Raw genomic sequence first — 57,671 nt, forward strand, 5'->3', positions numbered from 1 at the left:
CTCCAACCACCAGGTTGGAGGCTCTCCCCCTTTAACCCCCAAACCACCCGCCACGGCACCCGCGCGCCGCCCTCGCGCACGGCCGCCGCTGCGACGTCGGCCGGCACCGGCCCGGGCAGCGTCCGCTGACGGCTGAAAAGAGACTCCAAAGCCCTCGAAACCCGGAATTTTTCCCAAAAAAGGGCGAAAACACGCGGAATTTGCCACCTCGGCGGCGGCAAGCTGGTAAGTTTTCGAAGAGTGGCTTGCACGCATGCCGCGTGCAGGCTTCAGAGATTAGAACCGTCCAGGAGGACATAAATGGCTAAGAACCGTAGTGAACTTGTTGCAGAGGTAGCTGGCAAGGCCGGCACCAGCCAGGCAGCCGTCAACTCCGTGCTCGATGCACTGTTCGAGGTTTTCGAGACCTCTGTCGCCGCGGGCGAAAAGATCACCATCCCGGGCTGGCTCGCCGTCGAGCGCACCGACCGTGCAGCCCGCACCGGCCGCAACCCGCAGACCGGCGAGACCATCCAGATCGCCGCCGGCCACAGCGTCAAGCTGACCGCCGGCTCCAAGCTGAAGGCTGCAGTCGCCAAGAAGAAGTAGTCTTCTTCAAATGCTTGAAAGGAGCGGCAACCCCTCGGGTTGCCGCTCCTTTTGCGTTAACCGCAGCCGCGCGGATTCGGCGCGCGGGCAGGGGTAGCGGACAATGGAGTTGTGCCTTCCGCAGCGAAACCCCAGACTTCACCAGCGCCCACCCCGACGGTCGGAGCGCGTGGCCGAGGTGCCGGAGCGCCGGGAATCCCCGGGCCCTGGCAGCTCGCCGGCCTGGCCGCGCTGTTCCTGGGCCTGGTGGCGGCGCTGCTCTTCTCCGGGGCGGCCGGAGCCCGCGAAGTTTCGGATCCCGGCGCGCTGGTCCGCTGGGGGCTCCCCATCAGCAAGGCCGTCCACAACGTATCCCTCGCCACGGTAATCGGCGGCCTCATCTTCGCCGTCGGCATCCTGCCCAGGGATCTCTCCGGCCGCCAGTCCAAGGACAAAGCCGCCCCCGAGCATCCCGCCTTCACACGCGCCCTGGCCGTCGCCGCCGTCGCCGGCATCGCCTGGACCCTCTCAGCGGTTGCAGTGCTGGTCCTGAGCTACTCGGACATCGCGGGCCAGGCGGTCTCAGGAGACCCGGAATTCACCAAGTCCCTCGTGTACTTCATGACCGACATCGAAACCGGCAGGGCCTGGCTGGCCGTCGTCATCATCGCTGCTGTAACCACCACTGCGCTGTTCGGCGTCCGTTCGAGGGGTGCACTGGCGTTCACGCTGATCCTTGCCGTCATAGGGCTGGTGCCGGCGGCGCTGATCGGCCACTCGTCCAGTTCAAGCGACCACGAAGGCGCGATCAACTCCCTGGGCCTTCACCTCTTGGGAGTCTCGGCATGGGTGGGAGGCATCATTGTGCTGGCCCTCCTCTCCGGCGTTCTTGGTGCCGCTACGGCCGCCGGAGCCCCGGGCCGGGCCGACATCACGGAACCGACCCTCCGCCGCTTCTCGGCCCTGGCCGGCTTCGCCTTCGCCCTGGTCTTCGCCTCCGGCGTGGTCAACGCCAGCATCAGGATCTCCAGCTGGGCAGACCTGTTCGGGTCGGCGTACGGACAGCTGATCCTGGCCAAGACGGTGGCCGCGCTCGTCCTCGGCGGCGTGGGGCTCATGCACCGGCAATGGGTCATCCCGCAGCTGGGCGTCAAGGGGTCCGGCCTGACCGCCCGCCGTGTGCTCTGGCAGCTGGTTCTCGTGGAGCTGCTGATCATGGGTGCGACGTCGGGAATCGCCGTCGCACTCGGCCGCTCGGCCCCGCCGCAGCCCAGCACCTTCGCCGCGGACGCGTCCCCGGCCTTCATCCTCTCAGGCTACGAACTGCCTCCCGAGCTGACCCCGCAACGCTGGCTCACGGAGTGGCGGCTCGACTGGCTGTGGGTCGCCGTCGCCGTCTTTGGCCTCGTGTCCTACTTCCTGGGCATCCGCAAAGTCCGCCAGCGCGGCGACGCCTGGTCCTGGTTCCGGACCGTCAACTGGGTTATCGGCCTGGTGGTCCTCACCTACGTGACCTCCGGCCCGCCGTCGGTCTACGGCCGGGTCCTGTTCTCGGCGCACATGGTGGACCACATGGCGCTGACCATGGTGGCCCCCATCTTCCTGGTCCTCGGTGCCCCCGTCACGCTGGCGCTGCGGGCACTGGCCGCGCGGCGGGACAGCTCCCGCGGGCCGAGGGAATGGCTGTTGATCTTCGTGCACTCGAAGTTCTCGCAGCTCGTCACTCACCCGCTCTTCGCCGCGGCGAACTTTGCCGGCTCGATTGTGCTGTTCTACTACTCGGACGCCTTCGGCTACGCCATGCGCGACCACGTGGGCCACGAACTGATGAACCTGCACTTCGCCCTGACCGGTTACATCTTCGTGCTGACCATGATCGGCGCAGACCCGTTGCCCCGCCGGGCGCCGTACCCGATGCGGCTGCTGCTCCTGCTGGCCACCATGGGCTTCCACGCCTTCTTCGGCGTCGCCATCATGGGCGGCACCGGGCTGCTGGCCGCCGACTACTTCGGCAACCTGGGCCGCACCTGGGGTCCCTCGGCCCTGCTGGACCAGCAGATGGGCGGCGCGGTGGCCTGGGGGATCGGCGAAGTGCCCACCCTGCTGGTGGCGATCGGCGTCGCCGTCATGTGGTCCCGCTCGGACGCGCGGGAGTCCAAACGGACCGACCGTGCCGCGGACAGGAATAACGACGCCGATCTCACCGCTTACAACGATATGTTTGCCCAGCTCGCCGAACGCGACGCGAAGCTGGCAGAACGCAATTCAAAGCTGGAAGGACGCTGATGAGCGAAACCGTACGCACCCACCTCCGGGTCCGGGCCTCCGAACTCGTAGGCCGAGGCTGGCTGAACACCGGCGGCAAATCCCTGGACCTCGAATCCCTGCGCGGCAAGATCGTGCTGCTCGACTTCTGGACTTTCTGCTGCATCAACTGCCTACATGTCCTGGACGAGCTCCGGCCGCTCGAGCAGCAGTACTCGGACGTCCTCGTGACCGTCGGCGTGCACTCGCCCAAGTTCGAGCACGAAGCGGATCCGGTGGCCCTGGCGGCCGCCGTGGAGCGCTACGAGATCCGCCACCCGGTCCTGGACGACCCGGAGCTGGACACGTGGAAGGCGTACACCGCCCGTGCGTGGCCCACCCTGGTGGTCATCGACCCCGAGGGCTACATCGTGGCGCACCTTTCCGGTGAGGGCCATGCGGACGGCTTGGCCGTACTCATCCCCGAACTGATCGCCGAGCACGAGGCGAAGGGCACCCTGCACCGCGGCGACGGCCCCTACGTGGCCCCGGAGCCGACGTCGGGCACGCTGCGGTTCCCGGGCAAGGCCCTTTACCTTCCGGCCGGCCGCGGCGACTCCGCCGCAGCGGACGACGCCGGCTCCTGGCTGGTGACCGACACCGGCCACCACCGCCTCGTGGAGCTGTCCACCGACTTTGAGACGGTGCTGGGCACCTATGGTTCGGGCGAGAAGGGCCACGCCGACGGCGGTGCCACGGAGGCCCGCTTCAACGAACCGCAGGGTCTGGTCCTGCTTCCGGAGGATGTGGCCGCGAAGGCCGGCTACGACGTCGTGATTGCCGACTCGGTCAACCACCGGCTCCGCGGGCTATCGCTCGCGGACGGCAGCGCCACCACCCTGGCCGGCAACGGGGTACAGCGGCTGCTCGAGACCGGTCCGGCACGCGTGGACGAAGAGGGCGCCGCCTACGGTGCCCGGCTGGAGGCGGATCCGCTGCAGGTCTCGCTGAGCTCGCCCTGGGACGTCGTCTGGTCCAGTAAGCTCAACGCCGTCGTTGTGGCGATGGCCGGCGTGCACCAGATCTTCAGCTTCGACCCGGTTACCGGCGCTGTGTCCATCATCGCCGGCAACGGCCTCGAAGGTCTGCTCGACGGCCCGGCCGCGGAGGCCTGGTTCGCCCAGTCGTCCGGCCTCGCCGAAGACGCCGACGGCAACATCTGGGTGGCAGACTCCGAGACCTCGGCACTGCGCAAACTCGTGATCGCCGACGACGGGGCCATCACGGTCGAGTCCGCCGTCGGCAAGGGATTGTTCGATTTCGGCTTCCGCGACGGCCCGGCGGCCGAGGCCCGGCTCCAGCACCCACTGGGCGTGACGGTGCTGCCCGACGGTTCGGTGGCGATCGCGGACACCTACAACGGTGCCGTCCGCCGCTACGACCCCGCTACCGGCACGGTGTCCACGCTCGCGCGCGGGCTGTCCGAGCCCTCGGACGTCATCGTGGACCACACCCAGGTGGCCGGCTCCGAGCCGCTGCTGGTGGTGGTCGAGGCAAACAAGCACCAGCTGGTCTACGTGCCCATCCCCAAGGAAGCGCAGCAGGTGGACGAAGGGGCGGCGCAGACCCACCGGCCCAAGAGCCCCGTAGCGCCCGGTCTGCTGTCCCTGACCGTGCGGTTCACGGCCCCGACCGGGCAGAAGCTGGATGACCGCTGGGGTGACCCGACGCAGCTGAAGATTTCCTCCACCCCGCCGGAGCTGCTGGTGGCCGGCGGGGGGACCTCCGTGGGCCTGCTCCGCACCCTGGAGCTCGCCTCCGACGTCCCCGAGGGCGTGCTGCACATTACCGCACGGGCGGCGGCCTGCGACGGTCCGGAGACCGAGGACGGGGAGATCCCGGATCACGCGGCGTGCCACCTCTACCAGCAGGACTGGGGCATCCCGGTGCTGCTGCAGGCCGACGGGGACACCGAACTGGTCCTGGACCTGCGCGGCATGGACTAAGCGCCCGACTGGTGTCCTGAGGTACCTGGCACTAAAAGGCTGCCGTCCGCGACCCTGGGTCACGGGCGGCAGCCTTTTTGCGTGCGACGGGGGCGTCCGCGACCACCGCGCAGCAGGCCTAGTTGCTTAGCTGCGGGGTGAGCTTGACCGTGTCGCCGTCGATGTCCAGACGGGTGGTGAAGCTGAAATCGTGGACCGCGTTGAGCTCCGTGACCGCGCCGGTGAAGAGGTCCACCTGCCGTGCCTTGATCCTCGCCTTGCCGTCCAGCGGCGCGACGACCCAGCGGCCGCCGAAGGGCTCGATGCTGACGGCTGGATAGTCGGTGATGCTCCAGTCGATTGTCCCGTCCACGACCCGGTTGTTGGTGGCGTGGTAGAACGGGCAGTCCGGCTGAAGCCGCTGCTGTTTGTCGGCTTGGTCCGCGCAGCTGTCCAGGAACTCCTTGACTTTCGCGGTGACGGCGTCCTTGAGCCCGTCCGTGGCCTGGGTGAGCAGATTCAACGGCGCCGAAGGCATATCCCGGCTGGTAACCGTTGCCCGGGTCGCGGGGGCAGCGAAGAACTGGCCGTTCAGGGACGCCTCGTACTCGCCCGGGTAGAACACAGCGAAGGAGTTGCGGCCGTTGGGCATGTTGACCGGAACCCCGTTGAGTGAGGCCTGGTTCGAATTCACGACGGTGACGTCGATCACCGGCAGCGCGGCCGGGACGAAGGACCAGTCGTGGAAGAAGAGCCACTGGGTGCCGGAGCGTTGCAGCAGGAACTCGGTGTGCAGCTGGCTGCCGTCGATGGTGTAGTCGATCGGAACCATGACCTGGTTGCCGCCCCGGTCCTCCGCGTTGCCGATTTTCACGTCGGAAATTCTCGCAGCGGCGGTCTTCAACGCCTCTCCATCCAGCATTGCCGGGTTGCTTTGCGGCACGGAGGCGTGAAGCAGGCCGAGCGCCTTCTCGCCTTCGCCCTTCTGCAGCGCGTCCAGATACTCGCGGACCGGTTGCTGGGGGCTGGCAATGGAATTGTTCACCAGATTGATCGCGACGACCGCGCCGGCTATGGCGAGCATCAGGCCCAACAGCCACACGGCTGCAATCCTGACCAACGCCTGACTCATCTGCACGTCCCTTACGTTACCTGCACGCCCGCTGAACGCAGGTGTCACGGCCGCTCGTTGTGACGTGCACCATTCCCGCCGGGCGGCCCGGCTGCGGCGGCCAGGCTGCGGAGGGCCGCCTAGCGCCTGCGCCGCCTCGATGAGGTGCCGAAGACGCCCCTGAGCAGTTCCCGGCCGATCTGCGTGCCCAGCGAACGTGCCATGCTCTTGAGCCCGCCGCCGAGGGCGCCGCCCAGCGCGCCGGCGAGGTCGCCGGCCATTCCGCCTCCGGATTCCTGCGGCTGCGGGGCGCGACGCTGCGGGGTGCGTTCCCGATCGGGCGCCGGCGACTGTGTGGGGCGGCTGCTGGGGCGGCCGAGGATTTCTTCCTCGATCCGCCGGGCGTCGGCGTCGACGGCGTTGGGGTCCAGGCTGGTGCCGGAACCCGAACCGGCGTCGGACCCGGCGGCGGGGCCGGTGGACGCTGCCGACTGGCTGGCGAGTTTTTCATAGGCGGAGACGTTGTCCACGGCGGTGCCGTATTTGGCGAGCAGGGCGGACCCGGCCACCGTGCTGGCTATTAGCGCATCATCGCTCGGGCCCATCACGGACTCCGGCGCCCGCAGCCGGGTCAGGGCCACCGGGGTGGGCGCGCCCTTCTCATTCATGACCGTGATCACGGCCTCGCCGATTCCGGCCGAGGTCAGCGTCTCCTCAAGGTCGTAGTCACTGATCGGGAAGGTGGAAACCGTCGCCTTGAGTGCCTTGGCATCCTCGGGGGTGAAGGCGCGCAGGGCATGTTGCACCCGGTTGGCCAGCTGGCCCAGGACGTCCGCGGGGACGTCCTTCGGCGTCTGGGTCACGAAGAAGATGCCCACGCCCTTGGAACGGATCAGCCGGACAGTCGTGGTGATCGCGTCAAGGAAAGCCTTGGAGGCGCCGTTGAACAGCAGGTGCGCCTCGTCCAGGAAGAACACGAGTTTCGGCTTGTCCAGGTCGCCTGCTTCGGGCAGGTCCTCGAACAGGTCGGCGAGCAGCCACATCAGGAAGGTGGAGAACAGCATGGGCTTGGTCTGCAGGGTGGGCAGCTCCAGGCAGGTCACGACGCCGCGGCCGTCGGGGGCGGTGCGCAGCAGTTCCGCTGTGTCGAACTCCGGCTCGCCGAAGAATTTCTCCATGCCCTGCGCCTCGAGCGTGATGAGTTCGCGGAGGATGACGCCGGCGGTCGACTTCGAGAGGCCGCCGAGGTTTTCGAGTTCGTCCTTGCCCTCGTCCGAGGTCAGGAACTGGATGACCGCCCGCAGGTCTTTCAGGTCGATCAGTTCGAGGTTGTTCTTGTCCGCGAAGTGGAAGACCAGCTGCAGGCTGGACTCCTGGGTTTCGTTGAGCTCCATCACGCGGGACAGCAGGATGGGGCCGAAGGAGGTGATGGTGGACCGGACCGGGATGCCGGCGCCGTCGCCGCCGAGGGCCAGGAATTCCACCGGGAAAGTCTTGCCGGACCAGGTCTGCCCGATGCTGTCGGTGCGCGCCTTGAGTTTCTCTGAGCCGGCGGCGGCCGTGGCGAGGCCGGAGAGGTCGCCCTTGATGTCCGCGAGGAACACCGGGACACCGGCTGTGGAGAGCTGCTCCGCCATCATGTGCAGGGTCACGGTCTTGCCGGTGCCGGTCGCACCCGCCACCAGGCCATGCCGGTTCATCATCGCCAGCGGCAAGCGGACCGGGGCATCCTTGTGGAGTTCGCCGTCGACGATCGCGGCCCCCAGCTCGATCGTGGGCCCTTCCAGGGTGTACCCCTTCTGGATGGTGGCGACTTTATCTGCAGTGGATTTGATGGCCATGCGGCTAGCTTAGCCGGGTCCGCCAGCGCGGACCCGGCCGCGGCCGATGTTTATTTTTCGGCTGCGCCGACGGCGTTATTCGGCGAGGGCCTTGAGGACTTCCTTCGCCACGTCCTCGCTGGACTGCGGGTTCTGCCCGGTGATGAGGTTGCCGTCGCGGACCACGTTGGAGCTCCAGGCGGCCCCGTTTTCCACGACCGAGCCCTTCTGCTTCAGCACGTCTTCAACGAACCACGGCGTGTTCTCCCCGGTGCCGCCGCCGAGTTCCTCTTCGTTTGTGAACACGGTGAGGTGGCGCCCCGCGAAGGCGAAGTTTCCGGCGTCGTCGACGGCGCTCAGCAGGCCGGCGGGCCCGTGGCAGAAGGGGGCGATGACCTTGCCGGCCTTGTTCGCCTCGATCAGCAGCCGGCCGAGGTCCGCATCCTCGAACAGGTCGGCCATGGGGCCGTGGCCGCCGGGCATCACGATCGCGTCGTACCCGGAAAGGTCGACGTCGGCCAGCACCAGCGGGGCGGAAAGCTCGGCGTCGATCTCGGCCAGGTACTTGCGGAACCCGTCGGCGCGGTCCTGGCCGCCGGCGGATTCTGCGGCCAAGCTGACCTCGTCCACGGTGGGCTTGGCGCCGGCCGGAGTGGCGATCCGGACGGTGTGTCCGGCGCCCAGCAGGGTCTGGTGTGAGACCACGAGTTCCTCGGCCCAGTAGCCGGTGGGGTGCTTGCTGCCATCGCGCATGGTGAGGGAATCCGCGGCGGATACGACCATCAGGATGTTAGCCATGTTCTTGCTCCTGTTCTGCCGGCCAAGGAGCCGGTCAAAGGTGGGGATGGGGTTTGGTTCTTAGCGTGCGGCTTCGAGTTCGTCGAACGTCGCGTCATCGAGGACGACGCCGGCGGCGGCCAGGTTCTCTTCGAGGTGCTTGACCGAGCCGGTGCCCGGGATCGGCATCATGACGGGGGAGCGGCGAAGCAGCCAGGCCAGGGCCACCTGGGAGGTGGTGGCGCCCAGCCGCGTGGCGGCCTCATCCAAGGGGCCGCCCGGACGGGCGAGTTCGCCGGCCGAGATCGGGGCCCACGGGATGAAGCCGATGCCGTGCTCCTCGGCGTAGTTGAGGACGTCCTCCGAGCTGCGATCGGTCAGGTTGTAGCGGTTCTGCACAGTGGAGACGGTGAAGTGCTGGCCGGCCTGCTCCAGCTCGGCCACGCTGACCTGGGACAAGCCCAAGGCCTTGACCTTGCCTTCTTTCTGCAGGTCGCGGAGCACACTGAACTGCTCTTCCGGATCGACTTTGGGATCAATCCGGTGCAGCTGCAGCAGATCCAGTGCGTCCACCTTGAGCTTGCGCAGGCTCAGCTCGGTCTGCTGGCGCAGGTACTCGGCCCGGCCCAGCGGCACCCATTCATTCGGGCCGGTGCGCGTGAATCCGACCTTGGTCGCGATTTTGAGGCCGTGCTTGTACGGGTGCAGGGCCTCGGCAAGGATCTCCTCACTGACATTGGGTCCGTAGGAGTCGGCGGTGTCGATGAAGTCGACGCCGAGCTCCACGGCCCGGCGGACGACGGCGATGGCCGCGTCCCGGTCGGCGGGTTCGCCCCAGACGCCGTCGCCGACGATGCGCATGGCGCCGAAGCCGAGGCGGTGCACCGTGCCCAGGTCCTTCAAATCGATCGTTGCGGATGATTCCGGATGCTGCGACTTGTCGTGGCTCATAAGGGCGGCAACCCAGTAAGGGTGCTGAGTATTCCTGCCGCGTGCTCTTGCCGGTGATTCCGGCCGGGCAGAAATAAGCCCGGCCCCGCCGTCGTTGGCACCAGTGTGCGCCTGCCGGAATCCGGCGCGCGCCAGATTCTCCAGACACCCTGCTCCACTACGAAAGGCCGGCTTTTCCGTGACTGTTCCGCTTTCCATCCTTGACCTGGCAATCATCGGCAAGGGCCAGACGGCGGCGGAAAGCTTCGCCGGCAGCGTGGCCACGGCCCAGCGCGCCGAGGAACTGGGCTACCGCCGGATCTGGTACGCCGAGCACCACAACATGTCGTCCATCGCTTCCTCCGCGACGAGCGTGCTGATCGCCCACATCGCCGCGCATACCAAGAGCATCCGGCTCGGAGCCGGCGGCGTGATGCTGCCCAACCACGCGCCGCTGACCATCGCCGAGCAGTTCGGCACGCTCGAGACCCTGCACCCGGGGCGGATCGACCTCGGCCTGGGCCGGGCCCCCGGCAGCGACCAGAACACCATGCGCGCCCTGCGCCGCGACCCGATGAGCGCTGACAGCTTCCCGCAGGATGTCCTGGAACTGCAGGGCTACCTGACCGGCCCCACCCGCATCCCCGGTGTGGAGGCCACCCCCGGCAAGGGCACCAACGTGCCGCTCTACATCCTCGGTTCCTCGCTGTTCGGGGCGAAGCTGGCGGCGCAACTGGGCCTGCCCTACGCCTTCGCCTCGCACTTCGCCCCCAACGCCTTGCAGGACGCCGTGGCGCTCTACCGCCGTGAATTCCGGCCCTCCGCGCAGCTGGAGGCCCCGCATGTGATCGCCGGCGTCAACGTGATCGCCGCGGACTCCGCCGCCGACGCGCAGGCAATGTTCCAGGCCACCAAACGGGCCAGGGTCTCGCTCTTCTTCGGCAACGGCCGCGTTTTCAGCGACGACGAGGCGGATATGATCCTGGACTCGCCGCAGGGCCAGCACATGGCGCAGATGATGAAGTATTCCGCCGTGGGCACCCCGGGTGCCGTGCTGGAATACCTGGACGAATTCACGGCACACGCCGACGCCGACGAACTGATCGTCGCGCACCAGAGCGCCGGGGTGGAGGACAGGCTTCGTTCCGTCGAGCTCCTTGCGGAGGTCGCCGGGCTCGCCCGGGTCTGACGCGACTGGCGGCCTGCGCGACCGGGCCGGGTTGCCGGGGCGGGTAGCCGCAGCGGCCTAGGGTTCGCGGCGGGCGCCCCCGGCTGCCGTGACGGGAAAGATGTTCGGTGCGATGAATCCCGCCCGGGCGAAGGCCTGGGCAACTCCCTCGGCGACCGTTCCGGCGTCGGCGTCGCGGACCAGTGCGATGGCGGCGCCGCCAAAGCCGCCGCCGGTCATGCGCGCGCCGATGGCGCCCAGTTGCTGGGCGCTGGACACGGCGAGGTCCAACTCGGGGGTGGAGATCTCGAAGTCGTCCCGCATGGACAAATGCGAGGCGTCGAGGAACGCGCCGATGGCGCCCGGGCCTTCCGCCTGCAGCGCGGCAACAGTGTCCAGGACCCGCTGGTTTTCGGTGATGACGTGCCGGACGCGGCGGAAGGTCTCCGGATCCAGCACGGCAGCGGCGCGCGGCAAGTCCTTTGGCCCGAGGTCCCGCAGGGCATCTACGCCCAGGGCCCGGGCGCCCGCCTCGCAGGCGCGGCGGCGGCTGGCGTAGCCGCCGTCGGCGTGGGAGTGGCTGGTGCGGGTGTCGATCACGAGCAGGGACAAGCTGCCGCGGGCGAAACCGAGCGGGACCGCTTCGGTCTGCAGGCTGCGGCAGTCGAGCAGGATGCCGTGGTCCGGCTCGCCCAACAGGGACGCCGACTGGTCCATGATTCCGGTGGGCGCCCCAACCACCCCGTTTTCGGCCAGCTGGCCGATCCGGGCCAGTTCCGGCCGCTCCAGCCCCAGCCCCCACAGCTCGTTCAGGGCAAGGGCCACGGCGCACTCAAGGGCGGCCGACGACGATAAGCCTGCCCCGGCCGGCACATCCGAACTAAGCGCAAGGTCAAGGCCGGGAAGTGAATCGGCCGGTCCTCGCTCGGCCGCGGCGCGGGACATGGCCCAGGCCACCCCCAAGGGGTAGGCGGCCCAGCCCTGCAGGTTTTCCGGCGTCAGCGCCTCGAAGTCGAGCTCCACGACGCCAGGGAAGGATTCGCTCGTGACACGGAGCAGCCGGTCTGTGCGGAGGCCGGCCGCCACGGCGGTCCGCATTCCTATGGCGAGGGGGAAGGCGAAGCCGTCGTTGTAGTCGGTGTGTTCGCCGATGAGGTTGACGCGGCCAGGAGCGGACCACAGGCCCTCCGGTGCGTAACCGAACTGGCTTGTGAAGAAGGCGCGGCCGCGCTGGGCAAGGTCGGTCATGGCTGTGCTGTGGCTTTCTGGTCGATGTCTACCTTGTCGATGGCCGCCCGCAGCCGCGCGGCCGCGGTCTCGGGCGGAATGTCGGCGATGAATGCCCCCATGGCCGCTTCGGAGCCGGCCAGGTACTTGAGTTTGTTTTCCTCCCGCCGGGGCGAGGTCAGCTGCAGCATCAGCCGGACATCCTCCCGGTGGGAGTGCACGGGTGCCTGGTGCCAGGCCGAAATGTAGGGCGTGGGGGTGTCGTAGAGGGCGTCGACACCCCGGAGGAGCCGGCTGTAGAGCCGGGAGAATTCGTCGCGTTCATCGTCAGTCGTTGCAGCGAGGTCCGGGACGTGCCGGTGCGGCAGCATATGCACCTCTAGGGGCCACCGCGCGGCGAACGGGACAAACGCCGTCCAATGCTCGCCACGGAGCAGTACCCGGTCTGATTTCTGCTCGAAGCTGAGGATGTCCTCGAACAGGTTGCCGCCGTAGTCCTCAATGGTGCGGATCAGTTGGGCCGTGCGCGGGGTGATGTACGGGTAGGCGTAGATCTGCCCGTGCGGGTGGTGCAGGGTCACGCCGATTGCCTCTCCCCGGTTTTCGAACGGAAAAACCTGTTCGACGCCGGGCAACGCTGACAGTGCGGCCGTCCGATCCGCCCAGGCCTCCACCACGGTGCGCATCCGCGACAGCGAAAGCCGCGCGAGGGACCCGGTGTGTTCGGGGGAGAAGCACACCACTTCGCACCGGCCCACGGACTGACGGCTCCGGCCCAGCCCCACCCGGACAAGGTCCGCAAGGCCCTCGGGTGCGTCCGGTCCGGACAGTGCGGGCCCGAAGGACGGGGACTTGTTCTCGAAGACGGCCACGTCGTAGAGGCTCGGAATCTCCGAGGGGTTCTCCGGGGACGCCGGCGCCAGCGGGTCCAGATGCGACGGCGGCAGCACCACGCGGTTCTGCCGGGCTGCGGCGATCGAAATCCATTCGCCGGTGAGGACATCCTGGCGCATGGTTGCGGTGAGCGGCCGTGCTGCCGGTTCGCGAAGGTCCGGTCCGCGCTCGGGGTCGAGCGTGGTGTCGGCGTCGTCGAAGTAGATCAGGTCCCGTCCGTCGGAGAGCCGGTAGGCGCGCTTGGTGATCTGGCCCATGCTAGGAGTTCCTTACGGGCTGGCCGCCGTTGGCGGGGTCGTCCGCGCGGCGGACTGCGAGGAGGACGCCGTGCTCGGGGTTGAGCACCGGCATCGGCAGGCCGGACATTGCCAGGAACTGGCCGCTGGCCTCGATGCCGGTGCCGAGCCAGGGCGGCGGCGTGGTTTGGATGAACGCGTGGGAGTCATCCGGATCCGGGTAGACGGCCTCCACCCGGTACCGGCTGCCGGGCTGCAAGCCCGGCAGGCAGACTCGCCCCGGCACTTCGGCAAACGAAGTCGCCGTGGAGACCAGGGCGTACAGCGCTTCGCTGCCGTCGTGCGCGACGACGCCGTGCAGCCTCAGGGCAGGATCGGGTTCGTCCGCCCGCACCATCCGGCCGGTGTGCAGCAGGGAACGGTGCTCCTTGTACAGGGCTATCGCGTGGGCGAGCTCCGTGTGCTCGGCGGGTTCGAGCCCACGGACATCCCACTCGAGGCCGAAGTGGCCGAACAGTGCGGTGATGGCGCGGAACGAAAGGTCGTGGGTGCGGGCCGTGGTGTGGCTCGTGGTGGGCCCGATGTGCGACCCGACCAGCTCCGGCGGCACCACCATCCCGGTCCAGCGCTGGATGGTCTGGCGTTCCAGGGCATCGTTGCAGTCCGAACCCCAGACGCGGTCCGTGCGTTCCAGGATGCCGAGATCCACCCGGGCGCCGCCCGAGGAGCAGCTCTCGATTTCGACGCCGGGGTGGGCGGCGCGCAGCGCGTCCAGGAGCCGGTAGACGGCCATGGTCTGGGCGTGGACGGAGGGCCGGCCGGCGTGTCCCATCTCGGTCAGGTCCCGGTTCTGGTCCCACTTGAGGTAGCTGATCCGGTTCTCCCGCAGGAGGGCATCGAGCCGGTCGTAGATGTACTGCCACGCCTCCGGGTTGACCAGATCGAGGACCTGCTGGTGCCGCCAGCGCTCCGGCAGCCGCGCGCCGCCCGACGCGCCCGTTCCCGGGTGCAGGGCCGGCCCGGCGATCCAGTCCGGATGCGCGCGGACCAAGTCCGAGTCCTCGTTGACCATTTCCGGTTCCACCCAGAGCCCGAACTCCATGCCGTGGCCTGTCACTGCGTCGATCAGCGGCGTCAGGCCTTCGGGCCAGAGCTGTTCGTCAACGTACCAGTCGCCCAGGCCGGCGGTGTCGCTGCGGCGGCCGCGGAACCAGCCGTCATCCAGCACGTAGCGTTCCACGCCGAGGCTGGCTGCAGCGTCGGCCAACTCCAGCAGCGCCGGCAGCCGATGGTCGAAGTAGACCGCCTCCCAGACGTTCAGGACCACTGGCCGGGGCTTGCCCGAGGCCACGCCCGGGTGGTGCGGCCGGGCGCGGAACCATGCGTAGAAGGCCTCGCTGATGCCATCGAGCCCGGCGCCGGAGTAGGCGGCGAAGAGCCAGGGCGTGTCATAGCGCTCCGCGGATGCCAGCGTGACCTCAGCGGAGCCGAGCAACTCGGATGCGCCGATCACGGTCCGGCCGTCGCCGGCCGTGTCGACGAAGCTTTCGTGGTTCCCGCTCCAGCCAAGGTGGACAGCCCACACGTGCCCGTGCCCGTACCCGAAACCGCCGGTGCCGGCCGCCAGCAGCAGCGAGGCATCGTGGCCGGTCCTGCCGTGGCGGCCGGAGCGCACCCAGGTGCCCTGGTGCAGCGGGAGGCGCTGGGGGTGGGATTCCCGGCACCAGCGGCCGGTCAAATCCAGGATTTCCGTGGCGGCGCGGCCCACCGGCAACACCGCCGCGAGTTCTTCGACGGTGTACTCATCCGGTCCGTCGTTTGTCAGGTGGTGGCGCAACTGAAGCAGGCCGCCTTCGTTGAGACGGATCTCGGTCTGGATTGTGATGCCGGCAGCAGGGTCGATCTGGGTGATGACGGCGGAGCCGGCGTCGTTCACGTCGGCTGACGCCAGACGCAGGCGGGGCGAGAATGCCCGGCCGTTGCGGTGGCCGCGGAGGCCGGGACGCCCGCGCCAGCCCGAGGACGCCTGCGGTACCAGCCCCAGCGTGACCGGGGTGTCCAGCGCCGAGTGCGGGACGGGGTCACGCAGCAGGGAAAGATCCGGCAGGTTCGGCCCAAGGTCGGCGCCGAAATGCAGCAGGGCCGGTTCGCCGGTGCTGAAGTCGATCAGCAACGCCGTGCCGGAGCGCCGCAGGTAAAGCGGCGCCGGGGGCGTGGCGGTGCCTGCCTCGGGATCCGCGGCAAGGTCTAGGTCCGGGTTGTGCACTGCAGCTCCTGGCGTTGTCAGGTTGGATGTGGGTCGTAGTGGGCCGGGGTGGGTCAGCCGGCCGCGGCACCGGCCGCGGCTCCGGTGGGGGCCAGGCGCAGCCGGCCGACGCGTTCGCCTAGGACTCGCCTGGCTTCGCTGCCCAGCCGGTCGTCGCTGATGAGTTCGTCTGCGTCCTCAAGCGCCGCGATCGTGCTGATGCCCAGCGTTCCCCACTTGGTGTGGTCGGCGAGGACCACCACCCGGCGGGCCGCGGCCACGAACGCCCGGTCGGTTTCGGCCTCGAGCACGTTCGGTGTGGTGAAACCGGCGTCGGCGTCGACGCCGTGGACGCCCAGGAAGAGCACGTCCAGATGAAGCTGCTTGAGCGAGGACGTAGCCAGGGGTCCCACCAGTGCATCGGACGGGGTGCGCTCGCCGCCGGTCAGAATCACCGTGGATGATGAGGAGCTTTGGTGGAAGACGTCCGCAATCCGCACCGAGTTGGTGACCACGGTGATTCGTGGACCGGTCGACAGCAGTTGGGCCAGCGCCCAGGTGGTGGTCCCCGCGCTCAGACCCACCGCCATGCCCTCGCGCACCTGGGCGGCCGCCTCGTGTGCGATGGCCATCTTCTCGTCCTTGAGCTGGGTTACTTTCAGCTCGAAGCCAGGTTCGTGCGTGCTGGCGCCGCCCGGCAGCTTGGCCCCGCCGTGGATCTTCTCCACCGCGCCGGCGGCATCGAGCGCGTCGATGTCCCGGCGCACCGTCATCAGCGAGACGCCCAGCATCCTGGCGAGGTCCGCGACACGGACAATCCGTTCACGTTGGACCTCGGCGAGGATGGCTGAGTGGCGGGCTGCGGCGAGCATGTGGCGTCCTTAGAGGCTTGAGCGGCTTGGCTGTGCTGAGCCGCTGGATTGGTTGGAGTGGCTGGCGGCGGAGCCGACCAGCCGGGCGGCAGGCGACCGGACGACGGCGACCGCGCCGGCGGCGAGGCCGAGCCCGCCATCGATTTCAGTGCCCGTGAGAACGTCGACGCCTTCCAGCGGCAACCGGACGTCCCGCTCCCCGTGGTTGATGCAGAACGTCCAGTCGGTTGCGTCTTTGCTGCGCCGGGAGACCTCCACCTGGGCCGGCAGGTCGGGGACGAGGGGCTGCACGCCTGCGTCGGCGCAGACGAGTGTCAGCAGTTCACCCAGTCCCTCGGGGGCCAGTGTGGTGGAGACGTAGTAGGAGCGGCCGCTGCCGGCGCGGTTGCGGGTCACGGCGGGGGAACCTGCGGCCGGCCCCTCGACCACGGTCGCGAGGACCTCTGCGGTGGTGGCCTGTCCCAGTTCGTTCCAGCAGGAACCGGTGCCGAAGTTGTTGAGCCGGACGTCTTCTGCTGCACGCAGCGGGAAGAATTCTTCCATCCGGACGCCCAGCAGGTCGCTGAACGCTCCGGGGTAGCCGCCAAGCCTGATGTGGTCATTTTCGTCCACGATACCCGAGAAGTAGGTCACCACGAGGTGGCCGCCGGCGCGTACATAGGCGTCGAGGTTCGCTGCTCCGGAGTCGCTGACCAGGTACTGCATCGGCGCGACGACAAGCCGGTAGCCGGACAGGTCGTCTGTGCTCTGGCGGAAGTCCGTCGGGATGCCGGCACGGAAGAACGCATCGTGCCAGCGCCGGGTTTCGGCGATGTTGGAAGCGTCGACGCTCGGATGTGAGTCCAATTCCGAGGCCCAGCGGGCGTCGGTGTCGTGCAGGATGGCGACGTCCACCCGGCCGGATGCGCCGGTGACCACCGAGCCGCTGATTTCGGCGAGGCTGCGCAGCGCCTGGCCGAGCTGGACCACCTCACGCCAGACCTTCGTGTCCGTCCCGGCGTGCGGCAGCATCCCAGAGTGGAACTTCTCCGCGCCGGCGCGCGAGGCCCGCCACTGGAAGAAGAGCGCGCCGTCGGCACCGCGGGCCACGTGCTGCATTGCGTTGCGCAGCATCTCCCCGGGCGCTTTGGCGATGTTGCGCGGCTGCCAGTTCACCGCTGAGGTGGAATGTTCCATCAGCAGCCACGGCCTGCCGTTGGCCCAGCCCCGGGTCAGGTCCGCCGTAGCGGCCAGTTCCTGGAAGTTCCGCTGGTCCTCGGCGATCAGGTAGTGGTCGTTGGAGACCACGTCCATCTCCTCGGACCAGCGCCAGTAGTCCACCGGCTGGTGAAGACCCATGTTGAAGCCCATGAAGTTCGTGGTGACCGGGTGCTTCGAGTGTGAGCGGATGATGGCCGCTTCGGCTTTGTAGCATTCGAGGAGTTCATCCGAGGAGTACCGCGCGAAATCGAGTTGCTGGGTGGGATTGACCCAGGTTCCGGAGGTCCGCGGCGGAAGGATCTCCTCCCAGCCCGAGTAGCGCTGGGACCAGAAGGCTGTGCCCCAGGCGGCATTGAGGCCCTCGAGGCTGCCGTACCGGCGTTCAAGCCAGCGCCGGAAGCCGGCGGCGGCGGCGTCGGAGAAGTCCGGCTGGTTGTGGCACCCGTATTCATTGTGGATGTGCCACATGACGACTGCCGGATGGTCCTTGTAGCGGCTGGCGATCTGCTCGGTAAGCGCCGCGGCCGCGCGTCGGTAATCGGGACTGGAGGCAGCGAAAGCCTGCCGTGAACCGTAGCTGTGCCGGACGCCGTCGGCGGTGACCGGAAGCGACTCCGGGTACTTGTGGCTGAACCAGGGTGGCGGCGAAGCCGTGGCGTTGGCCAGATCAACCCTGATGCCGTTGGCGTGGAGCAGATCCAGGACCCGGTCCAGCCAGCCGAACTCGTAGACCCCTTCCGAAGGTTCCAGCAGCGACCAGCTGAAGATGCCGACGCTGACCAGATTGACGCCGGCCTCGTTCATCAGCCGGACGTCTTCTTCCCAGGTCTCCTCGGGCCATTGCTCGGGGTTGTAGTCGCCGCCGAAGCCCAGCATCGGAGATCCCTCGGAACCGAGGCGTGCGGTGATGTAGTCCATGGCGGGGTTGGTGTGGTGGTTGGCGGTGTTGTCCACAATTATCCTTTGCTGGAGCCGAGCGTCAGGCCGGCTACGAAGTGCCGCTGGAGCAGGAGATAGATCACCAGGGCGGGGATGGCCGTGATCATGGCGCCCGCGGCGATCAGGTTGTAGTTGGAGAGGAACTGGCCCTGGAGGTTGTTGACGGCCGTGGTCAGCGGGAGGCGGTCTCCGCTTTGCAGGAAGAGCAACGGCCAGAAGAAGTCGTTGTAGATGAAGATGACTTCCAGCGTGCCCATCGCGGCCAGCGCGGGGCGGCACAGCGGCAGGATGATGTCCCAGTACTGGCGCCAGATCCCGGCTCCGTCAACGAGAGCAGCCTCCGTGAGTTCGGGGGAGAGTGCCTTCATGTAGTTCGACAGAACGAAGGTCACGAAGCCGATCTGGAACGCGGTGTCCACGGCGATCACGCTGATGTAGGTGTTGAGCAGGCTCCCGGAATCGCTGACGCTGTAGGGCAGCGGCAAAAGTTTGAACATTTCGAACAGGGGCGCGGCGAGAACCTGGGGCGGGAGGAGGTTGCCGGCCGTAAACATGATCAGCAGCGTGACGTTGAACTTCCAGCTGACCCGGCTCACTGCGAACGCCATCATGGAAGCGAAGAAGAGCACCAGGATGACCGAGGGGATGGTGATCAGGGCGGAGTTCCAGGCGTACTGGGCAAAGCCGCCCTGCGTCCAAGCCTGGCTGAAGTTGTCGAAGTTGAAGGATCCCTCGAAGCTGAAGTAGCCGTACTTGTCCGTGTCCGCCTTGGGCCGCAGAGCCGTGAAGATGGTCCACACCAAGGGGATAAGCCACATGATGGCGAGCACCGTGAGGAAAAGGTGGATGCCGTAGTGGCGCTTGCCGCGTTTCGCGTTGACCGGCTGGCGGGAGCCTATGCCGGCGCTCCGCCTGGCAGCCGAGTTACTCGTTGCGGGCGCATCCGTGGGCTGTGCGATGCTCATGCCTCTTTGTCCTTTCCGAATGCCCTGGACAGGTAGAACGTGATAGGGACCAGGGAAATGACAAGGAGGATGACGGCCAGCGCCGATCCGACGCCGATCACCTGACCCTCGCCGACCAGGTTTTGGATGACCAGGGCACTGATGAGTTCCAGGCCGTTGGTGCCGCGGTTGATCACGTAGACAATGTCGAACGCCCGGAGGGACTCGATCACGGTGATCACGATGATGATGACGTTCACCGGCCGCATGGCCGGAAAGATGACCCGGAAGAAGGTCTGCACCGCGTTCGCGCCGTCGATCTGCGCGGCTTCGCGGAGCGTGGGGTCCACGCCCTTGAGGCCGGCCAGGTAGAGGATCATGACGTAGCCTGCGTGCCGCCAGGTGGCGGCGATGAGCGCGGCCCAGATGTTGACCCCGGAGTCACCGAACCAGTCCACGGCTTGCGGCGTTCCCGCGGTGCCAAGCAGGAAGTTCAGCAGCCCGCTGTCCCGGTTGTAAAAGAGCTGCCAGATGACCCCGATCAGGGCCAGGGAAAGCATCACCGGCGTGAAGAAGATGCTCTGGTAGATCTTGCTGCCGCGGATGTTCTGGTCCAAGAGGATTGCCAGCAGGAGCCCCAACGGCGTCGCAATGAGTGCGAGGAACACCAACCAGAGCACGTTGTGCTGCACGGCGGGCCAGAACGGTGGATAGTTCTGGGCGATGAATTCATAGTTGCTGAGCCCCGCCGGCTTGATGTCCTCCAGGCTCAGGCCGTTCCACCGGGTGAAGGACAGGGCGGCCGACAGCAGCGTCGGGATCCAGACCAGGACCAGCTGGATCAGGGTGGGCAGGCCCACCATAAGGCTCAGGACCCACTTATCGCGGCGGGAAAGCCGCCGGACCCGCCCCGCCGGGGCAGCGGCGCGGGGCGGCCCCCCATTGGGGCTCGTTTTGGATGGTGTACTCACAAGAACATTTCCTTAGTGCCGGATCGTGGTGGCCGGGAGACCCTATTGGGCGGCGTAGAGCGACTTGGCTTGGGCTTCCAGGTTCTTGACGTCCACGTTGCCGTCCTTGATGAAGGACTGCAGCGCCGGGATCATGACGTTGTTGGCCATGGCCGGCAGCGCGTCACGGTCAAAGAACTGGCTGATGCTCTTGGCGTTGGAGATGACGTCGGCCATCTTCTTGGTCAGGGGCGAAAACTTGGACGTGTCGGCACCCTTGGCGGCGGCGATATTCGAGCTGTCCACGGAGGCGTAGACATCCTGGCCCTCGGGGGTGCCGAGGTAGGCCAGGAAGTCCTTGGCCGACTGGTTCTGGCCGCCCTTCTTGGACAGCAGGAGCCCGTCGATGGGAGCCTCAACGGCGTCCCGGCCCTCCACCGCCAGCTCGGGGAACGGGAAGAAGTCGATGTCGGCGGCGACGGTCTTGTCCGTGTACTGCTGGGTGAGGAAGGACCCGAGCAGGTACATGCCGGACTTCTTGGCGCCGAGGTTCTTCGCCGAGTCCTGCCAGGTCATGCCGAGGGCATTGGGGTTCTGGAAGGGCAGGAGTTCCTTCCAGGTGTCGAAGACATCGCTGACCTTCTTCTGGTCCCAGGATTCCTTGTGGGCCGTGAGGTCCATGTGGAACTGGTAGCCGTTCAGGCGCATATTCAGGTAGTCGAAGGTGCCCATCGCCGGCCAGCCGTCCTTGTCGGCGAACTCGATCGGGATGAGGCCGTCGGTCTTCATTTTCTTGGCCAGCGCGGTCAGTTCGTCGAAGGTGGTGGGGACCTCGTAGCCCTTTTCCGCCCAGAGGCTCTTCCGGTAGAAGAACCCCCAAGGGTAGTTGTAGTTCGGGACGAAGTACATCTTGCCGTCGGCGCCGGTGGAGGCCTTCTTCATGGCCTCGGAGTAGTTGCCCCCGATCTTTTCCCAGACGTCGTCGATCGGCGCCAGCAGACCCTTGCCCGCGTAGTACTGCATGCGATATCCGGCAAACCAGGTAAACGTGTCGTCGGGGCTGCCTTGCAGGTAGGTGTTGATCTTGTTCTGGAAGTCGTTGTGCGGAACGACGTTGGTGGTCACCGTGATCCCGGACTTCTTGGTGAATGCATCAGTTACGGCCTTGTACGCGGCCTTGGGGACCTCATCCGACGAGCCCGAACCGAAGGAGACCGTTTTGCTGGCGCTGGCGGACGGGCCGCTGCCGCCCGTGCATGCGGCCAGCAACGGGGCGCCCGCCATGGCGATGGCACCCGCGCCGAACGTCTTCAGCAGCGTCCGCCGGTCCCACCCGCCCTGGCTGGAGGCTCGGCGCAATGCGTCTTCTGGCATGGTCATGATTTCTCCTTTGAAACTGCGCGGGTGGTGTGAAGCAGCTCACATAATTATCTATCATAATCGCACAATAAGGAACGTCAAGAGGCAAAAGAGAACATGACGGAACGCGTTAACGGGACCAAGTAGTGGATGTTGCCGATGATCGGCAGCTGGAACGCCGGTGCGTTGACCGGCAACAGTGGTACGGGCCGGCGGCGGAAGCCGGCCAGCAGGCTATTCGCAGCCGATGCCGTCGCCGTCTCGGTCAAATTTGCTGCTGAAACCGGGCTGTCCCCGCCGGATCGGGGCCGCGCCGGCAGCCCGGACGGCCGTGCAATTTGCGTAGTAAACCGAGGGAGGCGCGGGCGCCGCCGGGGCCGCGGCTTTCGGTGAAGAGGGCGCCGCGGCCGCCGGTGGGGCCGCCTCGGGGGCCGCAGGCTGCCGGCTGGTGGGGGCCAAGGCGCCCGGGCAGTCAGCCAGGATCCGCGCCATCGCGTCGTGCTCGGCCCGGGTGACCCACAATGCGTAGCTGGCCTTGACCGAGATCTGGCGCGCCACGTAAGCGCAGCGGTAAGGCTTGCTCGGCGGCAGCCAAGTGGCGGCGTCGCCGTCGCTCTTCTGCATGTTCGCCGGCCCGTCCACGGCCAGGAGGTTGAGCGGATCGTTGGCGAAGGCGAGCCGCTGGGCCGCACTCAGCCGCTGTGCGCCTTTTTGCCAGGCGTCACTGAGGGCCACGACGTGGTCGATCTGGACCGCGCTGCTGGTGCCGGCGCCGCGGAGGAAGTTGATGAGCTTCGCGGTGTAGGGGTCCTTCAGGATCCCGGAGAGCACCACGCAGCCCCGGGTTCCGGGCTTGAGCGCTTCCGCCGTGAGGTCGCGGCGCAGCGTGTCGTTGCGGGTGTCGCAGCCGTTCCGGTCGACGTCGGCCCAGGCCTGGCCGAACTGGTCACGGGAGTACCCGGTCTTGGGCGCCCTGCCCTTGACCGGCAGCGTGGCCAGCACCTCGAGCGCCTTGCTGGCGTAGGCCGGCTGCTTATGCGGAGCCGACGCCCCGGTCAAAGCGGCCGAGGGCGCGGCAACCGGCGTCGGCGCGGGACGGGAAGTGGCGGGGGAGGACCCGGGGGCCGCCACGCCGGGTGATGCACTTTCGACGAGGGACTTTCCTGGGGCAGCTGCGGGTCTTGCGCAGGCGGTGGACGAGACCAGCAGCAGCCCGGCGACGCCGCAGGCGATCCAGTCGATGCCGCCCCTGCGGCGGCCGGTAGCCGATGAGGCTTCCCCGTTATCGGTGCCGCCAAATCCAATGCTGCGCAATACTTCCCCCACTACTTGCCCGTCTGCGGGCCGGTGTCCGGCCTTTCACAGCCTACCGGCGGAGTCCCCGGCGTCGGGCCGGTGCCACGCGGGGTTGTCCCGGCGGGCCACGGGCGGCTCCGTCAAGAACCGCCAAGTCAGGAGGCGCCAAGTCCGGACCCGCTAAGTCACGATGCAGGCCCGGCGTAACGCAGGCCGTCATAATGCAGGCTCGGCAGGGTGGAAGTAAGGGCAACAGGGCCGTAGATAATTCCAGCGCGTCCGTGCAGACTGGGGTTTGATCGCCATCAACCAGCACAGCAATGGACCTTGGGGCCGGTGGCGTGCGGCCTGCGGCCGGGGCTGCCCCAGCAAGCTCCCCAAGCCTTGAACGGACCACACCGGATCTGAGGATGCCATGGCGCCTGACCCTGAGCGCAAGAAACGGACCCTGCTGCCCTCCCGGCGCGCAGTCCTGATGTCAGTCGCGGGCCTCGCTGCAGTGGGCATTTGGCTCGGTTCGACCGTTGCGTTGCGCAGCGCGCCGCCAGGGCCGCTTCCGCACGCCGACGGAATCATTAGCATCGAGATGGACAACCTGGTGAACAAGTTCGATGGCCACCGCGCCATGGGAGTTGGCGTCGACGGACTCGAAGAAAACGAAATCGACCGGGTCTGGTCGCCAACAAATGTCCAAGCCATGAAATCAGCCGGCTTCGGCCCGGTGAGTTACCGACTGCGTACCGAACTGGGCGTTAAGGCATGGCACTGGAACCCGCGCGGCACGTGGAGCCAGCCGGACAAAGAGCAGGGGTACTGGACGTCCTCCGCGGAGCCTGCGGAGGACTACGGCGTGTCGTACGGCTACCGCCTTCCCCGTCGCGGCAACACCATCGATCAAGGAAAGAACAGTGGGCACTCGCGCTTGAACGACGGCGACGTCGAGACATTCTGGAAGAGCAACCCCTACTTGGACTCCCACTTCACCGGAGAACCTGACAGCCTCCATCCGCAGTGGATCATGGTCGAGTTCCCGCAGGCCCTGCCGATGGACACCGTCCGCTTCGACTGGGGTACCCCGTACGCCGCCAGCTTCAAGGTGCAGTACTGGACCGGCCGCGACGCGCGCTTCCCCGTCGACAAGGGCAACTGGCGGGATTTCCCCCAGGCAGTGCAGCGGGGAACCGGGGGGTCGCAGACGGTACGGATCGCGTCCACGCCGATTAACGCCCAATACGTGCGCATCCTGTTCACGGCGGACTCGAACACCGCCCCTGCCGGGTCCCGCGACATCCGCGACCGGCTGGGGGTCGCCGTGCGCGAAATCTATATCGGGCAGCAGCAGGCCGGCACGTTCCTCGACCACGTGCGGCACCGGAAGTCCCACCGGCAAACGGTCATGTGGACCTCCTCGACCGACCCGTGGCACAGCAAGGACGACATGGACAAGGACTACGAGCACGCCAGCTTCGAGCGGCTTTTTGCCAGCGGGATTACCAAGGGCGAGCCCATGATGGTCCCGGTTCCCGCCCTGTACGGAACGCCCGACGACGCCGCGGCCCTGGCCCGCTACCTCGGTAAGCGCGGCTATCCGATCAAACGGATCGAGATCGGTGAGGAACCGGACGGTCAGCTCGCCCAGCCGGAGCACTACGCGGCGCTGTATGTCCAGATGGCCGCCGCCATGAAGGCCGTGAACCCGTCCCTGGAGTTCGGCGGCCCGGGTTACCAGACCACACTGCCCGACTGGGTGCACTGGCCGGACGACAAGGGGGTCCGGTCGTGGACCGGCCGCTTTGTCTCCTATCTGCGGCACCGCGGGGCGATGTCCGACTTCGACTTCTTCTCCTTTGAGTGGTACCCCTTCGACGATGTGTGCGCCAATCCAGCCGGGACCCTGCCCCAGAACCCGGAGTTGCTGAGGCAGCTGCTCAAACGTGAGGAGGATGCCGGCCTGCCGGCCGAGGTTCCCAAGGTCATCACGGAGTACGGCTATTCCTCCTTCGTTGGCCAAGTCGAACTGGAGCTGCCCGGCGCCATAGTCAACGCGGAGACGTCCGCGATGTTCCTGGCGATGGGCGGGGAGAGCAGCTACTTCTACGGGATCGAACCGAATTGGGTGTTCCAGGACGAAGTCGGCGAGAAATGCGACACGCGGGGCAACCTGATGCTGTTCCAGTTCTACGATGAGTGGAAAATCCGCCCCGTGGCGGCCTTTCAGGCAGCCAGGCTGGTGAACCACAACTGGCTGGAGGCCGGCACCGGCAGCCACACCATGTACAACACCAGCAGTGACGTGCGTAATGCGAAGGGACAGGAGCTCGTCACTGCCTATACGGTGCGACGCCCTGACGGAAAACTCAGCGTGCTCCTGTTCAACAAAGATCCCAAGCGGGCCATCACCGTTCGGCTGATGCAGGAAAAAGACGGCAACTCCCAAGCCGTCGAGGGCGGCCTTGAGCTCGACCAATACTCCGCAGAGCAGTACAAGTGGAACCCGTCACACGGCAGGGGCAACGGGGGGCATCCGGACCCGAATGACCCGCCGGTGAGCACCACCGTGGGCACGGACATGCACGCCACCATAACGCTGCCGCCCTACAGCATCTCAGTGGCTACGGCCCCGGGCTAAGGCGCTACGCATCACACACGTGCCCGCCGGCGTCGGCCACCGCCGTCGCCGGGTCCTTCTCAGGCGAGGAGCAGGGCCACCCCGATCATGCCGGGGACGGCCACCACGGTGGTGATCAGCACGGTGTCTTTGGCGACGGTGAGCCCGGTTCTGTACCGGTTGGCCACCACAAAGACGTTCTGCGCCGTGGGCAACGCGGAGGTCACGACCACGGCGAAGAGCGCCTGGTCGTGGAGGCCAAGGGCGAACCGGGCGAAGAGGAAAGCCAGCAGCGGGTGGACGATGAGCTTGAAACCGCTGGCCAGCAGGGTGTCGGTCCGGCGTTCGGCCGAGGCCTGCAGCGGCCGGGAGCCGTTCAGGCTCATGCCGAAGGACAACAGCATGGCCGGGATCGCGGCGCCTCCGATCAGGTGGATGGGCTGTAAGACGAGCGGGGGAACCTCCCAGCCCGTCCCGGCCACCAGCAGCCCGAGCCCGGAGCCAACGATCATGGGATTCCGCAGGATCATCAGGGCGAAACTCAGCGGCGTTGTCCGGTGGGCGCTGGTGGTGGCATCCAGGATCATGAGGAACAGAGGCGTGAAGAAGGCCAGCTGGAAGATCAGCAAGGGCGCCACATAGCTGGCGTCGCCCAGGACATATACGGCGATCGGAATGCCAAGATTGGCGGAGTTGGCCAGGGACGCGCTCATGGAGGAGACCAGGGCTTCGGGCAAGGAGCGCTTCAGCAGAAGGCGCACGACGCCGAAGTAGATGGCCGCCGTCGTGACCGCACCCACCGCCGTCACCAGCAGCGGAGCGGCGAAAACGTCATTGAGCCTGGCTTTGCTGAGCGTCTCGAACAGCAGGGCCGGGCTTGCCACGAAGAATGTCAGCGCGCTCAAGACGGAGCGGGCGTTGTCGCCCAGAATGTTGCGCCGGCCGACGAACATGCCGACCAGGATGATGAACCAGACGACGAAGAAGCCGGCCAGGACGCCTAGCACGCGGCATTCCGTGACGGCATGGTCGGGGAAAGGGTGTCGGACACCGTCCCACAATAATCAGATTTTCCCGCCAACCCTTCAAGGGCTGGCAACGGGGCGACATGTACGTGCCCGCACGGGAGCGTGCGTCCCGGGAACCTTTCGGCGGGGCCTGCGGCTGGGTCGTTAGTTCAGCGCGGCGTTGTTCAGTGCGTGCGGCGGGCGCATCAGGCCGGCGGTGTGGCCTTCGGCGGGGTCGCTGCCGACCTGGATCACCTTGTTGTCCTTATCCACATGGACCACCTTGGGGGTGTAGGCCTTGGCCTCTTCCGTGGTCATCTGGGCATAGGTGATCAGGATGACGATGTCGTTTTCGTGCATCAGGTGAGCGGCCGCGCCGTTGATGCCAATGACGCCGGAGCCGCGCTCACCGGCGATCGTGTACGTCTCAAGCCGGGCACCGTTGGTGACATCAACGATCGCCACGAGTTCACCTGGCAGGATGTCGGCGGCCTCCAGCAGGTCCAGGTCCACGGTGACCGAGCCGACATAGTGAAGGTCCGCGTGGGTGACCGTGGCGCGGTGGATTTTGGACTTGAACATTGTGCGATTCATAACGTCACCAGTCTAGCGCCGGCGCAGGCGGCGCGCTGTGAGCCAGGAAACACCGCCGCGGAGGCCAATGTCAGGCCGCGGGGGCGATGGAAGCGGCCGTCTCGGCGAGGACCTCGCGGGCCGCCAGGATGGCCGGGCGCGTAGCGCTGGAGCGGCGGACGGAGGTGAAGACGGTGCGGTGGGGATCCCCCGGGAGGTCGATCAGTTGCGCCGTAGTGCCTCGCCCGGTCCAGACCAGGTCCGGCATCAGCGCCACCGCATTGCCCGACTCGATCAGCCGGATCTGGGCCTGCAGGTCGGCGGTCTCAAAGCGCACGTCCGGCTCGAACCCCGCGCTCCGGCAGGCCTGCTCGGCCCAGTGCCGGGACGCCGCACCCCGGGGTTCCATCACCCAGGACATCCCTGCGGTGTCGGCCAGGGAGGTGACGGTGGGTCGGTCCGGCGAAGCGGGCGGCACCGCCAGCCGGATCGCGTCGCCGGTCAGGCGGATCCGGTCCAGCTCCTCGTAGCGGGGTGCCGCATGGCCCGGATACTGCTCCGCGATGACCAGGTCGAAGTCCCGCGCCCAGGTTTCATGGAGGGCCGTTTCGGGTTCGCGTTGGATCATCTCGATCCGGACCTCCGGGTAGCTGGCTGACATCCGGGTCAGGGCATCGGGCATCAGGGCCAGGGCCGCGGATTGGAAGACGGCGATCCGCACCGTTCCGCTCACGGTGGTCAGCGAGGCTGCGAGGTCGGCCTCCGCCTGCTCCAGGGTCTCCAGCAATTGCGCGGTATGGGCGACCAGCACTTCGGCCTGCGGGGTGAGCTGCACCCGGCGGCCCGTCTTCCGCAGGAGCTCGACGCCGGCTTCCTTTTCCAGCAACGCCAGCTGCTGCGAGACCGACGAGGGGCTGTACTGCAACGCTTCGGCGACTTCGGCGAGGGTGCCCCGGATCTTGAGTTCGCGCAAGAGGCGCAGCCGCCGGACGTCGAGCATCGCTATTCCTTTGTGAATTCTAATGGTTATTGATTAGGAGAATTCACTTTATCTAATGCAATCCGGCTTGCATACTGTTGTCACTGAGTTACCCCCATCACAGGGGATTGATGGGTGCCACTTCCGAGCAGGAGACCCTGATGAGCACCAGAGATTTAACCAAATCAATCATGCGGCGCAAGCCTATCGACGACATCGAAGAAGAGAACAAGCACAGCGGCCTGTTCAAAAGCCTTGGCCTCTGGCAGCTGACGGCCATTGGCGTCGGCGGCATTATCGGCGTCGGTATCTTCTCGCTCGCGGGCCTCGTGGCCCACGGCAGCGAGAGCGAACCCGGCGTCGGCCCCGCCGTGCTGTTTTCCTTCCTGATCGCCGGCCTGGCTTCCGCGGCCGCCGCCCTGTCCTACGCTGAATTCGCGGGCATGATCCCCCGCGCCGGCTCGGCCTACACCTACGGGTACGTGGCACTGGGCGAGGTGATCGGCTGGTTCATCGGCTGGGACCTGCTGCTGGAATACATTGCCATTGTGGCGGTGGTGGCCATCGGCATCTCCGGCTACTTCGACGCGTTCCTCTCCGGCATCGGCATTCACATGCCAACCTGGATGACCTCGACGTTCGACGAGGGCAAGGGCGGCATCGTCAACATCCCCGCGATTGCCGTCTGCCTGCTCGTGACCTGGATCCTCTCCCGCGGCACCAAGACCTTCGGGCGCTTCGAGCTCGTGGCCGTCGCCATCAAGGTTGTCCTGATCCTGTTCATCATCGGCCTGGGCATTTTCTACATCAACACCAACAACTACAACCCGTTCATGCCCAGCGGCTTCGGCCCGGTGCTGGCCGGCTCCGCCACCGTGTTCTTTGCCGTGTTCGGCTACGACGCGATGAGTACCGCTGCGGAGGAGGCCACGGACGGCAAGAAGCACATGCCGAAGGCGATCATCCTGTCCCTGATCGTGGCCATGCTCCTCTACGTCGCCGCGACCCTGGTCCTCACCGGCATGCAGAACTACCAGGACATCGATCCCAAGGCCGGCTTCGCGTCCGCCTTCAACGGCGTCGGCCTGCCGGTGATCGCCACGATCATCTCCGTCTTCGCCGTGCTGTCCATCCTGACCGTCATGCTGACCTTCCTGCTCGGCGTCACCCGCGTCTGGTTCTCGATGAGCCGCGACGGGCTCCTGCCGGGCTGGTTTGCCAAGACCGACCGCCACGGCACCCCGCAACGCGTCACCTGGATCGCGGGCGTGGCTTCGGCGGTGCTGGCCGGCGTCTTCCCGATCAAGGCCGTGGCCGACCTGACGAACATCGGCATCCTGGCCGCGTTCGTCGTCGTCTGCCTCTCCGTGATCATCTTCCGTTACAAGCGCCCGGACGCCCCGCGCACCTTCCGGCTGCCCTTCATGCCGGTGGTTCCTCTTTTCGGCATGCTCGCGTCCGCGTTCCTGATGCTCCAGCTGCACTGGGAGACCTGGGTCCGGTTCGGCGTCTGGCTGGTCGTCGGGCTGGCCATCTACTTCGGCTACGGCCGGAAGCACTCGCTGATGAACCCGGACAGCCCGCGGCATGAAGAAGCCGTGGAGATGCACCGCCACGTCGGCTGACCGCCCACGCTCCCTCACTTTCTGCGGCCCTTATCCGGACGCTCCCTCAGCTCCGGCCCAATTCCGGCGAACCCTCTCTCACCTCGTGGGGGGAGGGTTCGCCGTTTGCGTGCCGGAGGTGAGGGAGGGTCGCCGAAACGTGCGATTTTCCTAACCAGTATTGCTCAGAAAACATCGCTTTATCTTATGAAAATCCGGTCGCATACTGAATCAAGAACGGTCCACATATTGAGAAAGAACGAGTGCCACCATGACCAACACCTCAACGGAATCCGGCCTAAACGCCGGTGCGCACGCGGGCAAGGAAGCCACGCATGCCGCCGTTTCGGAAGGCTCGCCCGTGCTTGAGGCTGCAGCCCTCGCCGAGGAGGCCATCTCGCTGGTCCGCCGCTGGCTTACCGAGGCCGCCAAGGTTCCGGTTGACGCCTCTGCGGAGCAGCTCGCGGGCGTCCTGAAGGATCCGAACGGCCTGGACTTCACCGTCGGATTCGTCGACGGCGTCGTGCGCCCCGAGGATCTGCAGGTGGCCGCCCGCAACCTCGCCGCCCTCGCCCCCAAGGTCCCCGCGTTCCTGCCCTGGTACATGCGCAGCGCTGTCCGCCTCGGCGGAACCATGGCCCCGGTACTGCCGCAGGTGGTCATCCCGATCGCACGCCGGGTGCTCCGCGAAATGGTCGGCCACCTCATCGTCGACGCCACCGACGCCAAGCTGGGCCCGGCCATCGCGAAGATCCGCAAGGACGGCATCAAGCTGAACGTCAACCTCCTCGGCGAGGCAGTGCTCGGCGAACACGAGGCCTCCCGCCGGCTCGAAGGCACGCACGCCCTGCTTGCCCGGCCCGATGTGGACTACGTCTCGATCAAGGTTTCCTCCACCGTGGCCCCGCACTCCGCCTGGGCCTTCGACGAGGCCGTGGAGCACGTGGTCGAAAAGCTCACGCCGCTCTTCACCCGCGCCGCGTCATTTGCAGCCGGCGGACAGAAGGCCAAGTTCATCAACCTGGACATGGAGGAATACAAGGACCTGGACATGACCATCGCGGTCTTCACCCGGATCCTGGACAAGCCCGAGTTCAAGAACCTCGAGGCCGGCATCGTGCTCCAGGCCTACCTGCCGGACGCCCTCGCCGCCATGATCCGCCTCCAGGACTGGGCTGCCGCCCGGCGCGCCGACGGCGGTGCCGCCATCAAGGTCCGCGTGGTCAAGGGCGCCAACCTTCCGATGGAACAGGTCGAGGCCTCCCTGCATGACTGGCCGCTCGCCACCTGGAACACCAAGCAGGACTCGGACACCAACTACAAGCGCGTCATCAACTACTCGCTGCACCCGGACCGGATCCGCAATATCCGGATCGGCGTCGCCGGCCACAACCTCTTCGACATCGCCTTCGCCTGGCTGCTGGCCAAGCAGCGCGGCATCACGGATACCGCACAGCAGGGCATCGAATTCGAGATGCTGCTCGGCATGGCCCAGGGCCAGGCCGAAGCGGTCAAGCAGGACGTCGGCTCGCTCCTGCTCTACACCCCGGTGGTCCACCCGGCCGAGTTCGACGTCGCGATCGCCTACCTGATCCGCCGCCTCGAAGAGGGCGCCAGCCAGGACAACTTCATGTCCGCCGTCTTCGAACTCAGCGAGAACGAATCGCTCTTCGAGCGTGAGAAGCAGCGCTTCCTCGCCTCCCTCGCCAAGCTCGACGACGAGGTCCCGGCCCCCAATCGCCGGCAGAACCGCGCCCTCCCGGCCGCGCCGATGCCGCACGACTCGTTCGAGAACACCCCGGACACCGATCCGTCGCTGCCCGCGAACCGCGACTGGGGCCGTGCCATCCTGGGCCGCGTGGCGACGTCGACACTCGGCAACGCCGCCGTCGAAGCAGCCACCATCAACGACGAGGCAACGCTCAACGCCGTCATCGACACCGCCCTCGAGAAGGGCAAGGCGTGGGGCGCACTCTCCGGCGCCGAGCGCGCCGAGATCCTGCACCGCGCCGGTGACGTGCTCGAAGCCCGCCGCGCCGACCTCCTCGAGGTGATGGCCAGCGAAACCGGCAAGACGATCGACCAGGGAGACCCCGAGGTCAGCGAAGCCGTGGACTTCGCGCACTACTACGCCGAGGCGGCCCGCAAGCTCGACGACGTCGACGGCGCCACCTTCGTGCCGGCGAAGCTGACCGTGGTGACGCCGCCGTGGAACTTCCCGGTGGCCATCCCGGCCGGCTCGACCCTCGCGGCACTCGCCGCCGGGTCCGCCGTCGTCATCAAGCCGGCCAAGCAGGCCCGCCGCAGCGGCGCCGTGATGATCGAGGCCCTGTGGGAAGCCGGTGTACCGCGCGACGTGCTCACCATGGTGCAGTTGGGCGAGCGTGAGCTCGGGCGGCAGCTGATCGCCCACCCCGCCGTGGACCGCATCATCCTGACCGGCGGCTACGAGACGGCCGAACTATTCCGCTCCTTCCGCAAGGACCTGCCGCTGCTGGCCGAAACCAGCGGCAAGAACGCCATCATCGTCACCCCGAGCGCCGACCTGGACCTGGCGGCGAAGGACGTTGCCTACTCCGCCTTCGGCCACGCCGGCCAGAAGTGCTCGGCGGCGTCGCTGGTCATCCTGGTGGGCTCCGTCGCGAAGTCCAAGCGCTTCCACAACCAGCTGATCGACGCCGTGACCTCGCTTAAGGTCGGCTACCCGGAGGACCCGGCCAGCCAGATGGGCCCGATTATCGAGCCGGCCAGCGGCAAGCTCCTCAACGCACTGACCACCCTCGGCGAGGGCGAGGCCTGGGCCGTGGAGCCGAAGCAGCTGGACGACTCCGGCAAGCTCTGGAGCCCGGGTGTGCGCCACGGTGTCCGGCGCGGTTCCTACTTCCACCTCACCGAGTTCTTCGGCCCGGTGCTCGGCGTCATGACCGCCGAGACCCTGGAGGAGGCCATCGCGATCCAGAACCAGATCGAGTACGGACTGACCTCCGGCCTGCACTCGCTCAACTCGGACGAACTGGCACTCTGGCTGGACACCGTTGAGGCCGGAAACCTCTACGTCAACCGGGGCATCACCGGCGCGATCGTGCAGCGCCAGCCCTTCGGCGGCTGGAAGAAGTCCGCAGTGGGTGCCGGCACCAAGGCGGGCGGCCCCAACTACCTCGCCGGACTCGGCGAATGGGTCAGCAAGCCCAGCACCGCGGCCGAGACCGGGGCGGCGGCCCCGGTGCCGCTGCACTCCGGCGTGCGCCGGATCGAGGACGCGGCCAAGGGTTTCCTGACCGCCGAGGAACTGGCGCCGCTGCAGCGCTCGCTGGCCTCCGATGCCCTGGCCTGGGCCGGGGAGTTCGGCACCGCCAGGGACGTCTCCGGGTTGAGCGCCGAACGCAACGTGTTCCGCTACCGCCCGCTGCCGGTCACGGTGCGCCTCTCGGAAGGGAAACCGCTTGGTGAACTCGTCCGGACCGTTGCCGCCGGCGTCCAGGCGGGATCGAAGCTCGCGGTGTCCAGCGCCGTCGAACTGCCGTCCCAGCTGCGCGCCGTACTGTCCGGCCTGGGCATCGCGATCACGGTGGAGAACGACGCCGAATGGCTTACCTCCGTAGCCCGGCTCGCCGCGGCAGCGAAGCCGTCCGTGACGCGGATCCGCCTGATCGGCGGGGACGCGAAGGCGCTGGCAGAGGCCACCGGCGGCCGCCCCGACCTGGCCGTCTACTCCCACCCGGTCACGGAGGCCGGGCGGGTGGAGCTGCTGCCCTTCCTGCACGAGCAGGCCGTCAGTATCACGGCGCACCGCTTCGGCACCGCCAACCACCTCTCGGACGGCCTGGTCTGACTCTCCGGGCCTGGTCTAGCTTTCCCGGGCCGGCCCTGGGGCCGCCGGGGCAGGTAGTTTCCCGTCAGACAGCATCGCCGCCGCGACCGCACCAGTGTGCGGCGCGGCGGCGATGGCCGTTTAAGGGGCGTGCGGTTCCAGCAGCCGAATCCGGTTCTCAGCCGAGATACCAGCCTGGCGGCACCCAGGACGCCGGGACGGCGTGCGCGGAGAAGTCTTCGCATCCCGAGCAGAAGTAGGTGACCTCGCCCAGTTTGCTGACGGAGCCATCCCGGCGGTGCTTGGCGGGAACGAACGTCTCGAGGTACACGAACTCGTCCGTCCCACACCGCTCGCAATAGGGGATTCCGACGAAGTCGTCGTCGCTCCGGGCGAGGGGGGCGTGCGGGTCGAGCCGGCCGAGGCTGAGATGCGGCACGTTCTCGAGGCGTGCCGTCGCCGCCAGCGGCCGGGCGGGATTCAGCGGGCGGCCGGACCGCACTGTGGGGTGGGGGCGGTTTATGGCTGGCGTCATTGCTGGCCTATCCCGAGCGCTTTCCGCCGTTGCCGCTCGGAGCGGCAGGGGAGTGCGTTCGTTTTTCGAATAGTGGTGGCGGGCCTCTGCTTGACCTTCAACAAGGTCAGGATAGGGCAAGTACCACCGGTGTTCAATGGGTGCGTACCGAGCGGTCCGGCTGAGTAGTTTGGGGGTAGGTACCGGGTCCCGGCTGAGTAGGTACCCGGGTAGGCGTGCTAGGTGGAGCGGTTGAGGGCCCGGCCAACAATGGTCTGGGTGAGCGCTTCAATGACCTCGGTGTTGGCCAGCGGGTTGCGGATCAGGGTGAAGTCGACGTCGCCGACGGGCGGCAGGTCGAAACGCCGGGTGATGATTTTCAGGTCCTCCGGAACCAGCGAGGACGGCATCACGGCGACGCCGATGCCGGCCCGGACGGCGGCGAGCACGCCGCTGATCTGCCGGGTGGTGCAGGTGATGCGCCAGGTCCGGCCGGTGGCTTCGAGGGCGTCGATGGCCAGCTTCCTGCTCAGGCTGGGCGCGGGGTAGGCGATCAGCGGCACCGGGTTGCCCGGGTCCAAGACAGTTTGCTCAAGCCCCACCCAGGAGAAGGAGTCCTGCTGGACCACGGTGCCGTCCTTGGCCCCGGCGACCCATTTGACGAAGACGAGGTCCAGCTGGCCGGCATTGAGCCGTTTGTAGAGCTGGTCGCTTTGGCCCACCGTGAGTTCGAGGTTGATCTGCGGGTAGATCTGGCGGAACTCGCGCAGGATCCGGGGGAGCCCGGTGATCGCAAGGTCGTCCGCTGTGCCGAAGCGCAGCCGGCCGCGCATGGCCGATCCGGAGAAGTAGCGGGCGGCGGAATCGTGGGCGGCGAGGATGTTGCGCGCGAAGCCGGCCATGGCATCGCCGTTGTCCGTCAGGCGCACGTCGCGGGTATCGCGGGCTATCAGGGTGCGCCTGGCCGCGGCCTCCAGTTTCCTGACGTGCTGGCTGACGGTCGGCTGCGCCAGCCCGAGGCGTTCCGCCGCCCTCGTGAAGCTGAGCGTCTCGGCCACCGCCAGGAAGGAGCGGAGCTGGGCGGGTTCAAACATGCCGGCCCCCGGTCAGTGCGCCTCTTGCTCGGTCCACCATCGCCCCCAGTCCATTGCATTTCGTGATGCTAGTTATGCGCGGAATAGCCTTCCATTATCGATTGCGGCCAGCTTAGCGTTAAGGCAACCCCCATAGCCCCATTCCCCTGAGGATCTTCCGTGCCACCCCCTCCGCCTCTCCAGGCCGCCGATGCCCAGCACGACCACCCCGCGCAGGTCTCGCTGCCACCCGTCACCCAGCCGGTCGGCGTCGTCAGTGAGCGGCTGCCGTGGCGGCACACCTTCATTTCACTCAAGGTCCGCAACTTCCGGATCTTCGCGATCGGGCACTTCATCGCGGTGGTCGCGCTGTGGATGCAACGGATCGCCCAGGACTGGCTGGTGCTCCAGCTCTCCGGTTCCGTCACCGCCGTCGGCGTCACCGTGGCCCTGCAGTTCCTGCCCTCGCTTCTTATCGGCCCCTGGGGCGGCATGATGGCCGACCGCTTCGCCAAGCGGAAAATCCTGATGCTGTGCCAGTGCGCGGCCGCGGTCCTGGCGGCAACCCTCGCAAGCCTGGCCCTGACGCAGCGGATCGAGGTGTGGCATGTCTACACGATCGCGCTGGCGCTGGGTCTGGTCACGGTGCTGGACCAGCCGGCCCGGCAGGTCTTCGTCAACGAACTCGTGGGACCGGCGTATCTGCGGAACGCCATCAGCGTGAACTCCACCATCTTCCAGCTCGGGGGCTTGATCGGACCGGCCGTTGCGGGGGTCCTGCTCAGCGCGGTCGGGGCGGGCTGGGCGTTCGCCGCCAACGCGGTGGCGTGCTGTTCCACGCTGACCATGCTCCTGGTCCTGCGCAGGGACGAGCTGCACCTCACGCTCCCGGCCGCCAAACGGAAGGGCATGCTCAGAGAGGGGCTGCGCTACGCCCTGGCCAAGCCCACGATCTACTGGCCTTGGCTGATGGCCGGCTTCGTCGCGGTGTTCGCGATGAGCCTGCCGGTGCTGCTGGCGGCCTTCGCCGACCACGTGTACCACGCCGGTGCGGGCGGCTACGGGCTGCTCAACTCCCTGGTGGCACTCGGGGCACTGGCCGGGGCCATCACGTCCGCCCGGCGGCGGCAGCTCCGGCTGCGCCCGGTCGTCCTCGGCGCAGGAATGTACGGGCTGATGCTCTGCCTGGCCGCCGCGGCGCCCTCGAAGGAGTGGTTCGGCGCGGCCATGGTGCTGGCCGGCTTCTGGTGCCTGATGTTCCTCACCGCGGCCAACCAGCTCGTCCAGGTCAGCGCCAACATGGGAATCCGCGGCCGGGTCATGAGCCTGTACATCATGGTGCTGATCGGCGGGCAGGCGATCGGCGGTCCGCTGATGGGATGGCTGGCAGAGCACCTGGATCCCCGCACGGCGATCCTGGTTTCCGGCGGCGTGCCGGCGCTGGCGGCTGCGGCGGTCGCCGTCGTACTGGCCCGGCGTGGCGAGCTGACGCTCAAGGTGGACCTGAAGGACCGGCGGCGCCTGCTCCGGATCGCCCCGGCCTAAGCTTTCCGCGCCGGCTACGGCTTTTCGCGCCGAAAACGGACAGCCGCTACACGGATCGGCGTAGCGGCTGTCCGTAAACGGCGCAGAAAACCGGGTGTGGCGCGACGCTGCTAGCTGGCCACGGGCAGGTGCGGGTACCCCGGCTGCCGCTGCTGGAACTCCAGCACATCCGGGTTGAGCACCACGCCGTCGCGGATTTCAATCGCGCGGCGGATGGTTTCGTTGCTGTCCCAGGCCGCGGGCCCGGCGAGCACCGTCTCCAGGAACGGCAGCAGCGCCTCGCTGATCTCGGAGCTGGCCGAGTTCCAGAGGTAGGACGGGCTGTGGTCCACCGCGTAGTAGTCGATGTGGTCGCCCACCGGAAACATGGGCTCGGTGAAGGTGGTGGTCTTCGCCCAGCTGAAGCCCATGCCCTCGTCGCAGGACACGTCCACGATCAGGCTGCCCGGCCGGAAGGCGTCCAGGTCTTCGGTGCGCAGGTAGGTCAGCGGAGCGTTCGGGTCCTGCAGGGTGCAGTTGACCACGATGTCGCTCTCCGCGAGGAAGGGCGCCAGCGGCACCCGGCCCCGTTCGGTGATGACTTCGCTCAGGAACGGCGCCTCGTTGTCGTGGTCGAACTGCGCGATCCGCACCGAGTGGATGGGTGAACCCACCGCGGCGACTCCGCGGTTGGTCAGCACCTGCACGTCGTGGACGCCGTGGGCGTTGAGGGCCGTCACTGCGCCGCGGGCGGTAGCGCCGAAACCGATGACGACGGCGCTCAGCCGGCGGCCGTAGTCCCCGGTGGTACCGGTCAGGGCCAGGGCATGCAGCACCGAGCAGTAGCCGGCCAGCTCGTTGTTCTTGTGGAAGACGTGCAGGCCGAAGCCGCCGTCGCTGGCCCAGTGGTTCATCGCCTCAAACGCGATGAGCGTGAGCTTCTTGTCGATCGCCAGCTGGGTGATTGCCGCATCTTGGACGCAATGCGGCCAACCCCAGAGGACCTGCCCGTCACGCAATTCGGCGAGGTCCTCCGGCTGCGGCTTGGGCAGCAGCACGACGTCGGCCTCGGCCAGCAGCTGCGCCCGCGGCACGATTCGTCCGACCAGGCCGGCCAGCTGGGCGTCCGGGACGCCGAAACGCTCGCCGTAGCCTTCTTCCAGGATCAGGTGCCGCCTGAGCTCCGGGGCAATGCGTTCAAAGTGCCGGGGATGGATGGGAAGGCGGCGTTCGTCAGGTTTGCGCGTGGTGGCGAGGACGCCGAGGGTGAGGTGGTTCGGGGAACCGGTCACTTCTTTTTGGGGCTCGCCGTCTTGGCGGCGGTCACTTTGTCGAGGGAGCTGGGCGGCGCCGCGGCGGCCCTCTTGTCAGCGCGCTTTTCCTTGATGGACTTGCTGGATTTCTTGGATGCTGCTTGACGGGGGGACTTGTCAGCCATGATTGCTCCTGTAGCGGAACCGAAGAGGTTCCTGACTCCTGACGATACAGGTAGCTACCTAACCGGCTCCGGTGCAGTGGTCGGCCGGCGCCGGAGTGGGGGACGAACTGGAGCGGCTGACGGGAATCGAACCCGCGTATCAAGCTTGGGAAGCTAGCGCTCTACCATTGAGCTACAGCCGCAGTGGGACCAGCCAATGATCTGGCCAATAATCCCGGCGAAAACAACGAGATTTACACTACCGCAGTCTGAAGCCCACTTGGAACAGCCACACCGGGGTCATTCTGGCGTCGAGATCAGGGCCGCTCAGGCCGCCACCGGCTTCCGCGACCGTTGTCAGGTGGTTCGTCGTTGGCTTTTCCAAGTAGTGGGCACACCATTCTGGGCCGTGATCCGACAAGGCATCTGGTTGCTCGGGAAGCAAGAGGAACGACGGGGCACAGAGGACAGGGAGCCGCGGAAAACAGGCTATGCAGGGCTAGCTCCGGGAGCACTTCGCTCCACCAAATTCAGGATGGATCCGACTTTCAACGGGTAGACCCATCTCAGATGCGCGTAATACCTGCCTCCACTGTCGCGTGGTCATAGGGCAAAAAGAGGTAGCCCACACTCGTGTGCCCCCAAAAGTCATCCACTTTACTAGGGGAGATCGCAGCCAACCCCTAGCCGCTAGAAGGTCTCACCATGGTTCCTGGAGCGCTTATCCCTGTTCATGTTGTTCGGCTATTGGATATAGGCCCGTGGCCGGGTTCCGGCTCAGGCAGCGTCGATCCCCTCTCTCAAAGGGTTGAAGAGGCTACCGGCTCCGCGCGGCGGCGGTCATGAGCGAAGTCAAACATCGCCGGCCATTGCACGCAGCGGCCCGGTTGGCCGCCCCAGCGAGCATCCCGCAGCGCAAGCAGGCTTCGGCGAGGCCCCAGCACTCCGTGTGGGACGACGAATCCCGGATTGACATGGCGGCCTCCAGGAGGGCGGTCTCACTTCGGTGGAGGAACTTCGCCAACCGCCTGCGAATCACCGACGCGGCCGCCATTACCGTCGCGGTGGCTTCGGCTTACGTGTTCAGGTTCGGCTCCGAAGCAACAACCCCGGCCGGGGCGGAATTTGAAGCGAAGTATCTGGTGGTCTCCACACTGCTCCTTGTTGCCTGGATCGCTTCCCTCGAGATTTACCACACCCGCGATTGCCGGACGTTTGGTGTCGGCGGGGCCGAATACAAAAGAGTTGCGCAGGCCACCCTCAAACTATTCGGCGCCCTGGCCATTGCGATGGTTTTCGTCCATTTTGAAGTGGTTCGCGGCTACTTCGCTGTGGCGTTGCCCCTGGGGCTGCTGCTGCTTACCGGCAACCGCTGGCTTTGGCGCCGGTGGTTGAACCGCAAGAGGGCGGAAGGCAAGTACCTGTCACGGGTGATAGTGATCGGAGACCGGACCGACGTCGAGTACGTCATCAACCAGATCGAAAAGAACCCGACCGCCGGCTACGAAATTTCCGGAGTGGGGCTGCCGACCCTGGAGAAGTCCACCGAGCTCCGGTCGCCTTGGTACCGGATCCCGGTCGTGTCGACCTTGGCCGATGTGTCGAGGATGGTAGAAGTCGCGGGCGCGGACGCCGTCATCGTCGCGGGACGGTTACCCGGTGGCAGCAAGTACATCCGGGAGCTGGGATGGAAGCTGGAGGCGACGGCGACGGAACTCGTCCTGGCTTCCACCCTCACCAACGTTGCCGGTCCCCGAATCCACTGGCGCCCGGTCGATGGATTGCCGCTCGTGCACGTCGAGCTTCCCCAATATGCGGGCGGCAAGCACGTTCTCAAGCGCGTCATCGATATCGCCGTCGCTTCGCTGGCATTGCTGGTGCTGTCGCCGCTCATGCTGGTTCTCGCCATCATCGTCAAACGCGACAGCGCCGGCCCCATCTTCTTCCGCCAGTTGAGGGCAGGCAGAAACGGCGAGCCCTTCTACATGCTGAAGTTCCGTTCGATGGTCCAAACCGCCGAAAAGGATCTGGATTCCCTGCGGGAACTCAACGAAGGCTCCGGACTGTTGTTCAAAATCCGGAACGACCCGCGGGTCACCAGGTGCGGACGCTGGATGCGCAAGTACTCCTTGGATGAGCTCCCGCAGTTCTGGAACGTACTGACCGGTGAGATGAGTTTGGTCGGCCCTCGACCGCCGCTGCCATCGGAAGTTGAACGGTATGAGAAGTTCACCAACCGCCGGCTGCTCATCAAGCCTGGAATAACCGGATTGTGGCAGATTAATGGCCGTTCCACTCTCCCGTGGGAGGAGAGCGTCCGGTTGGATCTCTACTACGTGGAGAACTGGTCGCTCACCGGCGACCTAATCATCATGTGGAGAACCTTCCGGGCCATGCGCAGCCCCGTCGGCGCGTACTGAGGGAGGGAGTTCCGCGTCGAGCTCGGTCTCGCCGTGATGCCCGGCCACCCACCCCGTCGGTAACTCTTCGGTAAAGGCCTGCCGCACAGGGGTGGTGTGCCGGGCCCTGCTGGGTACCCTGAAGGGGTTAGCTGCAGTCTCCGGGGAACGGGCTACGTCCATTAGCCGTCCGCCTAACGAGGATTTCCGTGGCCTTTGCCGAGTACGAAGTCGTGGTCCAACGCGACGCGATGAGCGTTTACAACTTCCTGCTGGATCCCCGGAACCTGGTGTCCTGGCGGGACGGGATCAGCGGCGTGGAACTTATCTCCGGCGCGGCAGGCTCCATGGGGGCGGTTTACCGCCCGTTCTTTGCCGGCACGGCGCAGCCGGCGGTTGCGGACTTCGAACTCACTGCGACCCGGCCCGGAGCCGAGATCCAGTTCCAAGTCATCGCCGGACCGGCGCGTCCGCACGGCGGCTACTACCTCAGCACAGAGGGCGGCAGCACCCGCGTCCGCTTCGCGCTCCGGTACCGGCCGCCGGGCGCCGGGGTCCTGATGTATCCAAAGGTGCGCCGGGCCATGAAGGCGCAGGTCGCCCAGCTAGAGCGGCTCAAGGCCGTGCTGGAGCACCAGCGGGCCGCCGCGTAGGGCCTCACGGCAGTAACACTTGCCCCACGCGGACCAGCCGGCAATTACTGGGGTATTTTTGATCCTGTGCTGATCTCTGACCGCGACATTCGTACCGAAATCGATTCCCAGCGGATTGTGCTGGAGCCGTTCGACCCTGACATGGTTCAACCTTCGTCGGTGGACGTGCGGATTGACCGCTTTTTCCGGCTTTTCGACAACCACAAGTACGCACACATCGACCCCGCCGAGGACCAGCCCGAGCTGACCCGCCTGGTGGAGGTCGACGCGGGCGAGCCGTTCATCCTGCACCCGGGCGAGTTCGTGCTGGGCTCCACCTACGAGACCGTCACGCTGCCGGACGACATCGCAGCGCGGCTCGAGGGTAAGTCCTCGCTGGGCCGCCTTGGCCTGCTGACGCATTCGACAGCGGGGTTCATCGACCCGGGATTTTCCGGACACGTCACGCTGGAGCTCTCCAACATGGCCACCCTGCCGATCAAGCTCTGGCCGGGCATGAAGATCGGGCAGCTCTGCTTCTTCCGGCTGTCCTCGGCCGCCGAACACCCGTATGGTTCCGGCGAATATGGCAACCGCTATCAGGGCCAGCGCGGCCCGACGGCAAGCCGCAGCCACCTGAACTTCCACCGCACAGAGATCCAGGACAGAGATCTAGGCAGGCCGGAAGGGTCCTAGCCCGCGGGCCGGACCGGGAGTGCGGTGCGCTTGGCCGGGCGGCGCAGCATCCGCACGACCGGCTCCACGAAGCGGGCCGCCAGCGGACCCATCACGGCCATGATCAGCACATAGGCGGTGGCCAGGGCGGCGAGCTCCCTGGGCACCACGCCGGAAGCCACCGCGAGCCCGGCGATCACAATGGAGAATTCTCCGCGGGCGATCAGGGCCGCCCCGGCACGGAAGCGGCCCGGCAGGGCGATGCCGGCCCGCTTGGCTGCCCAGATTCCGGTGATCATCTTGGTGGCCGCCGTCAGGACGGCCAGGACCAGGGCCCAGCCAAGCACGGGCGGGATGGAGGTCGGGTCCGTGTTGAGGCCAAAGACCACGAAGAAGATCGCCGCGAAAAGGTCGCGCAGGGGTTCGAGGATCCGTGTGGCGCTGTGCGCGGTGGCTCCGGAGATCGCGATCCCGAGCATGAAGGCGCCGACGGCGGCGGAGACCTGCATGGCGGCGGCCAGTCCCGCGACCAGCAGTGCGGCCCCGAGCAGGTTGAGCAGGAACACCTCGGAGTTTTCGCTGTGGACGGCCTTCGACACGTGGTGGCCGTGCCGCAGGGCGACCACCAGCACCAGCGTGACGACGGCGAGGGAGATCCCTACCGTCTGCAGCCCCACCAGGAAACTGACTCCGGCGAGCGTGGCCGTCAGGATTGGCAGGTAGACGGCCATGGCCAAGTCCTCGAAGACCAGGATGGACAGGATCACGGGTGTCTCGCGGTTACCGATCCGGCCGAGGTCCGTGATGACTTTCGCGGCGATCCCGGACGAGGAAATGTAGGTGACGCCGCCCATCACCATCGCCCCCACCAGCCCCCAACCCAGGAGCAGCGCCAGGCCCGCCCCCGGCAGGAAGTTCAGCACGAGGTCCAGCACGCCGGCCTGCCAGGACCGCCGCAGGCCCGTCACCAGCTCGGCCGCCGTATATTCCAATCCGAGCATAAGCAGGAGGAGGATGACGCCGATCTCACTGGAGAGATGTGCGAACTCGTGCATCCCTTCCAGCTTGACCAGGCCGCCGGCCCCGAAGAACAAGCCGCCGACGAGGTACAGCGGAATGGGGGACATGCCGATCCGCCCGGCCAGCCTGGCCAGCAGGCCTAGGCAGAACACGACGGCCCCCAGTTCGATGAGGGTCAGGGCGAGCGGATCCATGCCGCTTATCCGTTGCGCAGGATGCTGGCTGCCGTGTCCAGGCCTTCTTGCGTTCCCACGGCGACGAGGAGGTCGCCGGGGTGCAGGACGACGTCGGGGCCCGGCGAGGGGAGGACTTCGCCCTCGCGCATGATGGCCACGATCGAGGCGCCGCTGCGGGTCCGGATGCAGGCTTTGCCCATGGGCTGGTTCTGGAAGGGGGAATCCGCGGCGATGGAGAACTGCCGGGTGACGATCCCGGGGACCTCCCGGTGCGCTTCGGACAGCTGCATGGCGAGGCGCTGTCCGCCCAACAGGTTGCCGAGGGCGGCGGCCTCGTCGGCGGTCAGCGGGATGGAGGCCTGGCAGGTGTCCGGGTCGTCCCAGGTCGAGACGATCAGCTCGGTCTGGCCCTCGCGGTACTCGACGACGCCGATCCGGCGTCCCGAGGCGGTCATGAAGTCCTTGCGCCGGCCCAGGCCGGGAAGGTCAGTCTCATCCACGTTCATGCCTCCAGCCTAGTGTGCTGGCGGGTTTTTGGGGCGGGTTCAGGTCCCCGGCACGACGGCGATTTCCGTCTTGCCCGGCGGCTTGACGGGCAGCATCACCAGCAGTCCGGCCAGCAGGACGACCATGATGCCGAGGATGCCCCAGCGCTGCGCTTCGCCGGGCGCAACCAAGGGCGTCGCGACCGTGATGCACAGGGTGAAGAGCGCCGGCGCCAGGAAGCTGACGGCCCGGCCGGTGGTGGCGTAGAGGCCGAAGAGCTCGCCTGATTCACCGTGCGGCGCGAGCCGGGCCAGGTAGGCGCGGGACGAGGACTGGGCCGGACCCACGAAGAGGCACAAGAACAAGCCGAACACCCAGAACGTCGTGCTGCCCGCCCAGTCCATGCCGAAGAAGGAATAGTTTCCGTTCCCCAGCGCCAGGAGCACGCTACCCGCGAGCAGCAGGCCGACCAGCGAACCGATGATGACCGCCTTGGGCCCCACCCGGTCGTCCAGGAAACCGCCCAGCAGCGCGCCAACCGCGGCCACAACGTTGCCGAAGATGGCGAAGAAGATGACCTGCTTGAGTTCGAAGCCGAAGGTGCCGGCGGCGATGATCCCGCCAAAGGTGAACACCGCGGCCAGCCCGTCGCGGAAGATGGCGCTGGCCAGCAGGAAGTAGATGGTGTGCGGGCTGGTCCGGTAGATGGCGCGGATGCGGCGCACGAGCAGGCCGTAGGAGGCGAAGAACCCCAGACCGGACTGCCGGGCCTTGGGTACTTCCGGGACTGCGAGCATCACCGGAATCGCGAAGACCAGGAACCAGAGCGCGGAGAACACCGCGACGAGGCGGATGTTCAGGCTCTCCTCGGTGGACGCCCCGAACCAGTCGATGCTGGGCTGGACGAAGAGCTGGAGCACGATCAGCAACGCGACAATGCCGCCGAGGTAGCCCGAGGCCCAGCCGAAGCCGCTGATCTTGCCGATGTTCGCGGGCGTGGAGATCTGGGCGAGCATGGCGTTGTAATTGACGCCGGCGAATTCGAAGAACACGTTGCCAAGCGCGATCAGGGTCACCCCGAGGAGCAGGAATTCGGGACGCGGGAAGACAAAGAAGCAGAGCCCGGTCAGCAGCGCGACGGCGGCCGTGTTGACCCCCAGCCACAGTTTGCGGCGGCCTCCGCTGTCCGAACGCTGGCCGGTGACCGGGGCCAGCAGGGCGATGGCCGCCCCGGCGATGGCCAGGGCGGAGCCGAGGACTGCCGAGGCTTCGTCTTCGCCGCCGAAGGCCTTGGAGGTCAGGTAGACGGTGAAGACGAAGGTGGTCATGACCGCATTGAAGGCCGCGGAGCCCCAGTCCCAGGCGGCCCAGGCCACGACCCGGCCCTTGCCGGTGGCGTGGCTGCCGGACTCGAGTTCCGAGGCCGGATGCATGGCCTCGGGGGCGGTGGCGGAGTTCATAGCCTGAATGTTAGCCGTCCGCGGCGGGCCGCCGACGGAGAAACGGCTAGGCAACGCCGGGTCTTAGTTGCCGGGTCGGTGGCACCGCGGCTCCACCGGCCGGCGTCCTCCGCGCACGTCACCGTAAAAACAATTTGTGCACGCTTGGTAAACTGGCCGCACCGAACCTAACCAACTGCCCCGCCTGCTCCAACTTTTTGACAATCGAATTCCTGACGTTGCGGAGATACCAGTGATCACAGTCCTTGCCGTGCACTTCGCGGTGGCTGCTGTGGCGCCGTTCCTCTTCCGCAGGCTTGGCAGGAACGCGTTCTTCGTGCTGGCCGCGGTGCCCGCAGGCTCGTTCGTCTGGCTGGTCCTCCAGCACGGCGCGGTCTATTCAGACGCCGGGTCCACCGCGGTGACCCTCCCGTGGATTCCGGACCTCCGGCTGGAGCTGGCGTTCCGGATGGATGCCCTGGCCTGGGTCATGTCCCTGCTGGTCCTGGGTGTCGGCGCGCTGGTCCTGGTCTACTGTGCCCGGTACTTCAAGGACAAGGACAGCTATCTCGGCGGCTTCGGCGCCCAGCTGCTGGCGTTTGCCGGCGCGATGTTCGGCCTGATCACCGCCGACGACCTGCTCCTGATGTTTATTTTCTGGGAACTCACCACGGTCCTGTCCTACCTGCTCATCGGCTACGCCCGCACCAGGTTGTCGGCCCGTCGCTCGGCGCTGCAGGCGCTTGTGGTGACCACTGCCGGCGGCTTGGCCATGCTGGTGGGCCTGATCATGCTGGGCGCAACCGCGGGTACCTACCGGATCTCGACCATCCTGCAGATGGCGCCGGAGCTGGTGACGGGACCCGCCGCAGCAGCAGTGGCGGCCGCCGTCGTGCTGGTCCTGGTGGGCGCGATCACCAAGTCCGCGCTGGTCCCGTTCCACTTCTGGCTCCCCGGGGCGATGGCCGCGCCGACGCCGGTGAGCGCGTACCTGCACGCCGCCGCCATGGTGAAGGCGGGCATCTACCTCGTGGCGCGGCTTGCCCCCGGGTTCGCCGAGACGGCGTTTTGGCTCCCGGTGGTACTGGGCCTCGGCCTGGCCACCATGCTGGTGGGCGGTTACCGGGCCCTGCGCCAGACCGACATCAAGCTCATCCTCGCCTACGGCACGGTCAGCCAGCTCGGCTTCCTGACCATGGTGGTGGGGCTCGGCAAGCCGGACGCGGCGCTCGCCGGCCTCGCCCTGCTGCTGGCCCACGGCCTCTTCAAGGCCACGCTGTTCCTGGTGGTCGGCATCATCGACCACCAGGCGGGGACCCGCGACATCCGCAAGCTCTCCGGGGTGTACCGGTCCTCCCGCGCCCTGGCGGTGGTGGCGGCCATCGGTGCGGCATCGATGGCCGGGGTGCCGCCGCTGGCAGGTTTCGTGGCGAAGGAATCGGTCTTCGAGGCCTTCGTGCATCACGCCGGCGCCGGGACCGGGCCGTGGGGTTTGGTTATCCTGCTCGGCCTGGTGCTGGGCTCCATCCTGACCTTCGCCTACAGCGCACGTTTCATGTGGGGCGCCTTCGCGGTCAAATCCGGCGTGCCGGCCACCCGCTTCAAGGCCGTCAAGCCGGCATTCCTGGCCGCCCCCGCCCTGCTGAGCCTGCTGACCCTCCTCTACGGCGTGTGGCCGGCGCCGGTTGACGCCTGGATCCAGCCGTACGCGGCACTCTTTGCCGCCCACGCCGGAGCCGAGGGCGTGGATCCCGACGCCGCCGGGCACCTGGCGCTGTGGCACGGGTTCACCCCGGCACTGGGCCTGACCGCGATCACGTTCGCCCTCGGCCTGGCGATGTTCTACGGACGCAACGCCGTTTCCCGCGCGCAGGCCCTGGTGCCCGGCTGGATCGACGGCGACCGCACCTACCAGCTCGCCATCGGGGCCCTCGACGACGCCGCGGTCTGGGTCACCGGCCGCACCCAGCGAGGCTCGCTCTTCTTCTACCTGGCCGTCATCCTGACGGTTGCCTTCGTCCTGCCGCTCACGGCGATGCTGCTGGCCAATAAGCCGCTGCCCGGCGGCCTGTACTTCATCGACCCCGGTTCGCCGCTGCAGCTCGTCGCCGGCGCCGGCATCGTGATCGGCGCGCTCGCCGCGGTGCGGGCCAACAAGCGCTTCCTGGCCGTGCTGATGGTGTCGGTCACCGGCTACGGCATCGCCTTGATGTTCGCGCTCCAGGGCGCCCCGGACCTGGCCCTGACCCAGATGCTGGTGGAAACGATCATCCTGGTGGCATTCGTCCTCGCCATGCGGAGCCTGCCGGCGGAGCTGCGGGACCGCACCGGCGGCAAGTACCGGGTGATCCGGGTGATCATCGGCGCGGCGTTCGGCCTCACCATGGTCTTCGTGGCGATCTATGCCCTGGGCTCCCGGGTCGCCACGCCGGTCTCGCTGGAGTTCCCGCGCCTGGCCTACGAGGGCGGCGGGGGACTGAACGTCGTCAACGTCACCCTCGTGGACATCCGGGCCTGGGATACCTTCGGCGAGATCTCCGTGCTGGCGCTCGCCGCCACCGGCGTCGCCAGCCTGATCTTCGTCCGCGGCCGCGGCGACCGCATCGGGCCCTCGTCGTCCGTGGCGGAAGGAACCGTCGGCCGCCGGACGGACCAGGCCGCCCACACCAGGGACAACGCGGCGCTGGCCTTGAGTCGCCGGTTTGCCGCGTCGACGCGCGACGCGTGGCTCGTGGCCGGACGGACCATGGCCCCGGAGCGGCGGTCGATCATTTTTGAAGTCGTCACCCGGCTGATCTTCCATTCGATGATCGTCTTCTCCATCTACCTGCTGCTCGCCGGACACAACCTTCCCGGCGGCGGTTTCGCCGGCGGGCTCACGGCCGGCCTCGCCCTCACTATCCGCTACCTCGCCGGGGGCCGCTTCGAGCTGCGCGAGGCCACACCGGTCAGCGCCGGTGCCCTGCTGGGGATCGGGCTGGCGACGGCCGCGGCGTCCGGCGTCGCACCGCTGCTGCTTGGCGGCCAGGTCTTCCAAAGTGCCGTGATCGAACTCTGGCTGCCCGTCTTCGGCGACATCAAGTTCGTCACCTCCACCATCTTCGACATCGGCGTCTACATCGTGGTCGTCGGCCTGGCGCTGGACGTGCTGCGCAGCCTCGGCGCCGAAATCGACGAGCACTTCGAAGAACAGCCGGGGGAACAGCCCGCGGACGAGCCCGCGGAGCCGTCCGAAGGCCGGGAAGCCGACGGCGTCCCGGCCAAAACCACCGCCAAGGGGAGCGCATGAGCGTCAATCTGACCCTGCTGACGGTCATGGGAGCCCTCTACGCCTGCGGCATCTATTTGATCCTGGAACGCAGCCTCACCCGGGTCCTGCTGGGCCTGATGCTGCTGGCCAACGCCACCAATCTGCTGATCCTGGCCACCGGCGGCTATGCGGGCCTCGCCCCGCTGTTCAACAAGGACACGGCCGCCGGCGACTACAGCGACCCGCTCCCGCAGGCGCTGATCCTGACCTCGATCGTGATCTCCTTCGCCGTCACGGCCTTCATGCTGGGCATCATCTACCGCACCTGGGTGCTGGCCCGGCAGGACGAAATCCAGGACGACGCCGAGGACCGCCGGGTGGCCGAGACCCCCAGCTTCGACGCCGAGGACGACGCCGTCATCCCGGCGGAGACCTCGGAGTTCCCGCTGGTCGCGGCCGATCCGACGGACGCCGCCGGGACCCCCGACCCGACGGAGACCGTGCAGGCCGGCGCCCGCCGGATGCCGGCCACGGACGCCGCCGCCGAGGAGCAGCCCGGTTCCCGCAACATCACCCCCGGCCCGGAAGGAGGGACCAAGTGAACATCGCAAGCTTTGCCCCGCTCGCCGTCGTCCTCCCCATCCTGGGGGCCGCCCTGACCTTCCTGCTGATCCGGCAACCGCGGGCGCAACGGACCGTCAGCATCACCCTCCTGACGCTGACGCTGCTGCTGGAATGCCTGCTGCTGGCCTCCGTCTGGCAGGGCGGCACGGCGGCGGTCAACATCGGCGGCTGGCTACCGCCCTGGGGCATCGTGATGGTGGTGGACCAGTTCTCCTCGCTCATGCTGGTGGTGTCCTCGACCGTCAGCCTTGCCGTGCTGGTCTACGCCACCGGGCAGGGCATGGCCGACGGCGACCGGGACGCGCCCGTGTCGATCTTCCACCCCACCTACCTGATCCTGGTGGCCGGCGTGTCCAACGCGTTCCTCTCGGGTGATCTCTTCAATCTCTACGTGGGCTTCGAGATCCTGCTCACCGCCAGCTATGTGCTGATGACCCTGGGCGGGACGGGTCCGCGGATCCGCGCCGGCGTGACGTACGTGGTGGTCTCGGTGGTCTCCTCGGTGCTGTTCCTGATCGCGATCGCCATGATTTACGGCGCGACCGGAACCATCAACATGGCGGACCTGGCCATCAAGCTGGTGGATCTGGACCAGGGCACCCGGAACCTGCTGCACGTGCTGCTGCTCGTGGCGTTCGGCATCAAGGCCGCCGTCTTCCCGCTGAGTTTCTGGCTCCCGGACTCGTATCCGACGGCGCCCGCCCCGGTCACCGCCGTGTTTGCAGGGCTGCTCACCAAGGTGGGTGTCTACGCGATGGTCCGGACTGAGACCCTGCTGTTCCCGGGAGACACGTTCAACACCCCGCTGATGGTCGCTGCCCTGCTGACCATGGTGGTGGGGATCCTGGGCGCCCTGGCGCAGAGCGACATCAAGCGACTGCTCTCCTTTACCCTGGTCAGCCACATCGGCTACATGGTGTTCGGCCTTGCGATGTCGTCCGTGGCGGGCCTGGGGGCCGCGGTTTTCTACGTGGCGCACCACATCACCATCCAGACCAGCCTGTTCCTCGTGACCGGCCTGATCGAGCGCCGCGCCGGGAGTTCCTCGGTGGACCGGATCGCCGGGCTGGCCAAGCTCTCGCCCTTGCTGGCGGTGCTGTTCTTCGTGCCGGCCATGAACCTGGCCGGGATCCCGCCGTTCTCCGGATTCCTGGGCAAACTGGGCCTGCTGCAGGCCGGCGTCGCCCTCGGCACCCCGCTGGCCTACGCACTCGTGGCCGGTGGCGTGCTGACCAGCCTGCTGACCCTGCTGGCCATTGCCCGGGTCTGGAACCGCGCCTTCTGGCGCAAGCCCGAGGACGCCGAACACCCCGACCCCGTGCTGCTCGCCGCCCCCGCCGACGCGGCCACCGGCGACCGCGCGGGCCAGCAGAACGTGACCCTGCTGCCGCGGACCATGGTGGGCTCCACCCTGGGCCTGGTGCTGTTCGGGGTGGCGCTGACGGTGTTTGCCGGGCCGCTCTTCCGGGTGGCCGGCCAGTCCGCCGAGGAGATGCTGAACCGGTCCGCCTATATCCAGGCCGTCCTCGGGGACGAGGCGCCGGTTCCGGTGATCGCCCAGCCGCTGCGGCAGGAGGGCGGCAAATGACGCGCAAGAGAATCTCGCTGCGCCAGGAACTGCCGCTGCTGGTCTGGCTCGTCATCGTCTGGGGCGCGCTGTGGCAGAACTTCAGTGCGGGAAACCTGCTCTTCGGCGCCCTGATCGCGGTGGTGGTGGCCCGGCTGTTCTACCTGCCGCCGGTGGAGCTGGGCGGCCGCTTCAACGTGCTGCGCGCAGTGCCCTTCGCGCTGGTCTTCCTGGCCAAAGTCGTGGCAGCCAGCTTCCAGGTCCTGTACCTGGCCGTGGTCCGTGGACCGCGGGTGATCAGCGCCGTCGTCGCCGTCCCGCTCCGCAGCCATTCAGACCTGCTGGTGACCGCCACGGGACACGTCATCTCGCTGATCCCCGGGTCCGTGGTGGTGGAGGTGGACAGGTCCACGTCCACGCTCTACATCCACGGCATCAACGTCCGCGACGCCGGGGATGCGGACAAGCTCCGCAAGGAGGTCCGCGACACTGAGGCCGGGCTGATCCGGATCATGGGCACCAGGGCCGAACTGTCCGCACTGAAGCAGGAGGTCGGGGCATGATGCCGCTGGTTTTGACCATTACCGCCGTCGTGCTGTCGCTCGCCGCGGCCGGCGCGATTATCCGCATCGCGCGGGGGCCCTCGCTGCTGGACCGGGTGCTGGCCGCCGATGTGCTGCTGGCCATCCTGGGCGCGGCGCTGTGCATCGACATGGCCGTGAACCGGCACCTGAACAACCTGATGCTGCTGGTGTCCATCTCGATCATCGGCTTTGTCGGCTCGGTGACGGTGGCCCGTTTCGTGGCAGACCGGAGGAAGCAGCCCAATGAGTCCTGAGACGATTTCCGCCGACGCCGTGATCGACACCGTCTCTGCCGTGTTCATGGTGGTCGGGGCGCTGATGTCCCTCGGCGCGGCCATTGGCCTGCTGCGGTTCCCCGACCTTATGAGCCGGATGCACGCCGCGACCAAGCCGCAGGTGCTGGGGCTTTTCCTGCTGCTCTGCGCGGTGGGGCTGCAGCTGCGCACGTGGTGGGTGTGGCCGGTGCTGGTGGTCGCGTGGATCTTCCAGCTGCTCACGGTGCCGGTCTCGGCCCACATGGTTGGCCGCGCCGGCTACCGCACCAAGCACCTGCACCCGGAGCTGCTCAGCGCCGACGAGCTGGAAGCCGTGGTTCAGCAGGCGGCTGGCAAACGCGGATTCACCGACGACGACGAGTAACGCCGCCGGCGCCCGGGACGTGCGCCTGGACGCCGGCGGCCCGTGCGAACGGGGCAGGCGATATGGCTTAGACCAGGTCCTGGGTCTTGGCGAAGCGGGTGATCGCCCGCTGCGTGCCGCGGTTGGCGAGGACCTGGATGATGGCGCTGACCGAGGCCGAAATCAGGGCGAAGGTCAGGGCTTGGCGCAGCGTGGTGGGGACGTCGTCGTCGTGGCCCTTGGGCGGCTTGTTGCCGGTGGTCTTTTCCCAGACGGTGTCGACCACCTTGGTGCCGACGAAGCCGGCGAGGAGGCTGATGCCGGTGCCAAGCAGTTTGATGAAGATGTTCATACTTCGTACTCCTTGCGGGAGGAAACAGGGCTTCCCCTAGCCTAGCGTCCCCGAGCGGCCGAGGATTTCGGTCAGTGCCTCGACCACCAGTTCGTGGTCGGCCTTCTGCGGCAGCCCCGACACCGTGACGGTGCCTACCACCCCGGTTCCGCGCAGGTAGATGGGGAACGAGCCGCCGTGGGCTGCAAACTCGCGCTGGTCGAACCAGGCGTTGTCCTCGATCCTCTGACCGGCAGCGCGCGCCCGCAGGCCCACCAGCAGCGACGGGACTTCATACCGCACCGCGGTGCGCTGTTTGGCCTTGATCCAGCGCTCATTGTCCGGGGTGGCGCCCTCCAGCGCAGCGTGGAAGAGGACCTGCTCGCCTTTGGTGACGTCGATGGCGATCGGGTGGGAGCGCTGGCGGCCGAGTTCGACCAGGAGGAGCCCCAGGTCCAGGGCATCGTCCTTGCTGAAGGACCGGAACTGCAGTTCGTCGACTTCGGTCAGGATGCGGCCGATCAGCGCCGCGAGGGATCCCGGCGGCTGCGGGTCCGCCGAGTCCGGGTCGTAGTCGGGAGAAGACACCGGTGAGTCTGTCACGTGATCCAGCTTCCGTTGGTTGGCCAGCGCCAGGCCGCGGCGGCGTGCGTGGTTCGCACGCTGTGCCGACTCTACCAAGCAGGCCGTGACGGGTCACCGCCGCCGACGCCGGCAGATTGTGACGCCCGGGCCCGCAAATCCGCGCCCGCCCGGGTGTAAACTTAGCCAGCCCACAAGGGCGATTTTGATACGACAGGGGAGCGCCGCCGTCGGGCATCACTGGAGCAGTCCAGGGAACCGTAGGTGGGCGCTGAGAGTGCGGACAGCCGCAGACCCTCGAACCTGATCCGGTTAGTACCGGCGCAAGGGAGTCGAGTTCTCAGGGTGCCCGGCACCCGTGGCGAAGGCCGCGGTGCCGCCGGATCACCCTCCCCTCCTGTACCTCAGGAGGACGATATGACTGACATTTCTGCGAAGCAGACACTGACCACCGGCAAATACAGCTGGCGCGTGGTCGACATTGTGGTGGCCGCGTTGATCGCTGTTGCCGGCGGCGTGATTTTCTGGGCCTGGTCCCAGGGTTCCAACCTTGTTTCCGTCCCGCTCAACGCGGTCTACCCGCCGCTGACCGGGCTCTACGCCGGCGGCTGGATGATCCCGGCGGTGCTGGGCATGCTCGTTATCCGCAAGCCCGGGGCGGCGCTGTTCTGCGAAGCGGTGGCCGCCACCGGCGAGCTGATCATGGGCTCGCAGTACGGCACCACGGTGCTGATCTCCGGCATCCTGCAGGGCCTGGGCGCCGAACTCATCTTTGCCGCCTTCCTGTACAAGAAGTTCAACCTGCCGGTGTCCCTGCTGGCCGGTGCCGGCGCGGGCCTGTTCTGCGGCCTGAACGACTCCTTCCTGCCCTGGGGCTGGAACATCGCGTACGAAACCGGTGACAAGCTCGCCTACATCGTCTTTTGCGCCATCTCCGGAGCAGTGATTGCCGGCGGACTGTCCTGGCTCGCCACCCGCGGCCTGGCCAAGACCGGGGTGCTGGCCTCGTTCGGGTCCCGCAAGGCGGAATCGGAACCCGTCTTCTCCTGATGCCCGCACACGCATGACATCTGTCGACGACGTACGCCCGGCCGCGGTCACCGCCCGCGGCTGGGGCTGGCGGCACGCCGGCCGGGCCCGGCCCGCCGTGACCGGCCTGGACCTGGACATCCGCCCGGGCGAGCGCGTGCTGCTGCTGGGCCCGTCCGGCGCCGGCAAGTCCACGCTGTTGCACGCCCTGGCCGGGGTGCTGGGGGACAGCACTGCGGCAGCCGCTTCCGCTGACGCTTCCGCTGACGCAGAGGACTCCGATGAGACCGGCAGCCTGCTGATCGACGGCGCCCCGCCCAGGGCCCGGCGCGGGCGGGCCGGGCTGATGCAGCAGGACCCGGAGACCCAGGTGGTGCTGTCGCGGCTCGGCGACGACGTGGCCTTCGGGGCCGAAAACCTCTCGGTCCCCCCGGCGGACATTTGGCGGCGGGTGGGGGAGGCGCTCGACGACGTCGGGCTGGGCGGCCTGCCGCTGCAGCACCCGACGTCGGCGCTCTCCGGCGGCCAGAAGCAACGGCTGGCGCTCGCCGGGATCCTCGCGATGCGGCCCGGGCTGCTGCTCCTCGATGAGCCCACCGCCAACCTTGACCCGGCCGGTGTCCTGGAGGTCCGCGACGCGGTGGGACGGTGCCTGGACAAGACCGGGGCCACCCTGGTGGTGGTGGAGCACCGGGTTGCCGTCTGGAAAGACCTTGTGGACCGGATTGTCGTGCTGCAGCCCGGATCCGCCACGGACTCCGCGGTGCTGCTGGACGGGCCCCCGGACCTGGTCCTGGAGCAGGCACGGGACATGCTCATCGCCGCCGGCGTCTGGGTGCCGGGCCATGTGCCTGCCACCCGGGCCCGCCGCGGCGGAACAGGGCTTGAAGGGGACGCCGGGGCCGGCCAGTTGCTGCTGGCCGCCGAGGAGCTGGCGGTGTCCCGCGAACGGCCCCGCCGTACCGGTTTGCTGCGGGGCTTCAGGACGGTCCCGCCCGTCCCGGTCCAGTCCGGCATCACGGCCCAGGTCCGGGCCGGCCAGGCGCTGACCATCACCGGCCCCAACGGTTCCGGGAAGTCGACCTTCGCCCTGACCCTGGCGGGCCTGCTGGCCCCGGTCGCCGGAGCGGTGTCCGCCACGACGGAGCTGAGCGCCGGCGCGGGCATTGATCCGTATAAGTGGAGGGCCCAGCAGCTGATCGCCAGGATCGGCACGGTGTTCCAGGAACCCGAGCACCAGTTCGTCACCGGCAGGGTGCTGGACGAACTGATGTTCGGTCCCCGCCAGCTGGGCCGCGGCGAAGAACGGGTCGACGAGCTGCTGGAGCGCCTTCGGCTGCGCGAGCTCGTGGACGCCAACCCCTACACGCTCTCCGGCGGCGAAAAACGGCGGCTCTCGGTGGCCACCGTGCTGGCTGCCCACCCCCAGGTGCTGGTGCTGGACGAACCCACCTTTGGCCAGGACGCCAACACCTGGGCGGAACTGGCCTCTTTCCTCTCCGAGCTCCTCGACGCCGGGACCGCCGTGGTCTCGGTGACCCACGACGCGGAGTTCAGCGAGGTCCTGGGTGGCGCCGAGCTGAAACTCGGCGCACCGCAGCCGGGCGTTCCGGGACTGCCCGGGAGGACGAACCCGGGGGTGGCGGCGCCATGAGGGACGCCCTGACCCTGCGCGGAAACCACGCTTTGCTGACCCGCGCCAACCCGCTGGCGAAGTTCTCCGGCGTCGTGCTCATCACCGTCGCGCTGGCGCTGTCCATCGACTGGGTGTCCGCGTCCGTGGCGCTGGCCTTCGAACTGCTGCTGTTCCCGCTGGCGGGCCTGACCCTGGCCCTGCTCTGGCAGCGCGGCTGGCCGCTGATCCTCGCGGCCGCCATGGGCGGCTGGAGCACCGCGATCCTGGCCCCGGACCACGGCAGGATACTGCTCGACGTCGGCGTCTGGTCCATCAGCGAGGGCTCGCTGCAGCTCGGGCTGGGCTTCCTGCTGCGCGGCCTCGCGATCGCGCTGCCGGCGGTGCTGCTGATGAGCTGCACGGACCCGACGGACCTTGCCGACGCCCTGGCGCAGCAGGCGAAGCTGCCGCACCGCTTCGTGCTCGGCACCCTGGCCGCGATGCGGCTGGTGGGGCTCATGGCCGAGGAATGGCAGACCATCGGCATGGCCCGGCGAGCCCGCGGTGTCGGCTCGCACGGAAGCCCGGTGCAGCGGCTCAAGGCCACGCTGGGGCAAAGCTTCGGGCTGATGGTCCAGGCTGTCCGCCGCGCCTCCCGGCTCGCAGTGACCATGGAAGCGCGTGGCTTTGGCGGCGCGCAGCGGACGTGGGCGCGGAAGGCGACGTTCAGCCGGCTGGACGCGTGGGTGGTCCTCGGTGGCCTGCTGATCTCCGGTGCCGCCGTGGCCGCAGCCATGGGTGCCGGGACGTGGAACATGGTGTTCCTCGGCCAGCAGTAGCCGCCGGCAGCAACCGCTGGCAGCGGCCCCGGCTGATGCCCCGCCGCCGCACAGCACTACGCCATATCGCACGAGATGGATATTCTGTGAGCTTTATTGCAGTTCTGGGGTTTCTACCCTCCCAAATAGCTCATCCGTGATATTTATTGCATATGACTCAACAGACTGCTGAATATGTCGGCGCCGTCCTCCGGGACGCCCGCGGCGAGAAGGGCTGGACCCAGGGACAGCTCGCGGCCGAGCTGGGAACCAGCCAGAGCGCCATCGCCCGGATGGAGCAGGGCAAGCAGAATCTGAGCCTGAAAATGATCGAGCGGCTCGAATCCATTTTCGGCCGCGCCATCGTCAAAGTCGGCCGGCCGCAGATGACCCACCTGCGGGTGGAGGGCGGCCGCACGCTCTCCGGCGCCGTGGACGTCAATAGCAGCAAGAACGCCGGCGTCGCGCTGCTGTGCGCGAGCCTCATCAACCGCGGCACCACCGTCCTGCGGCGGCTGGCCCGGATCGAAGAGGTTAACCGGATCGTGGAGGTCCTGACCAGCATCGGCGTCGAGTGCACCTGGCTCAACGCGAACGACCTGCAGATCCGCCGCCCGGCCGTGCTGGACCTCGATTCGATGGACGTCGAGGCCGCCCGCCGCACCCGCAGCGTCATCATGCTCCTGGGCCCGCTGCTCGATGAGTCCAGCGAATACCGGCTGCCCTACGCGGGCGGCTGCGACCTTGGCACCCGCACCGTGGAGCCGCACATGCAGGCCCTGCGCCAGTTCGGCCTCAGCGTCGAGGCGAAGTCCGGCTTCTACAGCGTGCAGGCGCCGCCGGCGGACGGCCACGACCGTTCCTTCGTCCTGAGCGAGCGCGGCGACACCGTGACCGAAAACGCCATCATGGCCGCCGCCCACCGCCGCGGCACCACCATCATCCGCAACGCCAGCCCGAACTACATGGTCCAGGACCTCTGCTTCTACCTGCAGATGCTGGGCGTGGAGATCGACGGCGTGGGAACCACGACGCTGAAGATCGTCGGCCGCCCGTCGATCGACGCCGACATCGAGTATTTCCCGTCCGAGGACCCGATCGAGGCGATGAGCCTGATCACCGCCGGCATCGTGACCAACTCCGAAGTCACGATCCGCCGGGTCCCGATCGAGTTCATGGAGATCGAACTGGCGACGCTCGAGCAGATGGGCCAGCGGCTGGAGGTGTCCGCGGAGTATCTTGCCCGCAACGGCCGCACCCGGCTGGTGGACGTCACCACCAAGCCCTCCGAGCTGCGGGCGCCCGCGGACAAGATCCACCCGATGCCGTTCCCCGGCCTGAACATCGACAACCTGCCGTTCTTCGCCGTCATCGCCGCCAATGCCCACGGCCAGACGATGATCCACGACTGGGTCTACGAGAACCGGGCCATCTACCTGACCGAGCTGAACAAGCTGGGCGCCCAGGTCCAGCTGCTGGATCCGCACCGGATTTACGTCAACGGGCCCACCAAGTGGCGGGCCGCGGAAGTCGGCTGCCCGCCGGCCTTGCGCCCCGCCGCCTGCCTGCTGCTGGCCATGCTCGCCGCGCGGGGCGTGTCAGAGCTGCGCAACATCTACGTGATCGAACGCGGCTACGAGGACCTGGCCGAGCGGCTTAATACCATCGGCGCCAAGATCGAGTATTTCCAGGACTGAATCGTCTGAGCGGCGATTTTAGGGTAGCGCGCCGGGGCGGGTGCTGACGCACAATGGTTGCATGCGCACCGTTGGCGTCGAGGAGGAACTGCTGATCGTGGATCCCGTTACCGGGGTCCCGCTGGCACTGGCCGACGCACTGTTGCGCGGACTGAAACCTGCCCCCGCGGCAGCGGCCGCGGCGTCTGCCGACGCCGCGGCTGCGTCTGCCGGGGATCCGAACCACGACGACTCGGGCTTCAGCTTCGAACTCAA

General features: G+C 67.5%; 47 protein-coding genes, 1 tRNA gene and 1 riboswitch (1 of these 49 running past the window's edge). Of the genes, 22 read left to right on the forward strand and 26 right to left on the reverse strand.

Annotation, left to right across the window (positions count from 1 at the left end; translation table 11 throughout):
* Window positions 1-300 precede the first annotated feature (300 nt).
* From HNO80_RS07790 to HNO80_RS07800, 3 genes are all read left to right on the forward strand, one after another.
* Window positions 301-588, forward strand: a complete 288-nt coding sequence (locus HNO80_RS07790; RefSeq protein WP_011776355.1) for an HU family DNA-binding protein — start codon at window positions 301-303, stop codon at window positions 586-588.
* 111 nt (window positions 589-699) lie between these two features.
* Window positions 700-2,853 carry a bifunctional copper resistance protein CopD/cytochrome c oxidase assembly protein gene (locus HNO80_RS07795; RefSeq protein ID WP_175322281.1) on the forward strand — a complete coding sequence of 718 codons (2,154 nt, stop codon included), beginning with the start codon at window positions 700-702 and terminating at the stop codon, window positions 2,851-2,853.
* Complete coding sequence (locus tag HNO80_RS07800) at window positions 2,853-4,817, forward strand: NHL domain-containing thioredoxin family protein (protein WP_175322282.1); 1,965 nt, start codon at window positions 2,853-2,855, stop codon at window positions 4,815-4,817. Before HNO80_RS07795 ends, HNO80_RS07800 begins: the two co-directional genes overlap by 1 nt.
* 118 nt (window positions 4,818-4,935) lie before the next feature.
* Here HNO80_RS07800 and HNO80_RS07805 read toward each other — a convergent pair whose 3' ends face one another.
* The 4 genes from HNO80_RS07805 to HNO80_RS07820 all read right to left on the reverse strand — a co-directional run bounded on the left by HNO80_RS07805 (window position 4,936) and on the right by HNO80_RS07820 (window position 9,455).
* A complete protein-coding gene (locus HNO80_RS07805) occupies window positions 4,936-5,928 on the reverse strand; it encodes a hypothetical protein (protein WP_175322283.1) in 993 nt (330 codons plus the stop codon).
* Window positions 5,929-6,047: 119 nt separating this feature from the next.
* Complete coding sequence (locus HNO80_RS07810) at window positions 6,048-7,748, reverse strand: helicase HerA-like domain-containing protein (RefSeq protein WP_175322284.1); 1,701 nt, start codon at window positions 7,746-7,748, stop codon at window positions 6,048-6,050.
* A gap of 75 nt (window positions 7,749-7,823) precedes the next feature.
* Entirely contained in the window at window positions 7,824-8,525 is a 702-nt protein-coding gene (locus HNO80_RS07815; RefSeq protein WP_175322285.1) for a type 1 glutamine amidotransferase domain-containing protein, read from the reverse strand.
* 60 nt (window positions 8,526-8,585) lie between these two features.
* Window positions 8,586-9,455, reverse strand: coding sequence for an aldo/keto reductase (locus HNO80_RS07820; RefSeq protein WP_175322286.1), 870 nt, complete (start codon window positions 9,453-9,455; stop codon window positions 8,586-8,588).
* Between the two features lie 178 nt (window positions 9,456-9,633).
* On the opposite strand from HNO80_RS07820, the gene HNO80_RS07825 reads away from it, so the two are divergent.
* Complete coding sequence (locus tag HNO80_RS07825; protein WP_175322287.1) at window positions 9,634-10,623, forward strand: LLM class flavin-dependent oxidoreductase; 990 nt, start codon at window positions 9,634-9,636, stop codon at window positions 10,621-10,623.
* Window positions 10,624-10,680: 57 nt separating this feature from the next.
* Here HNO80_RS07825 and galK read toward each other — a convergent pair whose 3' ends face one another.
* The 9 genes from galK to HNO80_RS07870 form a co-directional block, all read right to left on the reverse strand.
* The gene (gene galK, locus HNO80_RS07830; protein WP_175322288.1) at window positions 10,681-11,850 is read right to left on the reverse strand and encodes a galactokinase; all 1,170 of its coding nucleotides are present in this window, start codon (window positions 11,848-11,850) and stop codon (window positions 10,681-10,683) included.
* Window positions 11,847-12,980 (reverse strand): galactose-1-phosphate uridylyltransferase, encoded by a 1,134-nt coding sequence (gene galT, locus HNO80_RS07835; RefSeq protein ID WP_175322289.1) that lies wholly within the window; start codon window positions 12,978-12,980, stop codon window positions 11,847-11,849. Before galT ends, galK begins: the two co-directional genes overlap by 4 nt.
* A 1-nt stretch (window position 12,981) precedes the next feature.
* Window positions 12,982-15,225: an alpha-galactosidase gene (locus HNO80_RS07840; RefSeq protein ID WP_175322290.1), complete on the reverse strand. Its 2,244-nt coding sequence runs from the start codon at window positions 15,223-15,225 to the stop codon at window positions 12,982-12,984.
* Between the two features lie 53 nt (window positions 15,226-15,278).
* Complete coding sequence (locus tag HNO80_RS07845) at window positions 15,279-16,076, reverse strand: DeoR/GlpR family DNA-binding transcription regulator (protein WP_175322291.1); 798 nt, start codon at window positions 16,074-16,076, stop codon at window positions 15,279-15,281.
* 9 nt (window positions 16,077-16,085) lie between these two features.
* A complete protein-coding gene (locus tag HNO80_RS07850; RefSeq protein WP_349627275.1) occupies window positions 16,086-18,230 on the reverse strand; it encodes a beta-galactosidase in 2,145 nt (714 codons plus the stop codon).
* A 2-nt stretch (window positions 18,231-18,232) separates the two neighbouring features.
* Window positions 18,233-19,180 (reverse strand): carbohydrate ABC transporter permease, encoded by a 948-nt coding sequence (locus HNO80_RS07855; RefSeq protein WP_175322292.1) that lies wholly within the window; start codon window positions 19,178-19,180, stop codon window positions 18,233-18,235.
* Complete coding sequence (locus HNO80_RS07860; protein ID WP_349627276.1) at window positions 19,177-20,130, reverse strand: carbohydrate ABC transporter permease; 954 nt, start codon at window positions 20,128-20,130, stop codon at window positions 19,177-19,179. Before HNO80_RS07860 ends, HNO80_RS07855 begins: the two co-directional genes overlap by 4 nt.
* Window positions 20,131-20,172: 42 nt before the next feature.
* On the reverse strand, window positions 20,173-21,489 hold the full coding sequence (locus HNO80_RS07865; protein ID WP_175322293.1) for an ABC transporter substrate-binding protein: 1,317 nt from the start codon (window positions 21,487-21,489) through the stop codon (window positions 20,173-20,175).
* Window positions 21,490-21,702: 213 nt separating this feature from the next.
* Complete coding sequence (locus HNO80_RS07870; RefSeq protein WP_217500708.1) at window positions 21,703-22,782, reverse strand: GmrSD restriction endonuclease domain-containing protein; 1,080 nt, start codon at window positions 22,780-22,782, stop codon at window positions 21,703-21,705.
* Window positions 22,783-23,179: 397 nt separating this feature from the next.
* On the opposite strand from HNO80_RS07870, the gene HNO80_RS07875 reads away from it, so the two are divergent.
* Complete coding sequence (locus HNO80_RS07875; RefSeq protein WP_175322294.1) at window positions 23,180-25,393, forward strand: discoidin domain-containing protein; 2,214 nt, start codon at window positions 23,180-23,182, stop codon at window positions 25,391-25,393.
* A gap of 59 nt (window positions 25,394-25,452) precedes the next feature.
* Here HNO80_RS07875 and HNO80_RS07880 read toward each other — a convergent pair whose 3' ends face one another.
* From HNO80_RS07880 to HNO80_RS07890, 3 genes are all read right to left on the reverse strand, one after another.
* Window positions 25,453-26,379, reverse strand: coding sequence for an AEC family transporter (locus tag HNO80_RS07880; RefSeq protein WP_175322295.1), 927 nt, complete (start codon window positions 26,377-26,379; stop codon window positions 25,453-25,455).
* 165 nt (window positions 26,380-26,544) lie between these two features.
* Window positions 26,545-26,973, reverse strand: coding sequence for an aspartate 1-decarboxylase (panD, locus tag HNO80_RS07885; protein WP_175322296.1), 429 nt, complete (start codon window positions 26,971-26,973; stop codon window positions 26,545-26,547).
* Window positions 26,974-27,043: 70 nt separating this feature from the next.
* Window positions 27,044-27,952, reverse strand: a complete 909-nt coding sequence (locus tag HNO80_RS07890) for a LysR substrate-binding domain-containing protein (protein ID WP_175322297.1) — start codon at window positions 27,950-27,952, stop codon at window positions 27,044-27,046.
* 140 nt (window positions 27,953-28,092) lie between these two features.
* On the opposite strand from HNO80_RS07890, the gene HNO80_RS07895 reads away from it, so the two are divergent.
* On the forward strand, window positions 28,093-29,556 hold the full coding sequence (locus HNO80_RS07895) for an amino acid permease (protein WP_175322298.1): 1,464 nt from the start codon (window positions 28,093-28,095) through the stop codon (window positions 29,554-29,556).
* A gap of 250 nt (window positions 29,557-29,806) precedes the next feature.
* Window positions 29,807-33,367, forward strand: a complete 3,561-nt coding sequence (locus HNO80_RS07900) for a bifunctional proline dehydrogenase/L-glutamate gamma-semialdehyde dehydrogenase (protein WP_175322299.1) — start codon at window positions 29,807-29,809, stop codon at window positions 33,365-33,367.
* A 157-nt stretch (window positions 33,368-33,524) separates the two neighbouring features.
* On the opposite strand, the gene HNO80_RS07905 is transcribed toward HNO80_RS07900, so the two are convergent.
* On the reverse strand, window positions 33,525-33,881 hold the full coding sequence (locus tag HNO80_RS07905) for a hypothetical protein (RefSeq protein ID WP_175322300.1): 357 nt from the start codon (window positions 33,879-33,881) through the stop codon (window positions 33,525-33,527).
* Window positions 33,882-34,099: 218 nt separating this feature from the next.
* Window positions 34,100-34,954 (reverse strand): LysR substrate-binding domain-containing protein, encoded by an 855-nt coding sequence (locus HNO80_RS07910; protein WP_175322301.1) that lies wholly within the window; start codon window positions 34,952-34,954, stop codon window positions 34,100-34,102.
* Between the two features lie 159 nt (window positions 34,955-35,113).
* Here HNO80_RS07910 and HNO80_RS07915 point away from each other — a divergent pair, with 159 nt between their 5' ends.
* A complete protein-coding gene (locus HNO80_RS07915; protein WP_175322302.1) occupies window positions 35,114-36,478 on the forward strand; it encodes an MFS transporter in 1,365 nt (454 codons plus the stop codon).
* A 110-nt stretch (window positions 36,479-36,588) separates the two neighbouring features.
* Here HNO80_RS07915 and HNO80_RS07920 read toward each other — a convergent pair whose 3' ends face one another.
* The 3 genes from HNO80_RS07920 to HNO80_RS07930 all read right to left on the reverse strand — a co-directional run bounded on the left by HNO80_RS07920 (window position 36,589) and on the right by HNO80_RS07930 (window position 38,077).
* Entirely contained in the window at window positions 36,589-37,749 is a 1,161-nt protein-coding gene (locus HNO80_RS07920; protein WP_175322303.1) for a N(5)-(carboxyethyl)ornithine synthase, read from the reverse strand.
* Complete coding sequence (locus HNO80_RS07925) at window positions 37,746-37,895, reverse strand: hypothetical protein (RefSeq protein ID WP_175322304.1); 150 nt, start codon at window positions 37,893-37,895, stop codon at window positions 37,746-37,748. Before HNO80_RS07925 ends, HNO80_RS07920 begins: the two co-directional genes overlap by 4 nt.
* Window positions 37,896-38,003: 108 nt before the next feature.
* A tRNA-Gly gene (locus HNO80_RS07930) sits at window positions 38,004-38,077 on the reverse strand.
* 744 nt (window positions 38,078-38,821) lie between these two features.
* Between HNO80_RS07930 and HNO80_RS07935 the strand changes: the two genes are divergently transcribed.
* The 3 genes from HNO80_RS07935 (at window position 38,822) to dcd (ending at window position 41,601) form a co-directional block, all read left to right on the forward strand.
* The gene (locus HNO80_RS07935; RefSeq protein ID WP_349627277.1) at window positions 38,822-40,294 is read left to right on the forward strand and encodes a sugar transferase; all 1,473 of its coding nucleotides are present in this window, start codon (window positions 38,822-38,824) and stop codon (window positions 40,292-40,294) included.
* Window positions 40,295-40,482: 188 nt separating this feature from the next.
* On the forward strand, window positions 40,483-40,926 hold the full coding sequence (locus tag HNO80_RS07940; protein ID WP_175322305.1) for an SRPBCC family protein: 444 nt from the start codon (window positions 40,483-40,485) through the stop codon (window positions 40,924-40,926).
* 66 nt (window positions 40,927-40,992) lie between these two features.
* Window positions 40,993-41,601 carry a dCTP deaminase gene (dcd, locus tag HNO80_RS07945; protein WP_175322306.1) on the forward strand — a complete coding sequence of 203 codons (609 nt, stop codon included), beginning with the start codon at window positions 40,993-40,995 and terminating at the stop codon, window positions 41,599-41,601.
* On the opposite strand, the gene HNO80_RS07950 is transcribed toward dcd, so the two are convergent.
* From HNO80_RS07950 to HNO80_RS07960, 3 genes are read right to left on the reverse strand one after another with little or no spacing between them, the layout of a single operon-like run.
* Entirely contained in the window at window positions 41,598-42,794 is a 1,197-nt protein-coding gene (locus HNO80_RS07950; protein WP_175322307.1) for a cation:proton antiporter, read from the reverse strand. The two genes, dcd and HNO80_RS07950, sit on opposite strands and share 4 nt — an antisense overlap.
* Before the next feature lie 5 nt (window positions 42,795-42,799).
* The gene (locus HNO80_RS07955; RefSeq protein WP_175322308.1) at window positions 42,800-43,282 is read right to left on the reverse strand and encodes a cation:proton antiporter regulatory subunit; all 483 of its coding nucleotides are present in this window, start codon (window positions 43,280-43,282) and stop codon (window positions 42,800-42,802) included.
* Window positions 43,283-43,321: 39 nt separating this feature from the next.
* Window positions 43,322-44,722 (reverse strand): MFS transporter, encoded by a 1,401-nt coding sequence (locus tag HNO80_RS07960; protein ID WP_175322309.1) that lies wholly within the window; start codon window positions 44,720-44,722, stop codon window positions 43,322-43,324.
* Window positions 44,723-44,954: 232 nt separating this feature from the next.
* On the opposite strand from HNO80_RS07960, the gene HNO80_RS07965 reads away from it, so the two are divergent.
* The 6 genes from HNO80_RS07965 to mnhG are packed head-to-tail and all read left to right on the forward strand — an operon-like array spanning window position 44,955 to window position 51,365.
* Window positions 44,955-47,990 (forward strand): Na+/H+ antiporter subunit A, encoded by a 3,036-nt coding sequence (locus HNO80_RS07965; protein WP_175322310.1) that lies wholly within the window; start codon window positions 44,955-44,957, stop codon window positions 47,988-47,990.
* The gene (locus tag HNO80_RS07970; RefSeq protein WP_175322311.1) at window positions 47,987-48,553 is read left to right on the forward strand and encodes a Na(+)/H(+) antiporter subunit C; all 567 of its coding nucleotides are present in this window, start codon (window positions 47,987-47,989) and stop codon (window positions 48,551-48,553) included. Before HNO80_RS07965 ends, HNO80_RS07970 begins: the two co-directional genes overlap by 4 nt.
* A complete protein-coding gene (locus HNO80_RS07975) occupies window positions 48,550-50,163 on the forward strand; it encodes a Na+/H+ antiporter subunit D (protein ID WP_175322312.1) in 1,614 nt (537 codons plus the stop codon). Before HNO80_RS07970 ends, HNO80_RS07975 begins: the two co-directional genes overlap by 4 nt.
* On the forward strand, window positions 50,160-50,705 hold the full coding sequence (locus HNO80_RS07980) for a Na+/H+ antiporter subunit E (protein ID WP_175322313.1): 546 nt from the start codon (window positions 50,160-50,162) through the stop codon (window positions 50,703-50,705). The genes HNO80_RS07975 and HNO80_RS07980 overlap by 4 nt, the downstream gene beginning before the upstream one ends.
* Window positions 50,702-50,980, forward strand: a complete 279-nt coding sequence (locus tag HNO80_RS07985) for an MrpF/PhaF family protein (protein WP_175322314.1) — start codon at window positions 50,702-50,704, stop codon at window positions 50,978-50,980. Before HNO80_RS07980 ends, HNO80_RS07985 begins: the two co-directional genes overlap by 4 nt.
* Window positions 50,970-51,365, forward strand: a complete 396-nt coding sequence (gene mnhG / locus HNO80_RS07990; protein ID WP_175322315.1) for a monovalent cation/H(+) antiporter subunit G — start codon at window positions 50,970-50,972, stop codon at window positions 51,363-51,365. The genes HNO80_RS07985 and mnhG overlap by 11 nt, the downstream gene beginning before the upstream one ends.
* Window positions 51,366-51,432: 67 nt before the next feature.
* On the opposite strand, the gene HNO80_RS07995 is transcribed toward mnhG, so the two are convergent.
* Together HNO80_RS07995 and HNO80_RS08000 are read right to left on the reverse strand one after the other, a co-directional pair.
* Window positions 51,433-51,696, reverse strand: coding sequence for a DUF4235 domain-containing protein (locus HNO80_RS07995; RefSeq protein WP_175322316.1), 264 nt, complete (start codon window positions 51,694-51,696; stop codon window positions 51,433-51,435).
* Between the two features lie 36 nt (window positions 51,697-51,732).
* Window positions 51,733-52,278, reverse strand: coding sequence for a heme-degrading domain-containing protein (locus HNO80_RS08000; protein WP_175322317.1), 546 nt, complete (start codon window positions 52,276-52,278; stop codon window positions 51,733-51,735).
* Between the two features lie 184 nt (window positions 52,279-52,462).
* Window positions 52,463-52,605: riboswitch (TPP riboswitch) on the forward strand.
* A 69-nt stretch (window positions 52,606-52,674) separates the two neighbouring features.
* Here HNO80_RS08000 and HNO80_RS08005 point away from each other — a divergent pair.
* From HNO80_RS08005 to HNO80_RS08025, 5 genes are all read left to right on the forward strand, one after another.
* On the forward strand, window positions 52,675-53,307 hold the full coding sequence (locus tag HNO80_RS08005) for an ECF transporter S component (RefSeq protein ID WP_175322318.1): 633 nt from the start codon (window positions 52,675-52,677) through the stop codon (window positions 53,305-53,307).
* Between the two features lie 13 nt (window positions 53,308-53,320).
* Complete coding sequence (locus tag HNO80_RS08010; RefSeq protein ID WP_175322319.1) at window positions 53,321-54,940, forward strand: ABC transporter ATP-binding protein; 1,620 nt, start codon at window positions 53,321-53,323, stop codon at window positions 54,938-54,940.
* Window positions 54,937-55,740 (forward strand): energy-coupling factor transporter transmembrane component T family protein, encoded by an 804-nt coding sequence (locus HNO80_RS08015; RefSeq protein ID WP_175322320.1) that lies wholly within the window; start codon window positions 54,937-54,939, stop codon window positions 55,738-55,740. Before HNO80_RS08010 ends, HNO80_RS08015 begins: the two co-directional genes overlap by 4 nt.
* Before the next feature lie 152 nt (window positions 55,741-55,892).
* Window positions 55,893-57,416 carry a UDP-N-acetylglucosamine 1-carboxyvinyltransferase gene (locus HNO80_RS08020; RefSeq protein ID WP_175322321.1) on the forward strand — a complete coding sequence of 508 codons (1,524 nt, stop codon included), beginning with the start codon at window positions 55,893-55,895 and terminating at the stop codon, window positions 57,414-57,416.
* A 61-nt stretch (window positions 57,417-57,477) separates the two neighbouring features.
* A protein-coding gene (locus HNO80_RS08025) for a glutamate--cysteine ligase 2 (protein ID WP_175322322.1) crosses the window boundary here: on the forward strand, window positions 57,478-57,671 show its beginning. The gene runs 1,036 nt beyond the window's last position; 194 of the gene's 1,230 nt are visible here — the first part of the coding sequence; its start codon is at window positions 57,478-57,480; its stop codon lies off the right edge, out of view.

The organism is Arthrobacter sp. C9C5 (assembly GCF_013359735.1).
Classification (GTDB): Bacteria; Actinomycetota; Actinomycetes; order Actinomycetales; family Micrococcaceae; genus Arthrobacter.

What these genes read in the sequence shown, in the direction of transcription:
- HNO80_RS07790 (WP_011776355.1), top strand. Translation starts at nt 301, where the DNA reads ATGGCTAAGAACCGTAGTGAACTTGTTGCAGAGGTAGCTGGCAAGGCC.
- HNO80_RS07800 (WP_175322282.1), top strand. Translation starts at nt 2,853, where the DNA reads ATGAGCGAAACCGTACGCACCCACCTCCGGGTCCGGGCCTCCGAACTC.
- HNO80_RS07805 (WP_175322283.1), bottom strand. Translation starts at nt 5,928, where the DNA reads ATGAGTCAGGCGTTGGTCAGGATTGCAGCCGTGTGGCTGTTGGGCCTG.
- HNO80_RS07810 (WP_175322284.1), bottom strand. Translation starts at nt 7,748, where the DNA reads ATGGCCATCAAATCCACTGCAGATAAAGTCGCCACCATCCAGAAGGGG.
- HNO80_RS07815 (WP_175322285.1), bottom strand. Translation starts at nt 8,525, where the DNA reads ATGGCTAACATCCTGATGGTCGTATCCGCCGCGGATTCCCTCACCATG.
- HNO80_RS07820 (WP_175322286.1), bottom strand. Translation starts at nt 9,455, where the DNA reads ATGAGCCACGACAAGTCGCAGCATCCGGAATCATCCGCAACGATCGAT.
- galK (WP_175322288.1), bottom strand. Translation starts at nt 11,850, where the DNA reads ATGACCGACCTTGCCCAGCGCGGCCGCGCCTTCTTCACAAGCCAGTTC.
- galT (WP_175322289.1), bottom strand. Translation starts at nt 12,980, where the DNA reads ATGGGCCAGATCACCAAGCGCGCCTACCGGCTCTCCGACGGACGGGAC.
- HNO80_RS07845 (WP_175322291.1), bottom strand. Translation starts at nt 16,076, where the DNA reads ATGCTCGCCGCAGCCCGCCACTCAGCCATCCTCGCCGAGGTCCAACGT.
- HNO80_RS07855 (WP_175322292.1), bottom strand. Translation starts at nt 19,180, where the DNA reads ATGAGCATCGCACAGCCCACGGATGCGCCCGCAACGAGTAACTCGGCT.
- HNO80_RS07865 (WP_175322293.1), bottom strand. Translation starts at nt 21,489, where the DNA reads ATGACCATGCCAGAAGACGCATTGCGCCGAGCCTCCAGCCAGGGCGGG.
- HNO80_RS07875 (WP_175322294.1), top strand. Translation starts at nt 23,180, where the DNA reads ATGGCGCCTGACCCTGAGCGCAAGAAACGGACCCTGCTGCCCTCCCGG.
- panD (WP_175322296.1), bottom strand. Translation starts at nt 26,973, where the DNA reads ATGAATCGCACAATGTTCAAGTCCAAAATCCACCGCGCCACGGTCACC.
- HNO80_RS07890 (WP_175322297.1), bottom strand. Translation starts at nt 27,952, where the DNA reads ATGCTCGACGTCCGGCGGCTGCGCCTCTTGCGCGAACTCAAGATCCGG.
- HNO80_RS07895 (WP_175322298.1), top strand. Translation starts at nt 28,093, where the DNA reads ATGAGCACCAGAGATTTAACCAAATCAATCATGCGGCGCAAGCCTATC.
- HNO80_RS07900 (WP_175322299.1), top strand. Translation starts at nt 29,807, where the DNA reads ATGACCAACACCTCAACGGAATCCGGCCTAAACGCCGGTGCGCACGCG.
- HNO80_RS07905 (WP_175322300.1), bottom strand. Translation starts at nt 33,881, where the DNA reads ATGACGCCAGCCATAAACCGCCCCCACCCCACAGTGCGGTCCGGCCGC.
- HNO80_RS07910 (WP_175322301.1), bottom strand. Translation starts at nt 34,954, where the DNA reads ATGTTTGAACCCGCCCAGCTCCGCTCCTTCCTGGCGGTGGCCGAGACG.
- HNO80_RS07925 (WP_175322304.1), bottom strand. Translation starts at nt 37,895, where the DNA reads ATGGCTGACAAGTCCCCCCGTCAAGCAGCATCCAAGAAATCCAGCAAG.
- HNO80_RS07950 (WP_175322307.1), bottom strand. Translation starts at nt 42,794, where the DNA reads ATGGATCCGCTCGCCCTGACCCTCATCGAACTGGGGGCCGTCGTGTTC.
- HNO80_RS07955 (WP_175322308.1), bottom strand. Translation starts at nt 43,282, where the DNA reads ATGAACGTGGATGAGACTGACCTTCCCGGCCTGGGCCGGCGCAAGGAC.
- HNO80_RS07960 (WP_175322309.1), bottom strand. Translation starts at nt 44,722, where the DNA reads ATGAACTCCGCCACCGCCCCCGAGGCCATGCATCCGGCCTCGGAACTC.
- HNO80_RS07970 (WP_175322311.1), top strand. Translation starts at nt 47,987, where the DNA reads ATGAGCGTCAATCTGACCCTGCTGACGGTCATGGGAGCCCTCTACGCC.
- HNO80_RS07980 (WP_175322313.1), top strand. Translation starts at nt 50,160, where the DNA reads ATGACGCGCAAGAGAATCTCGCTGCGCCAGGAACTGCCGCTGCTGGTC.
- HNO80_RS07985 (WP_175322314.1), top strand. Translation starts at nt 50,702, where the DNA reads ATGATGCCGCTGGTTTTGACCATTACCGCCGTCGTGCTGTCGCTCGCC.
- mnhG (WP_175322315.1), top strand. Translation starts at nt 50,970, where the DNA reads ATGAGTCCTGAGACGATTTCCGCCGACGCCGTGATCGACACCGTCTCT.
- HNO80_RS07995 (WP_175322316.1), bottom strand. Translation starts at nt 51,696, where the DNA reads ATGAACATCTTCATCAAACTGCTTGGCACCGGCATCAGCCTCCTCGCC.
- HNO80_RS08005 (WP_175322318.1), top strand. Translation starts at nt 52,675, where the DNA reads ATGACTGACATTTCTGCGAAGCAGACACTGACCACCGGCAAATACAGC.
- HNO80_RS08010 (WP_175322319.1), top strand. Translation starts at nt 53,321, where the DNA reads ATGACATCTGTCGACGACGTACGCCCGGCCGCGGTCACCGCCCGCGGC.
- HNO80_RS08015 (WP_175322320.1), top strand. Translation starts at nt 54,937, where the DNA reads ATGAGGGACGCCCTGACCCTGCGCGGAAACCACGCTTTGCTGACCCGC.
- HNO80_RS08020 (WP_175322321.1), top strand. Translation starts at nt 55,893, where the DNA reads ATGACTCAACAGACTGCTGAATATGTCGGCGCCGTCCTCCGGGACGCC.